The organism is Nocardia paucivorans NBRC 100373 (genome assembly GCF_000308675.1).
GTDB lineage: Bacteria > Actinomycetota > Actinomycetes > Mycobacteriales > Mycobacteriaceae > Nocardia > Nocardia paucivorans.
Window position 1 is genome coordinate 115,343 of sequence record NZ_BAGE01000057.1, and the last position, 56,096, is coordinate 171,438.

A 56,096-nucleotide genomic window follows, 5' to 3' on the forward strand; every position below is an offset into this window, starting at 1 on the left:
CGGGCAGCGTCGCGAACGGACCGTCCATCACGGTCACCGATTCGCCGACCTCGAAATCGACCTCGATCGCCGGCTTGGCCGCGGTTTCGGTCGTGGTCTCGGGTGCCGTCGTGGTGGCCGCGGCAGCCGGCGCCTTCTTCTGCTTCTGGGCCGGGACCAGGAACTTCACCACATCGTCGAGGGACAGCGGGGACGGCCGCGAGGTCGCGCCGACGAATCCGGTGACACCGGGGGTGTTGCGCACGGCGCTCCACGATTCGTCGTTGAGGTCCATGCGGACCAGGATGTAACCGGGCAGCACCTTGCGGTTGACGTTCTTGCGCTGGCCGTTCTTGATCTCGGTGACCTCTTCGGTCGGCACCTCCACCTGGAAGATGTAGTCCTCCAGGTCCAGGTTCTGCACACGGGTCTCGAGATTGGCCTTCACCTTGTTCTCGTAACCGGCGTAGGAGTGGATGACGTACCACTCGCCGGGCGCGCGACGCAGCGCGGCCTTCATCTCCTCGGCCGGGTCGGCAGGGGCCTCCTCCACCGGGGCGGGTGCGGGCTCGTCAGCCACGGGCTCGGCGTCGGATGCCGATTCCTCGACGGGCTCAGCGGCCTGCTCGGCCGTCGTATCGTCGACCGGGAACTCGTCGCTGGTGTCGTTCTCCGGGGTGCTCACTGGGCACTCGCTTCCTGTGTCGTCACGTGCATCCTCTGCGTGCCGGGTACGGGCGTGGCGGATCGACTCCGTGGCGTCCCGCTCCGGGTCGGCTACCGGCTTACGGTCCCGGCTAGCCGAACAGCCAGTCGACACCCTTGATGAACACCACGTCCAACCCGTTGATGAACGCGACCATGAAGACCACGAACACCAGAACAACGCTCGTATAGGTGATCATCTGCTTCCGGTTGGGCCAGATCACCTTCCGCAGTTCCGCGATCACCTCACGCAGGAACTTGATCAACCGCTTGAACGGATTGCGCGACCGTTCGGCCTGGCCGGAGGTCTTGGCAGCCTTGCGTACGGAGGGACGATCGATGGTGGCGATCGCACCGGTGCCGACCGCGGAGGAGCCGGCGCGGCTTCGCCGCGCAGACCGCTTACCGCTCGGCCGATGCGCGGCGACGGTGTCATCGCCGTGATCGGCGGCATACCCGCCGTGGCGAGTGTCCCGCTCGTCGCTCACACCGTCTCCTCGCTCTCTCGTCGCCGGCTTCCAGGGCAGGGGCGACAGGACTTGAACCTGCAACCTGCGGTTTTGGAGACCGCTGCTCTGCCATTTGAGCTACGCCCCTTCGGCTGGGTGATGCACTCGCGGGGAGTACCTCCAGCCACATCTGCCGTATTCAGTTGTTCGTCGTGGTGTCACACAACACGCGCGCCGCTCCGGCAGGTGCCGGCCCCGTCCGCAGGTCCGTTCCGGGCCGATGTTCAGCCTACGCTCGAACCTGCTTGGAACCAGCCTTGCAGAGCAGCGCGCATCGGCTGGTGACCCCAGATTCCCGAGTGTACGGCACCACCTGCGACATAAGCCAATCAGGGGTACCGAACCAGGTCAGGACAGCTGGACGGTGGCGGTTGCGCGGCCGAAGATCTTACGCCCTCCCGACTTCGCCACAATGGCGACGACGGCCGTGCGGGTCTCCGGATCGACGGATTTGATCTTGCCGGTGTACTCGACCTCGGCCGGCTCTTTCGCGCCGACGAAAACCGGACTGGTGAACCGAACGTTGTATTCCTTCACCGCTCCGGGATCGCCGAGCCAGGAGGTGACGAACCCACCCCCCAAACCCATGGTCAACATGCCGTGCGCGACGACATCGTCCAGGCCCACCAGCTTGACGATCTCATCGCTCCAGTGAATGGGATTGGCGTCACCGGAAACACCGGCGTAGTTGACCAGATCGCCTCGGGTCAGTCGCACGGTCCGCGGCGGCAGCTCGTCACCCACCGAGACCTCGTCGAAACTGCGCGCGAATTTGCTGGGCACGATTCGTGGCGGTGCGGCAACCGGCTCGGATGCCGCAGGCACGCCCAGGGTGCGCGGACGATGGGCCGGTTCGGAACGGTCGTCGCCGTTGCCGTGCATCAGGACATGACGCACCGCATCGGTGAGATTCGGGTCGATATCGCCGCCACTGCGGCCGACCAGCGTGGTGTAGGTGGTGAGCACCAGTTCGTCGTGCTGATCGGTGACGATGTTCTTGGTGACGATGATGTCCCCGCCGAACGCCTGCCGGAACGAGTGCAGATAGACATCGCAGACCAACCGATCGCCGACCCGAATGGGCCGGTGGAATTCCAGAATCTGGTCGGTTTGCATGATCTGGCTCAGGTCGTAGCCGGTGACCACCGTTTCGAACAGCTTGCGCTGGGCCAGGATGCCGACAAGGGAGATAAAGGTCAGCGGAGCGACCAGACCGTCGTGGCCGTACTCGTGCGCGGCGTCCTCATCCCAATGCACCGGGTGATAGTCCTGGACGGCCCGGGCGTATTCCCGTACCTTCTCGCGGCCGACCTCGTAGTAGTCGTCGACGCGGTAGTGGTGACCGACCATGGCGGCGGCATGGGCGGCGGGATCGAAATCCGCCTCGTCCAACTGCGCGGCGGCAGCCTCGTCGGTCTCGGTGGTGTTCATAGTCACGGGAGGAATGTACCTATCTGACCCCGCTGGCTCGGAGTCGCCGGAGCGCGCACCACCGCGTACGCGGCTCGGAGTTACGAGCCGACATTTCCGGGATCACCGTTCCCGGGACGATTGCACGACCATGTGCGACGACCACGGCTTTCGGCCGATTGCCGAGAGGCGGAATCAGGGCTACCGGCGTCCTTGCGAGTCGGAGTCCGAGTGAGCCTCCAACCGCCGGGTCACACCGCGTGCGGCAGCGTCACGCAAATGGTCAACGAGATTCGCGGTGCGCCCGGTGAGTGCCGCAGTTCGGGCAGAACTTCTTCAGTTCCAGCCGGTCCGGGTCGTTACGCCGGTTCTTCTTGGTGATGTAGTTGCGATGCTTGCACTGCTCGCAGGCCAAGGTGATCTTTGGCCGGACATCGGTGGACTTCGCGGCCACGATATGCCTTCTTTCCGGTCAACCTGAGGGTCAATCAGTATTGGGTAGCGATGGCCGGACTCGAACCGGCGACACAACGATTATGAGTCGTTTGCTCTACCGCCTGAGCTACACCGCCTTGCGCACGAGCTTGCGACGGTGATGCCGCGGCCCTTGGAGTGCCGAGTCGGACACCACCGGCAATCCGGCGAGCCCCCTAACGGAATCGAACCGTTGACCTTTTCCTTACCATGGAAACGCTCTGCCGACTGAGCTAAGGGGGCATGGCTTCCCGACACCGAGACTCAATGACTCGCCTCGCTGCCCTGAAGACTTGAACGAGAGTACACACTCATTACCGCGAGCTCCAAACCACGAGGTCAAAGCTGGTTTTTCCGCCCTACGACCCCGGTCGGTCCCCTTTCTCCGGCGAGGCGGGGAAACCGCGCCGGGCGGATATCACGGATATGACGAAACGAGCCCTGCATGCGGTTTCCGCATGCAGGGCTCGGCTCCGTATGGAGTGGCAGGTGTAGGATTCGAACCTACGTAGGCTTTCACCGACAGATTTACAGTCTGCTCCCATTGGCCGCTCGGGCAACCTGCCGTCGCGCTTGTTCTGCGCGCAGAGCAGAATACAACGAACCCACACCCCGAACGCAAACTGCCTGGCCATGGGCGGTGCCGAACCCCCTCCGCACCGGTCGGGATAATACTGTGTGGTGCCGGGAACCTCCCTCGTGCACACTCAGTCGGACCCGTCAGACAGGAGCGCAGTGTGGCCGATTCGTCATTCGATGTCGTGAGCAAGGTCGACCGGCAGGAGGTCGACAACGCCCTGCATCAGGCGGAGAAGGAACTGAACACCCGCTACGACTTCCGCGGCACCGGGGCGAAGATCGAATGGTCCGGCGAGGACAAGATCGTGCTGAGCGCGGAGTCCGAGGATCGAGTGAAGGCCGCGCTGGAGGTTTTCAAGGAAAAACTCATCCGGCGGGATATCTCACTCAAGGCATTCGACGCGGGCGAACCGATGGTTTCGGGCAAGATCTACAAGATCACCGGTTCTCTGGTGCAGGGAATCGACGCCGAGCGCGCGAAGAAGATCTCCAAGAAGATCCGGGACGAAGGCCCCAAGGGAGTCAAGGCGCAGATCCAGGGTGATGAGCTCCGGGTGAGCAGCAAGAAGCGCGACGACCTGCAGGCCGTTATCTCGCTGCTGAAGAACGAGGATTTCGGTATCGCGCTCCAGTTCGTGAACTACCGGTAACGCGTACCCGATCGGCCTTTCCCCGGCCGCGAACTCCTCAGACGCGGCCGGGTGGCCGGCCCGCGAGCTGCTCCAGGCGGGCGACCCGGTCGGCGATCGGCGGATGGGTGGAGAACAGACGCGCGGCACGATCACCCACCCGGAACGGATTGGCGATCATCAGATGCGACTGCGCCGTCAGTTGCGGTTCGGGCGGTAGGGGCGCCGCCTGCACACCACGTTCGAGTTTGCGCAGCGCCGAGGCCAAGGCCAAGGGATCGCCGGTGAGCTCGGCACCGGATTGGTCGGCCTGATACTCCCGGGATCGAGAGACCGCCAGCCTGATCAGGGTCGCGGCGATCGGACCGAGTAGCGATACCAGCAATACGCCGAACACATTGGGGCCCGCCCCGTCACGGTTACCGCCGAACGCGGAGGCGAAGAACGCGAGATTGGCCAGACCGGAGATCACCGCGGCCAATGCCCCGGCGACCGAGGAGATGAGGATATCCCGGTTGTAGACATGCGACAGTTCGTGGCCGAGCACCGCCCGCAGCTCCCGTTCGTTCAGGATCTGCAGAATGCCGCTGGTACAGCACACGGCGGCATGTCGAGGGTTGCGGCCGGTGGCGAAGGCGTTGGGAGCGTTGGTGGGGCTGATGTAGAGCCGCGGCATGGGTTGCCGGGCGGTGGTGGCCAGTTCCCGCACTATGCGGTAGATGACCGGCGCCTGTGGTTCGGTCACCGGTTGGGCCCGCATGGCCTTCAGGGCGATCCGGTCGCTGTTGAAGTAGGCGTAGCCGTTCACTGCGACGGCCAATACGATCGCCACGATCAAGATCGCGGTATTGCGGAACATCGCCCCGATGAACACGATCAGAGCGGAGAGTCCGATCATGAGCCCGAAGGTTTTCAGCCCATTCGCAAACCCGTGCCCGTGCATACAGCTCCTGTGTTCGCTCACGTGCTCTGGACCCCGCTCACAACGGGCTCTCACCCCGTTGAGCAGTACAGCACCATAACGAACCGAGCCCTGCCGAAGTTCCCCGGCCGCCACACGGACCGAGTCCGGCAACCGAACGGGTCACATTGGCAAATATCGAGCAAAAGATGGTGTGCGACCTCGGAGGGTCACGCGGCCGAGGTCGACGTTCGCCACCGTCTTGTAGGCGTAATCCACGGCGCAGGCGCGGCCGAACCGCTATGGCTCAACCGACCCGTTCGATGGTGTATTGCACGAGCCGGACCAATGCGTCGTTGGCCGGCCCCTGCGGTAGCGCCGCGAGTTCGGCATGCGCCATATCGGCATACTCCCGCAGTTTTTCCTTGGCCTTGGCCATACCGGGTGAACGCCCGAGCAGTTCGAGCGCCTCGGCGACCTCGGCGTCGGTGGTCGGCGGACGGTGCAACAGGGCGCGCAGCCGGTCGCCGTCGGGACCTTCCTCGCGCAGGGCGTACAGCACCGGCAGTGTGTGCACGCCCTCACGCAGATCGGTGCCGGGAGTCTTACCCGACTGGGCGGCCTCGGAGGAGATATCGATGATGTCGTCCGAGATCTGGAACGCGGTGCCGACCGCGTCGCCGAGACGGGCCAGCCGCTCCACGTGTTCGCTGTCGGCACCGGAGAAGGTGCCGCCGAATCGTCCGGCCGCCGCGATCAGCGATCCCGTTTTCTCCCATACCGTGCGCAGATAGTGCGCGACCGCGTCCGAGGATTCGGCGGCGCCCATGGTTTCCCGCATCTGCCCGGTGACGAGTTCGGCGAAGGTTTCGGCGATGGTCCGCACCGCGTCGGGACCCAGCGTGGACACCAGGCGCGAGGCGTGGGCGAACAGATAGTCGCCCGCCAGGATGGCGATGCTGTTCCCCCAGCGCGAGTTCACACTGGGCGCACCGCGGCGCATGGTGGCCTCGTCCATCACGTCGTCGTGGTAGAGGGTGGCCAGATGCACGAGTTCGATGACGGTACCCGCGGTGATCAGATCCGGATCGGTGGGGCGCGGACCGAGCTGGCCGGTGAGGATGGTGAACAGGGGCCGGAAGCGTTTACCCCCGGCTCTGGTCAGGTGCAGAGCCGCCTCGCGCAGGAATTCCGCACCGTCGGACAGCTCTTCTACCAGTAGTTTCTCCACCCCGTCCAGGCCGTGGCGCACTGTCGCGGCGAGCTCGGCGTCACCGAGGTCCACCCCCGCCACCACCGTGCTCGTCTCGCTCACAGCAGATGTGCTCATATCTTCTCCCAGAGACGCGTCCGACCCCACGGTGAAAGAACCTAGCGTGTTCACGTCCACAGGCCCATGAACACCGTCACTGTGCACGGTACCGGGCGTCGACACCACCGGTGCCCCCTGCGACTATTGACGCCATGGGTGCACCGGAAGAAGCCACGCCGGCCGACCGCACGGCGCCGCGATCGGGCGACACGGCACGGCCGAACCCGCTTCCGACCCGTACGCAGGTGCTGGTGGTGGGCGCGGGGCCGGCGGGCTCGGCATCGGCCGCCTGGGCCGCACGGGCCGGACGCGACGTCCTGCTGCTCGATGCCGCGGTTTTCCCCAGAGACAAAACCTGTGGTGATGGTCTCACCCCCCGCGCGACGGCGGAATTGGAGCAACTGGGTCTCGGTGAATGGGTGCGCGCACATACCGTCAACCACGGCCTGCGGATGACCGGATTCGGCCGGGAGGCGCTATTGCCGTGGCCCGGTGGCTCGTTCCCCACCTACGGCAGCGCGATACCGCGCACCGAGCTCGACGACAAACTGCGGGAGACCGCGGTGAAATCCGGTGCGAAGGCGCTGGACGGGACGAAGGTCGTCGCGGTGTCCCGGGACGGCGACCGGGTGAGTGGTGTTACCGTGCGCTCCGGCGACACAACCCACGAAATCGCCTGTGAAACCCTTGTCGTCGCCGACGGTGTGCGCTCCCCCGTGGGCAAGATGCTGGGTCGTACCTGGCACCGCCGATACGCGTACGGGGTGGCGGCCCGGGCCTATATCTCGTCCGACCGCAGCGACGATCAGTGGATCACCTCGCATCTGGAACTGCGTGACGCGGACAATGCGCTGGTCCCCGGGTACGGATGGGTTTTCCCACTCGCCAACGGGGAGGTGAATATCGGGGTCGGTTCGCTGGCCACCGAACGTCGTCCGTCCCATATCGCGTTGAAACCGCTGCTCGAGCATTACACCGCATTGCGCCGGGACGAATGGCAGTTGACCGGTCCGCTACGCGCGGTCGCCTCGGCGCTACTGCCGATGGGTGGTGCGGTGTCGACCATCGCCGGCCGCAACTGGGCCCTGGTCGGGGATGCCGCCGGTTGTGTGAACCCGCTCAACGGCGAAGGTATCGATTACGGCCTGGAAGGCGGGCATATGCTCGCCCCACTGTTGGACGAACCGGACCTGACCCGGGTGTGGCCGGAGTTGTTGCGCGCCAGATACGGTCGCACCTATTCGGTGGCGCGGCGAATCGCCGGACTGGCCACGCACCCGCGCATGGTGCCCACGGGCGGGCCGCCGGTGATGCGGTCGAAGTTCCTGCAGCGCACCGCGGTTCGTCTGATGGGCAATCTGGTCACCGACGAGGACGTGGATATGGTCGCGCGGGCCTGGCGGGCGGCCGGGCGGGCATCCATGCGGTTCGACGAACGACCACCGTTCGGATAGCCCACGGCTTTTCACCCGGCATCCGAGGAACTGCCCCATATCCGCGGGGCGTGGGGAATCGAGTGCACGCCACCGGAATCGCTCCTACTCGACGGTGCCGGCGGACCAGGGCACCACATTGTGTTTCTCGGTAGCGCGGATGACCGAAAACGGCGAGATCATGGTGCCGTCGGGCGCCACCTGGGTCCGAATCCCCATTTCACCGCGTGCGTTTATGGACATAATGCCTTGACCGGCCCAGACATCGCCGGTGAAGCCCTGACCGTGGATGTAATTCGCGAACAGCAGATGGGCGTCGCCACCGACGGTCCCGGCCGAGCAGGAAACCAGCAGTAGTGGGCTGTTCGGATGTTGAACGCACGCGGTCCGGAAGTCTTCGCTCATCTCCACCAGCCGACCGAGCACGATCCCATCGACATAGACCAATTGTTTCTCACCGGTTTTCGGGTCCCTATATGGGATTTCGAAGGCGTTTCCCGTGCAGTGAACCGTTACGGTGAGCAGTTCCGCGTCCGTTTCGGGGTCGAAGTACGGAGCCGGCCGGGGTTCTTCATCTCGATTCCTTATCAGACGTTCCGATCTCGTCTCGACGTCCGACGCCACCCAGAAAGGCAGGAATTCGCGATTTGCCGCCCGGTGCCTCCTATGTCCCCAAAGCTTCATGACCCCGGCCTCGAACTTTCCTGTGAGGAACCCCACTCCCCCCATGGAATCGTCGAAATTGATCATCGGCCGGATCATGACATTCTCGAACTCGAACTCGACATAGCGGCCTTGTCCATCCGTGCCGTACAGCGGAACCTGCGGTGGTCGCCCATCCGACTGCCAGTCCACCTCCAGCGTGTCGCCGAGTCGGATATCACCACCGGCCATGTCGTCCGATTGCCGCGTTCCACCACACCGATCGCTCCGGGTGACCGCGAGGGCGGCGCTGTGGTCGCCATCTCCGAATCCACCGACAGCCGACCTCGTGTCGCCGACCAGGACACCTTTCTTGCCGACCACGTCCGAAATTCCCGCCGTCAAGGCGTGGACCGTGCGAATGGCCGCCTCTTGCGCCTTTGCCACCGGACCGCCGGTCCCCGGGATCTCCACGAAACTTGCCCGCCTTCTCGCTCAACTTCCGTATTGCGAACGCGCAACCCCGGGAGTTGTCATGGCACCACGCCCTACCGTGCGATGTCATGCTCGCCCGCGGACCTCACCCATCCGGTAATATTACCTGCTCAGGGCAGCTTCTCGACACCGACCAGCTGTCGGTGCCCCACTGCCCCATCGCCGGCATCAAGCGATACGCATACGACAACATTCGGAAAAGCGCCGGCGGAACCAAAGAAATTCACTCCGCGGGGTCGAGATGGAAGTGCCGGCGCGAAGACAGGGCGGTTCCGCGCCGGCACCGGTGCCGAATATCACTCGGTTTCCCGATCAGTCCTGTCGTGCGGCGAACCAGTCCTCGATGAATTTGCGCTCTCCGGAGAGCACCCGATGGTGCAGTTGTTCGGCGAGCGGTTCGATGGCACCACCGACGAGGGGAACCTTCACCTTCACCGAGCCGACGGTCTCGATTTCGGAACCCGAACCGGCGGGTCGCAGCCGATAGGTGCCCGTCATCTCGGAGGAAATTCCGGTGGAGGTTCCGTGGAAGGTGCCCTCGGCGGTATCGCCGGTGAGCGGGCCCCAGGTATCGGTGCGGATGATCCGCAGCTCACTTTTGAGGACCTTGCGCACCACGGCGGGAATCCGGTCGGCGCGGGCCACTTCGCTCATCCCGAGTCGAATGGTGCCCGGCCCGTCCGGATGGGACAGTTCGAGGGTTGCGGTTTCGGTGGCGTCGACGAACCGGGCCTGCCATAGTTCGTCGCTGGTGAGAGCGGCGTGCAGCCGGGATGGTGGGACCGGATACGACAGCGTGAAGCTGAATTTTCGGGCCATAGCTCACGGTATCCGATATGGGTGCCCGCTAACCTGTGGCAGTGCCGGAAACCAGTAAGACGGACCAGCGGTCCGAACGTCTACGGCGGGCCCGGATCGCCGTGGTGATCACCGCCTCCGCGATCAGTGCCCTCGTGGTTCTGCTGGTGCTCGCGGCATGGCGCAACGACTATCTGATCGGTTCGGATATGGGGGTGACCACCGGCGAGGTGCTTTCTGCCGGCCGGCTTCGGTCGGCGGTCATGTACGTCACCCCGGACGGCGAGACACACAACCCCAAGGTCGGGGTGCTGTATCCGACCAATCTCACCGCGGGCGAGCGGATCACCGTGGAATACAGCAGGGCCGACCCGGATCTGGTGCGCGTGGCCGGACGTGATGTGCGGGTGGCCATCCCACCGGCGCTATCGGTGCTGGCGACCATCTGGGCGATCGCGCTGCCGCTGCTGTGGTTGTTGGTCCATATGGCCCGGCGCGCTTCCCGGGGCGAGTGAGCGGTTCGGCGGGAGTGTGCGCCGCCCGCCTCCGGACAAGCATCCGCGGGCCGTCATATCACCACATCCATTAAGGTCGTGCCGTGGCGAATACGCATACGGGCCGGGCCTCGCTGGACAAGCAACCACACGAGGTGGCGTCCATGTTCGACGGGGTGGCGCGGCGGTACGACCTGACGAATACCGTGCTCACCGCCGGCCTGGACCGCTATTGGCGGTGGGCGACCCGCAAGGCGATCGCGCCCCGTCCGGGTGAACGTGTACTGGATCTGGCGGCGGGGACCGGGGTTTCCACCGTGGAATTGGCCAAATCCGGTGCCTGGTGTGTGGCAACCGATTTCTCCCTGGGCATGTTGCAGGCGGGTCGGTTCCGCAAGGTGCCGATGGTCGCCGGGGACGCCACGGCGCTGCCGTTCGCCGACAATTCCTTCGACGCGGTGACCATCTCGTTCGGCCTGCGCAATGTGGCCGATACCGATGCGGCGCTGCGCGAGATGCTGCGCGTCACCAAACCCGGCGGTCAACTGGTGGTGTGCGAGTTCTCGACCCCCGTCGTCCCAGTGTTCAAAACCGTGTACATGGAGTTCGTGCTGAAGGCCCTGCCGGCGGTGGCGCGGACGGTCAGCAGCAACCCGGACGCCTACGTCTACCTGGCCGAGTCCATTCGGGCCTGGCCGAATCAGCGTCGACTGGCCCGCCGGGTGACGGAAGCGGGCTGGTCGGGCGTGCAATGGCGCAACCTCACCGGCGGTATCGTGGCCCTCCACCGCGGGTACAAGCTCGGCGGCCGAGCGTCGGTCCCGGAGGCGGCAGCACAGCGTAACCACGCAGGGGACAACGAAGCCGCCCATCGAACACAGCGGCCGAGCGTCGGCCCCGAAGGCGGCAGCACAGCGTAACCACGCAGGGGACAACGAAGCCGCCCATCGAACACAGCGGCCGAGCGTCGGCCCCGAAGGCGGCAGCACAGCGTAACCACGCAGGGGACAACGAAGCCGCCCGTCGAACACAGCGGCCGAGCGCAGCGAGTTCATTTTCCTCACAGCTGTGATGTTCGTCGGTGAGGATGAACTTCACCTTTCCCTAACGTTGGGAAAACGCGCCGAAATCGCGGGTGCGGATCATCGGGTGCATGTCCGACGCGGTAACCGACCGACAACCGGGCACGACCCGGACGGCGTGCTCATATTGTGGTGTCGGCTGCGGGATCGTTGCCACCACCCACCTCGACGACTCCGGGAATCCGGTGATCGCCAAGGTGGCGGGCGATAAACTTCATCCGTCGAATGCGGGCAGGTTGTGCACCAAGGGAGCGACCCACCTGGAGCTCACCCGCACCTCCGGCCGGATGACCACGGCCTATCGGCGACCCGAACGCGGCGCGCAGCCGCAACCGGTGGCGGTGGACGATGCGGTGCGGGAGGCCGCCGCGCGCCTGCGGGCCATTGCCGATGAGCACGGACCGGACGCCATCGCCGTGTACGTCTCGGGTCAGATGTCCCTGGAAGCCCAATATCTGGCGACGAAGCTGGCCAAGGGCTATCTGCGGACCACGCATATGGAGGCCAATTCCCGGCTGTGCATGGCGAGCGCGAGCACCGGCTACAAACAATCGCTGGGTGCGGACGGACCCCCCGGTTCCTACGACGATATCGACCACGCCGATCTGTTCTTCGTGATCGGCGCCAACCTGTCCGACTGCCACCCCATCCTGTATCTGCGGATGGTCGACCGGCTCAAGACCGGGGCCAGGCTGATCGTGGTGGATCCGCGCCGCACCGAGACCGCCGCGCGGGCCGATCTCTTCCTGCAGATCACCCCGGGTACCGATCTCGCGCTGCTCAACGGCCTGCTGCATCTGCTGGTAACGGCCGGTGACATCGATGAGGAGTTCATCGCCGAACACACCGAGGGCTGGGAGCGGATGCCCGGATTCCTCGCCGACTACACCCCGGGGCGGGTGGCCGAGATCACCGGGTTGGCCGTCGACGATATCCGCACCGCGGCGCGGTGGATCGGCGAGTCGGGGGAATGGATGTCGCTGTGGACGATGGGGCTCAACCAGTCCACGCACGGCACCTGGAACACCAATGCCCTCTGCAATCTGCATTTGGCCACCGGCGCCATCTGCCGCCCGGGTAGCGGTCCCTTCTCCCTGACCGGGCAGCCGAACGCCATGGGCGGACGGGAAATGGGCTATATGGGTCCGGGCCTGCCCGGCCAGCGCAGCCTGCTGTCGGCCGAGGACCGCCGGTTCGTGGAAACCGAGTGGGGGCTGGCGCCGGGCACCCTGCGCGAACAGGGCACGGGAGGCGCCATCGATATGTTCCGAGCCATGTCCGAGGGCACCATCAAGGCCGTCTGGATCATCTGCACCAATCCGGTGGCCACGGTGGCCAACCGCAAAACGGTGATCGCCGGGTTGGAAAAGGCCGAGCTGGTGATCGCCCAGGACATCTACACCGATACCGCGACCAACGCCTACGCCGATATCCTGTTGCCCGCGGCGGCCTGGTCGGAGATGGACGCGGTGATGGTCAACTCCGAACGCACCGTCACCCTGCAGCAGCGCGTCACCGATCCCCCCGGCGAGGCCCGCCCGGATTGGCAGCTCATCGCCCGGATGGCGATTGCGCTGGGTTTCGACGGGTTCGCCCATTCCTCGAGCGCCGAGGTATTCGCCGAGATCACCCGTTTCGCGAATCCGGCGACCGGTTACGGCCTGCGGGGGATGAGTTACGAACTGCTGCGTGCGGGGCCGATGCAGTGGCCGTGCGCCGACCCGTCCCGGCGCCGCAATCCGATCCGTTACCGCAATGACGGCATCGACCGGCCGCTGTTCGTGGACGAGTCCGGACGTCGTCCCCGGTTGGTTTTCCCGACACCGAGCGGACGTGCGGTGTTCTGGCCGCGACCGCATATGGCGCCCGACGAACTACCGGACGACGATTTCCCGTTCCTGCTCAATACCGGTCGGCTGCCGCATCAGTGGCATTCCATGACCAAGACCGGTCGTATCGCCAAGCTGGAGAAATTGAACGGGCGACCCTTCGTCGAGGTGCATCCCGACGATGCCCGGAGGTTGGGTGTGGCACCGGACGATCAGCTGGAGATCGCCTCGCGTCGGGGACGGGCCGTTCTCCCGGTGCGCATCAGCGATCGGGTGCGTCCCGGTGACTGTTTCGCACCGTTTCACTGGAACGACGAGCAGGGCGAGTATCTGACGATCAATGCCGTCACCAATGACGCGGTGGATCCGGAGTCCCGACAACCGGAGTTCAAGGCCTGCGCGGTGGCACTGCGCCGGGTCGCCACCATGGCCCGGCCGGAGGGCAGTGCGGCACCGGAATCACCACCCTCACGACCGGAGGCTCGACCGGGGCGGCCGGCGGCCGGCCGGGGCGGAACTTGTGAACCCGCGCATCCGTTGGCCACGTTGCTCGGCCTGGATACCACCACCCCTACCCTCTCCGAACCCGAACGGGTCTACCTGTCCGGATATCTCGCCGCCCTACAATCGGGGCCGGTAACCGGCGTTCCGGTATTGCCGGACGGCGCGCCGCTGGCACCGACGAGCCGCCTGTGGGTGGACGGACTGTTGGCCGGTCTGTACTCGCGTGAGGGTCGGCCGGCCGCCGGAGCGGCGGAGGCATTCACCGGAGACGAACCCGGCGAGGTCGCCGACCACGACCGTCGGGGGGTGACCGTGCTCTGGGCATCCCAGACCGGAGCGGCGGAAGAGTTCGCGGCGATCACGGCTGCCAGGCTCGCCGAGGCCGGTTTCCGGCCCCGACTCGTCGAGATGGATTCCGCCGAGCCGGCGTCGCTCAGCGGTGATGTGCTGGTCATCAGCAGTACTTTCGGTGACGGCGGTCCCCCCGACAACGGCGCCGATTTCTGGGAACGCCTGTCCGGTGGCGATACTCGGCTGACGGGAGTCCGGTACGCGGTCTTCGCGCTCGGCGATTCCTCCTACGACGACTTCTGCGGGCACGGCCGCAAACTCGACGAAACCTTCGCCGCTCACGGCGCCACCCGCCTACTCGCCCGGGTCGACAGCGAAGCCGACAGTGATGAGCCGGGCAAACGTTGGCTCGACGATGTCCTCGACGCACTCACCGGTACCTCGCCGTCCTCCGGCACCGTGCCCCGTATCGACCGCACCGCGACCGATGCGCCGGGGCGGGACACCGACCACACCGACACACCCGGCGCTGCCGACCGGTACACCGCCGGCGCGGGTACGGCTCTGCTCACCCGGGCGACGCGCCCTGTCGACACGGCGCCGTTCACCCGGAAGTCCCCGCTGACCGCTCCCTTGTGCCGCAACGAGCTGCTCTCGGCTCCCGGCTCGGCGAAGGAAGTCCGCCGATTGGGCTTCGATCTGCGTGGCCTCGACGCACGGTACGAGGTTGGCGACGCGCTCGGTATCCGGCCCGCCAACGCACCGCATGTCATTACCTCCTGGCTCGCCGCCACCGGGCTGAAGGGCAACCGCGGCGTGGAGATCGATGGCCGGGAGGTCCCATTGGCCGAGGCCCTGCGCACCCACTACGACATCACCAAGGTGAGCCACGAGCTGCTGGATTTCATCGCCGAGCGAAACCCGAACAACCGCCTCGCGAAACTGCTGCGCCGCGACAACCGCACCGAGCTGGACGCTTATCTGTGGGGGCGACAGGCGGTGGACGTGCTACGCGATTTCCCGGTCCGGGCCGATCTGGTCGAATGGCTCGCCGTGTTGAAGCGGCTCCAGCCGCGCCAGTATTCGATCTCCTCCAGCCCGCTGGTCAGCCCGGACGAGGTGGAGTTGACCGTCGGTGTGGTGCGCTACGGCGAGCCGGATCCCACCGGCCGCGGCGGGGTGTGCTCGACCTTCCTCGCCGATCGGGCGCAGAAAACCGGTGCGCCGATATTCCTGCAGCGTGCCCCGCATTTCAAACCGCCCGCCGACCCGACCGCGCCGATGATCATGGTCGGCCCCGGCACCGGTATCGCCCCGTTCCGTGGTTTCCTGCAGGAACGCCGAGCACTCGGCGCCACCGGACGCAACTGGCTGTTCTTCGGCGACCAGCACGCCGCGCACAACTTCTACTACCGCGCCGAACTCGAGGATATGTTCCGCACCGGCTTCCTCACCCGCCTGGACCTGGCCTTCTCCCGTGACCAGCGGGAACGAATCTATGTCCAGCACCGGATGATCGAACACGGTGCCGAGCTGTGGTCGTGGCTGCGCGACGGCGCCCACTTCTACGTTTGCGGCGACGCCGCCCGCATGGCCCGCGACGTGGACGACACCCTCCTCGAGATCGCCCGAGTCCACGGCAATATGGATGACGATGCCGCGCGGGCCTTCCGCAAGCAGCTCATCGCCGAAAAGCGTTACGTCCGCGACGTCTACTGATGTAGGTGGAGAAACAGATACCCTGGGAGAACACGGTCCGAGCACACCCCGAACCGGCCGTCCAGGTCGCGAAATGCGCGGGCGACGTTCTCCGGCTCCTCCGCTTCGGGCAACCCGAGCCTCGCGGGATCCGCTTCCGGAGAAGTTTGGGCTCGGCGCGCCTACAGCAGTGGTGATCCAGGAGCCGGGGTGAGTTGGGTGGTGGTCACCTCGATGATGGTGGTTGTGTCGAAACCCTCCATATCGGAGCGCAGTTCCGGGCCGGCCAGATACCGCTCGGTGATATCGGCCGGATCGGTGTCCGCAGGGAACGACAGCAATGCATACAGTCTCGGCACCTCGGAACCATCGGTCCACAGACCGTGTAGGCCGATGCCGTATTCCGGGAAGCTCACCAGATGCCGGGGATAGTGGATGGTCCGATAGCGCTCCAGCGCATCCGCCGTCGACAGTGTGTATATCCGGAGTTGATAGATCCTCATGAGCTGATTCCTGTTCCTATTCGCAAATGATGGTGTGGCCAGGGCTCAGGCGGTCAGCAGTAGCGTTGCGGCCACCAGGACCACGGCTGCGGCAGCGGCGTGTATGCCGTAGGCAGCCGACCTGGGGCCCCGGCTGCGGAGCACGATCGCCGCGTCGCCGATCGGGATGAGAGCGAGGCCGAGCATGAGTCCGCCGAGCAGCGCGGGTGTGCCGGCGGCGAGCAGAACGAAAATGCACACCCCGGAGGCCATGTCACGAACACCCTTGACGCGCAGCCAGGCACGGAAAGCGGGGTCCTGGATGGGGGAGTTCGGAATACCGAAACCGGCCGCACCCTGCGGCGCCCGGAAGGAACTCGCGCCCATGAAAACGATTGCGATGGCGATGACAGTGGCAAGGGAGCTGCCGATGATCGACTGCATAATGGATTCCTTTTCCGGGGGATATTCTCAGTGGAGACCGCGCCCGCGCCGATGGGCGTGACGATCTCGTCGTCTACGCGCCGGCCGACCGGCGCATCCGCTCGACTGCGAGGACTTGCTGCGTTGCGGTCCAGGCGATAACGGCATCGGTGGCCGAGTTCGGATACTGCGCGTATTCGGTGTCCACCAGGCCAGGCCGTCGTCGGCCTCATGTGAGTGGGCAGGGTCGGGCCGCGCGGAGGCGGCGGATGACATGCCGGATGACACGGCACCGTGTCGCCCGGGACGACCGCTGCGACGAGCTCGATCAGCAGCCGGGACTCGCGACGGAAAGCGCGGTGGACGATTTTTCCATCCTGGGTATCGACACTCATGGTTCCTGCCTTTCAAAGATTTTCGATCGACTCGAGACTGCCCCCGAGTGCTTGGAAGGGACTGGGAACCGACTTGGAACGCTCGAACGCGGCCACGCACGTAGGATGTGCCCCGTTATGGTCTTCATCCGGGTACTGGGCTCGTTCGCGGCCGAGGCCGGCGGCGAATCCCTTCCTCTCGGTGGACCTCGGCAGCGCGGCGTGCTGGCTCTGCTGGTGGCCGCACGCGGGCAGGTCGTTCCGGTCGACCGGATGGTCGAGGACCTGTGGCGCGGCGAACCTCCGTCGCGTGCCCTGGCGTCGTTGCAGGCGTACGTGTCCAACCTGCGCCGTCTGCTGGAGCCCGGCCGCCCACCACGGGCACCGGCTCGCTTGCTGGTGAGCGCATCGCCCGGCTATGCATTGCGGCTGCCGCGGGCAGCGGTGGACGCATGGCGTTTCGAGGAGCTGCTCGACGAGGCCCGCACGTTCGCCGATCCGCGTGATGCTCGCGTCCGGCTGGCCGAGGCGCTGGCGCTGTGGCAGGGGCCCGCGTTCGCCGAGTTCGCCGACGAGCCGTGGGCCGGCGCCGAGACCGCCCGGCTCGACGAGCTGCGTCTGGTCGCCCGCGAACTGCACATCGCAGCGGGACTGCGGCTCGGCCACCCCGCGATGGTGGTGCCCGATACGGAGAGCCTCACCCGCGACCACCCCCTACACGAGGAAGGCTGGCGCTTGCACGCGCTCGCGCTGTGGAGCAGCGGCCGCCAGGCCGACGCCCTGGCCGCGCTCCGCCGCGCCCGCGCCACCTTCACCGACGAACTGGGCCTGGACCCCGGACCGGACCTGGTGACTTTGGAGGAGGCGATCCTCACCCAACGCACGGATCTCCTCCCTGTAGCCGTCTCCCCTCCCCCGGCGGATGCACCCCGATCCGAGGCCGCACTGCCACCTCCGGCCGAAAAGTCCGGCACGACAACGTTCGTGGGCAGGGAAAATGAGCTCCAGGCGGTGGTGGCGACCGCCGGGGAGGCCGTCCGTGACGGGGTGCGCGTCGCGCTCGTCGCCGGGGAGGCGGGGCTCGGCAAATCGATGTTGCTCGAGCAGCTCGGTGCGCGGCTCGGGCAGCAGGGGTGGCTCGTGGCCGCCGGGCGCTGTCCCGACGTGGACAGCGCGCCGCCCGCATGGGCTTGGGTCGAGGTCCTGCGGACGATCGCCGCAAGCGTTCCACCGAGGGAGTTCGCCGACGACCTGGCACCGTTGCTCGCGGACTCCGTGACGGCGAACGGTGACGCGGCGGCCGGACGTTTCCGGCTGCGGCAAGCCGTGTGGAGCTGGCTCGCGGCGACCGCCGCCGACCGACCGGTCGCCGTTGTTCTGGACGACCTGCACTGGGCGGACGCCGCCACGCTGGAACTGCTCGGCGGTGGCGTCGGCACGCGGGCCCCGATCCTGATCGTCGCGGCGTACCGCGCGGACGAGAGCGAGCGCCTCACCGCGACGCTCGCATCCCTCGCCCGCGCCGCGCCCCTCCGGCTGGACCTGCCCGGACTCGATCGTGATGCCGTCGCGGAGCTCGTACGCGCCGAGTGCGAGGTCGACGACGCGACCGTGACCCGGATTGCCGAGCGGACCGGCGGCAACCCGTTCTATGTGCGGGAGACCGCGCGGCTGCTCAACGGTGAGGGCGCGTTGATCGCGCTCTCCGAAGTCCCCGAGGGCGTACGGGACGTGCTGCGACGCCGGTTCGCAAGGCTGCCCGAGAGCGGCGTGTCCGTCCTGCGGCTGGCGGCGGTGGCGGGCAGGGAAAGCTCGGTGGACGTGCTCGTGCGGGCCGCCGACACCGACGAGGACAGCGTGCTGGACGCGCTGGACGCGGGCGTCATCGCCGGATTGCTCGACGAGCCCGATCCCGGGCGTGTCCGGTTCGTTCACACGCTGGTCAGGGACACGCTGCTCACCGATGTCAGCCGAGTGCGAATCACCAGGATGCACGCGCGGATCGCCGCGGCCCTGGAGGGCTCCAGCGATATCGCGGCGCTCGCCCATCACTATGCGCGAGCAGGATCACCGAAAGCCGTCGGCTACTGCGTGCAGGCCGCCGAATTGGCCGAGGCGCGCTACGCCCATGATGTGGCGGCCGCGCTCCTCACCGACGCCGTCACCAACGCCGGTGGCCCGGACGAGCGCATCGACCTGCTCGGCAGGCTGCTGCGCGCGCAGGTCAGAGCCGGGGCCTTCGCCGCGGCCAGGAACACGCGCGAGCAGGCCGTAGAGCACGCCGAGTCGATCGGGCGCGAGGACCTGATGATCGCCGCGTTCACCGCCTGGACCGAACCCACCCCCTGGCAGGCCCGCCCCTACGGCACGGTCGACCGCCCCATCGTCGACCGTCTCAACCGTCTGCTCGAGCGGACCGACCTGGCTCCCGATGTGCGGTCCCACCTCCTCATCGCGTACGCCCACGAGCTGGTGGGCGAGGACGATCCGACGGTTATGGCGGCCGCGCGGGAAGCGATCGACCTCACCACCTCACCCCAGCTCCGGGCCGCGGCGCTGCTGGTCCTCGCGCGTGAGTCCGGGCGGGAGGATCACTCCCGCGAGCTGGTGGAGATCGGCGTCGAACACGACCTGCCCGTATATCGTGTGACAGGCCTGCTCAACCAGGCCTCGAACGCCGCCGCGGCCAACGACCCGGCGACCATGCGCCGCGTGACCGAAGAGGCGCTCGCACTCGCCCATACCTACCGGATGCCGGAAGCGACCGGCGCCGCCGAGATCGCGCTGGCGACACTGGTGCTCATCGAAGGCCGATTCGCCGACGCCGAGCGCCTCTACGTCGAGGCCACCGAACGCATGGAACGCGCCGGATCGGTGCACGCGGCCGGCTTCCTCCGCCTCGCTCTGGCGGCGATCTGGATCAACGACGGCACGCTCGGCGACCACTTGGATGAGGTGCGCGATATGCACGCGGCACTCGGCCCGATGGTCGCCGACCTGCTCGCACTCGCTCTCCACGCCGCGGGCCGCGGCGATGAGGCGTATCGGGCCCGTACACCACCGAGCTCGATCCGGCCCGACTTCTTCTTCACCTTCCTGACCAGCCTACGCGCGATGGCGGCCGTCGCATCGAACGACCGCGACGCTGCCGAGCAGATCTACGCGGACCTGCTTCCACACCGTGACGGTCCCCCGGCCGGCGCGGAGAGTGTGTCGCTGGCCGTGCGTCCGGTCGCCCACACACTCGGCGAACTCGCGCACCTCCTCGGTCGCGACGGCGAGGCCGCTGCCCACTTCGCCCAGGCCGCCGTCATCGCCGATCGGTGGAACGCCCCCACCTGGTCCGAGGACGCCAGAACACGCGCCGATCGTGTTCTGGGCGGTCAGGTTTCGTCCTCGCAGCAACGCTGAAAGCACGATCGGTGCCGGGGCGCTTCCGGTGTTCCGGGTCGGCCTCGAGTGTCTTCCGGGATCCAGGCAGCCGGCGCCCATCGGCCATGGATGGCCGCGGGCGCTACGTGCTCGAGTCCTGATCGACTCGGCCACCACGGCACCCCCGCTGTTCCCGGGCGGTCGTCATACGGCGACGGGCGGGTTCACCCGAGCGAAGTCGGGCAGCCGATAGTACGGATAGTAGGGGTAGGGCGGAGTCACCGCACTCGCCGCGTCGAGTCGGGCGAGCTGGTCGGCGTCGAGTCGCCAACCGATGGCACCGAGGTTTTGCCGCAGTTGTGCCTCGTTGCGGGCGCCGATGATGACGGTGGACACGGTGGGGCGGGTCAGCAGCCAGTTGAGTGCCAACTGGGGCACACTGCGGCCGGTTTCGGCGGCGATTTCGTCGAGTACGTCGACCACGCGGTACAGGTGCTCGTCGGGGACGGGCGGGCCGGCCTCGGCGGTTCGATGCAACCTGCTACCTGCCGGCAGCGGTTGCCCACGGCGGATCTTGCCGGTCGGCCGTCCCCAGCCGAGGGGGCTCCACACGACCGCACCGACACCCTGGTCACGACCCAGCGGCATCAGCTCCCATTCGTAGTCCCGGCCGACCAACGAGTAGTAGACCTGGTGGGCCACATACCGGGTCAGTCCGTGGCGGTCGGCGGCGGCCAGTGATTTCATCAACTGCCGGCCCGCGAAGTTCGAGGCGCCCAGATAGCGGATCTTGCCGGCCCGCACCAGATCATCGAGTGCGGTGAGCATCTCTTCCACGGGTGTATGGGCGTCGAAGGCGTGCAGTTGGAAGAGATCGATGTGGTCGGTGCCCAGACGCCGCAGCGAGTTCTCGACGGCGGTGATCAGCCGAGCCCGACCCGAGCCCGCGTCTCGCGGGTCGGGACCGGTGGGCAGCCCGGTCTTGGTGGACAGCAGGACCTGGTCGCGTCGCCCGCGGATGGCCGCGCCGAGTACCTCTTCGGAGGCTCCGTCGGAATAGACATCGGCCGTGTCGAACATGGTGACGCCCGCGTCGAGGGCGATATCGACCATGCGCCGGGCCTGAATGGCGTCGGTATCGCCCCAGGCGCCGAAAAGCTCGCCTCGTCCGCCGAAGGTGCCCGCGCCGAAGCTGAGCGCCGGCACGAGTAGGCCGGAGGCCCCGAGTCGCCTGTACTCCATTCCAACTCCTTAAAGGGAATTTATTTCCATTAACACTTCGCAGTGCACACTTCGGAAGCGACAAATGGAACAGAAGAACCATTTATGGAGGCTCGTCTATGACCGAAGCGGTATCACCACCAGGCTCGATTCGTCCCGGCGGTCGAACCGCGCGGGTGCGCACCGCGGTCCTGCGGGCCACCGGAGACCTACTCGCCGAGCACGGTTTCGCCCGGCTCGACCCGAGCGAGGTGGCGGCGCGGGCCGAAGTCGGCAAAACCACCGTCTACCGACGCTGGCGCGGTCCGGCCGGTCTGATCGCCGACCTTCTGGTGGATATGGCCGAGCAGTCACTGCCCCGCGCCGATACCGGTTCCCTGCTCGGCGACCTCACCGCCAATGCGCAACTGGTCGGCAAAACCCTCATCGATCCGCGACAAAGCCGACTGTTCCGCGCCGTCGTCGCCGCGGCGACCATGGACGATTCGGCAGCCGCCGCCCTGCACCGCTTCTACGACACCCGACTGAACGAATGGACCCCCTGTGTCGAGGCCGCCATTGCCCGGGGTGAGGTTCCCGCGGGCACCGATCCCCGAGCGGTGCTCTCCGCGGTCTCCGCGCCCCTCTACTACCGGTCGCTCGCCAGCGGCGACCCCATCGACAACACGGCCATCCACACCGCGGCCCGAGCGGCCGCCCACGCCGCGGCCGCCGGGGTATTCGTCACCCGGACCGACCCGGAGCCCACCCCGACCGGTGAAACCCGGTAGGCAATGCGGCAGGACCACGGATACCACCGGGACGAAGAGCCCCTCGGCAGAATTCGACGGTGAGCGACCGCGCCGATCGAATCCGGCACCCGTCCCCCGACCCGAAAACCCTCGGTCGGGGACGCCCTCCGATCAGGACGCCACAGCGCCGACGGCGAGAGCATCGATGGCGGCCTGAAGTCTGGCGCCGGCCTCCTCTGCGATGGGTTGTAGTGCCGGGTTGTCGGTGACCTGGACCATCAGTTGGGGATTCATCGCCTCGACAATGATGTCGGCGCCGGAGGTGGTGTCGCGGCGCACGACCACATTGCAGGGCAGAAGCAAGCCGATCTGACGGTCGACACCGACCGCCCGGTGGGCCAAGGGGGGATTGCAGGCGCCGAGAATGAGGTAGTCCTCCATGTCCTCGCCGAGTTTGGCCTTCAATGTGGCGCGCATATCGATTTCGGTGAGAATCCCGAAACCTTGCTCGGAGAGCGCAGCGCGGGTGCGGGCTACGGCTTCGTCGAAGTCGGTGCGCAGTGTGGTGGACAAGCCCAGATCCATGGTGCGGCCTTGCCTTTCTGTGAACTGCGGGATCGTCGGTCGGGGCGCGAGCGGAAGCGGGCGCCGACAGTGCAGGCCGGGTCCGGACAACGGCTTTTCCGGTTCGTTCCCGGACATCGAGCCGGTCTCCACGGCAATGCCACCGGTGCGAAGGCGGGGTGATCCGGCGGCGACCATCTTTGATCCGGAGCGGTAGAACGCATGGCGCGGTTTGCCGAGCACCTCGGTAACAGCGGTGTCGCCGGCCATGGCACGTCTCCTCATACCGCGGGAACCACCTCCAACATACCCACGGGATATTCGAGAAGGGAGGAGATCCGCGGCGCGGTCGGCCCACGGAATCGTCTCGCGTGACCGGCGGGATGACCGTCGGCCACGACCGGGTTCCGGTATCAGGACGCGGAGTCGGACAGCAGCCGTTTGCGCAGTTCGGCCCGGTCGGGTTTCCCCGGTCCGAGCAGCGGCAGATCCTCGACCAGCGCGAGTTCGCGCGGAGCCGCGGTGGTATCGAGTTCGGCGATGACGTGGGCGCGCAGCTCCTCCAGGGTTGGGGCGGCGCCCTGGGCGGGGACCACGACGACCACGACCCGCTGTCCCAATCGCTCGTCCGGAAGCCCCAGCACCACCGCCTCGCCCACCGCCGGATGGGTGGCCAGTACCGCCTCCACCACCTGCGGCATCACCAACAGACCGCCGGTGGTGATCGCCTCGTCCAGTCGGCCGATCACCCGCAGCACCCCGTTGTCGAAGGTGCCCGCGTCGTCGGTGCGGAACCAGCCCGGCTCCGCGAACGCCGGATGGTCGGGCAGATTCCGATAGCCGGAGGCCAGTACGGCGCCGCCGAGCAAGATGCGACCGTCCTCGATCCGCACCTTCACCCCGGTCAGCGGGATACCGTCGTACACGCAGCCCCCGCAGGTCTCGCTCATCCCGTAGGTGCGGACCACATTGATCCCCGCGGCCCGGGCACGGTCGTAGACCGACAGCGGTGTCGCGGCGCCACCGACGAGGACGGCGTCCAGATCGGCCAGGGCGGCCGTGGCCGACGGGGCCTCCAGCGCCTTGATCAGCTGGGTGGGCACCAGCGAGGTGTATCGACGCGAACCGCGCATACTCGCCACCGCGTCGGCCAGCGCCTCCGGCAGAAAACCGCCCGAAACGTCCAGGACGACGGGTTCGGTATCGGCCAGGATGGATCGCAACAGCACCTGAATGCCCGCGATGTGATGTGTGGGCAGGGCGAGCAGCCAACTACCCGGCCCGCCCAATCGTTCATGGGTGGCGGTGCCGCTGGCCCGCAAGGCCTCGGCGGTGAGCATGGCCCCCTTGGGCACACCGGTGGTACCGGAGGTGGTCACCACCAGGGCCACATCGTCGTCGATGGGTTCTCCGGGGGCGAGCGCGCTCCCGAGCCGTCGGGCCTCACGCCGATCACCGGTCGGGATGGGCAGCCAGGCCGCCGATCCACTACCTTCCAGCACCTGACGCAGATGCGGCAGCACATCACTGATTCCGGTGCCGGTCGGCATCGGAAGAGTACGCAGGGTCCTGCTCACGGCAGCGATCGTGTCATGTCCGCGCCGCCGTGCGCGGAACGGGTCGGCCGTCCGGCGCAATGGGCCGGTGCGGAGAAACCAGGATGAACTGAGCCAGGCATGGGACTGCGATCCACTCGTCGGACGGTACGAAAACGGTCGCACCGGGCATCGGCGATCGGGCGGCCACCCCCCGCTCGCTATCGTGGCCCGCCATGTGCACGGTTGGCAACTCGACCGGACCGATATGTCCGCTCTGCGGGAAGCACGGCTCCGGTGGGGCGAGCGTGTCCGAGGCCGTCACCCGAGATCCCGGGTGTCCCGACGCAACGGATGATCCGATGGCACCTCGACCAGCACGATCGGCACCCCGTCCGGATCGCGCAACCACATCTCGACCAACCCCCACCGCTCCCGCACCGGTGCCCGTTCGATCTCGACACCGGCGAGCGCCAATTCGGTGGCCGCGGCGGACACATCCCGCACCTGAAGCCAGATGGCCCCCGCGAAATCGGATCCGCTCGATCCGGAATCGCCGTGCCCGGCCACTTCGATCAGCGACTGACCGGCGAAGAACACCGTCCCGCCCGGATACTCCCGGGCGATGGCCAGCCCCAGCGAGTCCCGATAGAACGCCAGAGTGGTCTCGTAGTCCCGGGGACGCAGGATGATCCTGCTGCTGAGGATGTCCATCGGCCCTCCGCTCAGAAGTACCAGGGGTAGGGGGTCCAGTCGGGTGCGCGTTTCTCCAGGAAGGCGTCGCGGCCCTCGATGGCCTCATCGGTCATGTATGCCATTCGGGTGGCTTCGCCCGCGAACAACTGCTGCCCGACCAGTCCGTCGTCGGTCAGGTTGAAAGCGTATTTGAGCATGCGCTGGGCCTGCGGCGATTTGCCGTTGATCGCCGCCGACCATTCCAAGGCGACATCCTCGAGTTCCGCGTGGTCCACCACCGCGTTCACCGCACCCATTCGATGCATCTCCTCGGCGGTGTAGGCCCGCCCGAGGAAGAAGATTTCGCGGGCGAATTTCTGCCCCACCATCTTGGCGAGATAGGCGCTGCCGTAACCACCGTCGAAACTGCCGACATCGGCGTCGGTCTGTTTGAACCGGGCGTGTTCGCGACTGGCCAGCGTGAGGTCGCAGACCACGTGCAGGCTGTGCCCACCGCCCGCGGCCCACCCGTTGACCAGAGCGATGACCACCTTCGGCATGAACCGGATGAGTCGCTGTACCTCCAGGATGTGCAACCGGCCGGCGCGCGCCGCGTCGACGGTGTCGGCGGTCTCGCCACCGGCGTACTGATAACCGGTGCGCCCACGGATACGCTGGTCACCACCGGAACAGAAGGCCCAACCACCGTCCTTGGGGCTGGGGCCGTTGCCGGTGAGCAATACCGCACCGACATCGGGGGTCATCCGGGCATGATCGAGTGCCGAGTAGAGTTCGTCGACCGTATGTGGACGAAAGGCGTTACGCACCTCCGGGCGGTCGAAGGCGATCCGGACGGTTCCCTGCTCAACATGCCGGTGGTAGGTGATGTCGGTCAGATTCTCGAATCCCGGTACGGGCCGCCACAGCTTCGGATTGAAGGTCACGTCCTCGATTATCTGCCTCCGGAGGGTCGGGGATTACCCGCCCCCGGAACCGAGCGGCCCGATCGAGACCTCGCCCACACCTGGTGGACATCGGGCGGTGAAGTCTGATTCACCACATTTACGCGCGGCGACTTGACGGTGTATAAGAACGGGTTACGGTGCATTTATGAGCGAGCGGCTGAAACCGACCATCGACGAGAGCGCGGTTGATTCGGATCGGTACGAACGCCACGGTGGCTTCCCCAAGGTCACCCCGGCCCAGGTCGGTCCGGAGTTCGGTGAGTTCGTCGAGACCATGCGCACTCTGCAAGATCTCGCCGTCTCCATCGACGCACCCGACGAGGTCTACGCCACCGCACTCGACCGGGCCCGCCAACTCGTCGAGCTGCTCGAGCCCTACCGTGCACCGGAAGCCCAGGGTCCGGCCGGGCGTGTCATGGACCTGCCCGGCCGCGGCAGTCTGCTGATGCTGCCCTGGACCGTGGTCGAGGCCGGTCCCGACGGGATCGCGATGACCGGCACGTTCCGCCGCTACCATCTGGGCGGCAACGCCGCCGTACACGGCGGGGTGATTCCACTGCTGTTCGACGATCTGATGGGCCTGATCGTCCACTTCGCCGGCCGTCCCATCAGTCGTACCGCGTTCCTGCACGTGAACTACCGCAAGGTCACCCCACTGGAGACCCAACTGTCGGTCCGGGGGCGGGTCGAACGGGTCGAAGGACGGAAAACCTTCACCAGCGCCGAGCTCACCGACACGGAGGGCACGGTGCTGGCCGATTGCGAAGCCCTGATGGTGGAATTGCTCCCCTGGCAGCCGTAATCCGCGGTGAAGTTGCTCCCCCGGCAGCCATAACCGATCATGGGCGACGCGCTGCGTATAGTTGCGGTGCCCATCTATCGAGAACAGATCCGGAGGATCCTGAAATTGGTTGCTGCACTGTCCGAATCCCTGCTCGACGAGGCCAAGCGCCCGGCCTTCCTCGCCGACGCCGTCCAGGTGCTGGACGCCGAGGTCTCCGATAAAGGCGGTGCGTCCGGCCTGGCCGTGAAGGGTGGGTACGCGGCCGTCAAGAAGATCAGCCCGTCCATCATCCCCGACGCCCTGGCCTCGCTGGCGCCCAAGCTGCTGGAGCAGCTGGAGCCCTACTGGCAGGAATACCAGGCCGCCGGTTCGGGCACCTTCGCCGACGTTCTGGTCGCCAAGGGTGACGAGGTCGCCGAGGCCCTGCTGAAGGTGACCGACGCGCGCGCCGAGGCGTCTTCGCGCCCGGCCGTCCAGAAGGTGTACTCGTCGCTGCGTTCCTCGGCCAAGAAGAACGTGATCGAGGCCCTTCCCCGCGTGGGCGATCTGGTCCAGCGCCACGCTGCGTAGGACTTTCCGCGCTTTCGGCGCGGTAGGTTCGCGGCCCCATGGGGCTCGTGTTTCCGTTCCCCGCGACTCGCGTTCGCGGCGCCGCGAGGCACGAGACACGAGCCCGGCCACGACAGGGCGAGGTGATACCGAGAGCCCCGCTCCGTCCCTTGTCGCCCCTGCGGGACGTTCGTTCGTGGGGGCACGAAGAGCTCTGTGAGCAGGCCGACGCAGACGCGGAGGGCCGCCGTCTGAGAGGCTGGGATCGTGAATCCGTCAACAGCCCAAGCGCGGGTCGTCGTCGACGAACTCGTCCGCGGTGGTGTGCGGGATGTGGTCCTGTGCCCCGGCTCGCGCAATGCCCCACTGGCGTTCGCCCTGCAGGCCGCCGATGCCGCAGGTCGGCTACGGCTGCATATGCGCATCGATGAACGGACCGCCGGTTTCCTGGCGGTCGGTCTCGCCATTGCCTCCGGCGCCCCCGTCCCGGTGGTGATGACCTCGGGAACGGCGGTCGCCAATCTCGGACCGGCCGTACTCGAGGCCAATTACGCCCGGGTGCCCCTCGTTGTGCTCAGCGCCAACCGGCCCTACGAAATGCTCGGCACCGGCGCCAACCAGACCGTGGAGCAGCTCGGTCTGTTCGGCAGCCAGGTGCGCGCCACCATAAGTCTCGGCCTCGCCGAAACCGAACCGGATGGGGACCGAGGCGGCTACCCGCGGCAGAACAGTGTGTGGCGGTCGGCTGTGTGCCGGGTGTTGGCCGCGGCCCGCGGCACCCGCTCCGGCAATGCCGGACCGGTGCATTTCGATATTCCACTGCGCGAGCCGCTGGTCCCCGATGTGGAATCCGAAACGGCCACCCCGGCGGGACGTCCCGGGGAGCGCCCCTGGACCCAGACGCAGTACGCCACCCTCGACGTTCCGCTCGAGATCGACCTCACCCCCGATACGGTCGTCATCTCCGGACACGGCGCCGGATTCCGCCCGGAACTGTCCGCACTACCCACGGTGGCCGAACCGACCGCGCCCATGCACGGCCCGGCCCTGCATCCGCTGGCTCTCCCGCTGCTGCGCCCCCGGCAGGCCATCATCACCGGTCGACCCACCCTGCACCGCCAGGTGTCGAAGGTGCTGGCCGATCCGAATATCACGGTATACGCATTGACCACCGGACCGCGTTGGCCGGACGTCTCGGGCAATGTGGTCGGCACCGGCACCCGCGCGGTCGTCGAGGGGCATCCCGATCCGAAGTGGCTGGCCCGGTGCCGAGAACTCGACGCCCGCGCCCATGAAGTCGTACGCGCCGAACTCGCCCGCCACCCCAAACCCACCGGGCTGCATGTGGCCGCCGTGGTGATGGACTCGCTACGCGAGGGCGATCAACTGCTACTGGGCGCTTCGAACCCGGTTCGGGACGCCGCCCTGGTCTCCCATCCGCGCCCGGGTATCCGTGTCCTGTCCAACCGCGGTGTGGCCGGTATCGATGGCACCGTATCCACCGCGGTGGGCGCGGCACTGCACCATCCCGGCCGCACTGTCGCATTGATCGGCGATCTCACCTTTCTGCACGATGCGTCGGGGCTGCTGATCGGGCGGGGCGAGCCACGCCCGGCCGATCTGACCATTGTCGTCGCCAATGACGACGGCGGCGGCATCTTCGAGCTGCTCGAACAGGGAGATCCGCAATACGCGGGGGTGTTCGAGCGGGTATTCGGCACCCCGCACGGGATGGATCTGGCGGCGCTGTGCGCGGCCTACCGGATTCCGCATCGGCAGGTCGGCACCCGCGAACTCGCCGCGGAACTCACCGGTCACGCATCGGGAATTCGGGTGCTCGAAGTGATCACCGATCGCGCGGGACTGCGCGAACTGCATGCCACCGTGCGGGCCGAGATCGGTCCGGAAGCAGTACCGGAACCGGATCTCGTACCCGCCACGGAAACCGGTGGTGGCTCCTAGCGGCCCACGTTACGGCTCCTCGTCCGCATAGGCGCCGTCGTAGTCGTCCACAAGGGGGACGGGGATGGACTGCTCGACGACATCGGCCGGGTCGGCGTCCCAGTCGTCACGCGGCTCGGGGATCGGTGTCGTCTCTTCGGGTACGGGGAAGTCCTCGGGGTATACGCGGGAGTCGATATCGGAGTACGCGGCATCGTCCGGGTAGGCCGGGGTGGACTGCTCGGCGAGATCCGCCTCGGGCACCGCGTCGACGATACGGTAATCCGGGGTGCGGGGGGTGTTGCGCTCGGTCATTGTGGGCTCCTCTCCGCGTTATTTCTCCGGGGGTACCCGGATGAGGGAAAACAGTCCAACGTTTCGAGCATGCTCCGCTCCGCGCAATCGAGCAAGTAGGCTCGAGCTGGGAGTTCACCACAATGCGAGATGGGTCACAGCGGTCGCTCGGACGCCCGAGCCCCGCCCCGGTCGAGCACGGTGGACCACTCCCCGCGAAGTGGTCTGTGAAGGCGGGTACACAGCGACTCGGCGTCTGTCACACTTATTCCGACCAATAGGTCGCCTACATTGTCGCAATGGCCGAATTCGAGGTGGTACGCCAGACCGTGGTCGCGGCCGAACCGGCCCGGCTACACGGCCTGATCGCCGACTTCCGCGTGTGGAAACGCTGGTCGCCCTGGGAGGATCTCGACCCCCAACTACGCCGTATGTACAGCGGCCCGAATACGGGCTCCGGTGCGCGTTACGCCTGGGAAGGCAACCGTAAGGCGGGCGCCGGCACCATGGAGATCACCACTAGCTCCGAACGCGAGATTCGGGTCCGGATCTCGTTCGAGAAACCGTGGCGAGCCACCAATACCGCCGTCTTCTCCCTACTCCCCGCGCCGGAGGGCACCAAGGTGGTCTGGCTCACCACCGGGACCCGGACCTGGCCGATGCGGCTGCTCGGCCGGTTCTTCTCGATAGACCGGCTACTGGGTAGGGATTTCGAGAAGGGATTGGCGCGGATGCGAGCCGCCGCCGAGGGCGAACCGTCCTGAATCGCTCGCGCCGGCCCGGCGGATTAGGCTGCGGGAATGGCTACCGCTGCTCAATGGATCGAGGGTGCCCGACCCCGCACCCTGCCGAACGCCATCGCCCCGGTTGTCGCCGGCACCGGCGCCGCGGCCGCCCTCGACGCCGCGGTCTGGTGGAAAGCCCTCCTGGCACTCGCGGTTTCCCTGGCATTGATCATCGGGGTGAACTACGCCAACGACTACTCCGACGGCATCCGCGGCACCGATGACGAACGAGTGGGTCCGCTGCGGCTGGTCGGCTCGGGTCTGGCCTCACCCGCGTCCGTCCGCGCGGCCGCCTTCGGCAGCCTCGCCGTGGGCGCGGTCTTCGGACTGGTGCTCGCCGTGTTGTCGGCGTGGTGGCTGCTGTTGGTGGGCGTGGTGTGTCTGGCCGGGGCGTGGTTCTACACCGGCGGTCGCACACCGTATGGCTACCGCGGATTCGGAGAAGTGGCCGTTTTCGTCTTCTTCGGACTCATCGCCGTGCTGGGCACCCAGTTCGTCCAGGCGGAACGGGTCGACTGGGTCGGGGCGGTGTGCGCGATCGCGGTCGGATCGTTCTCCAGCGCGGTGCTGGTGGCCAACAACCTGCGGGATATTCCCACCGACGCCGTCTCCGGAAAGACGACGCTGGCGGTGCGACTCGGCGACCCGCGGACCCGCACACTGCACCTGGTCCTGTTGGCTCTCCCCTTCGTGGCGACGTTGTTGCTCGTCGCCCGAACCCCATGGGCCCTGGTCGGTCTGCTGGCATTGCCGTTCGCGCTGAAGGCGAACGCCCCGGTTCGCGGTGGGGGACACGGACCGGAGCTCATTCCCGCCCTACGGGATTCGGGACTCGCGCTACTGGCGTGGTCGGCGACCACGGCAGTAGCCCTCGGACTCGGCTGAGCTTCGGGACCGGTCAGTCCTTGCTCGACACCACGATTCCGAGCACCCAGTTCACCACGGCGATAATGATCGCGCCGATGAACGCCGCCCAGAATCCATCGATGCGCAGGCCGTAGTCGGTGGCCTCGGTGATCCAGGCCGTCAACCAGAGCATGAGCGCGTTGACCACCAGCAGAAACAGCCCGAGCGTCAACACCACCAGCGGTAGCGAAAGCAATTTCACCAGTGGTTTGACGAAGGCGTTGACCACGGTGAAGACCACCGCCACCGCCAACAGCACAACGATTTTGGCGCCGGTGCCCTGCTCCTTCGGGGAGACGATCTCGATATTGTCGACCCACACCGAGGCCAACCAGATGGCGATTGCGGTGGTGATCAGCCGAAGTACAAGCTGCATACCGCCATGCTATGTCGGGAGTATCGCCATTCGCGGGGCAACGGCGAAGACATCTCACGGACATCTCACGCCGCCCGATCGAGCAGTGCGTGTATCCGCTCGCGTAGCAGTGCGATTCCTTCGTCACCACCGAGCAGCGCGGCGGTGGTGGAGTTCGGCGCCCGCAGGATGGCGAGCAGGATATGCCCGGATTCGATGGTCTTCTCCCGCCGGGCCGCCGCCTCACGCAGCGATAGTTCCAGCACCTTCTTGGAGTCCTTACCGAACGGGATATGGCCGTATCGCATTTTCCGCCCGAGGCCGAACGGTCCGCGCGATTCCGGCGGCAGGGCCCGGTCGAGCGCATCGGCGCCGAAACTTTCCGCCAGGCTCTCCCGCACGGCGTCGAGATCTATCCCGATGGCTCGTAGCGCCTCGGCATCCGCGGGACCCAACGGTTGTTCCTCGGCCCTGCCGGCCAGCTCTTTCCGCACATGGTCGAGTGTCACCCCGGCCTCCGCCAATAGTGTGGCCAATTCCGCACCGCCGTGCGCGAGCAGTCCGAGCAACAGATGCTCCACCCGAATATCCGGCGATCGTAATTCCCGGGCGTCCTCTTGGGCCGATACGACCACCAGCCGCGCTTCCCGAGCAAATCTCTCGAACATCTACCGCGCCCTACCTTTCCGGTTGTATTTCTGATGAACCGCCTGCTTGCTGACCTCGAGCGCATCCGCGATCGCCTGCCAGGACCAGCCCTGCTCCCGGGCATTGGTCACCTGAACGGCTTCGAGTCGTTCGAGCAATCGCCGTAGGGCCAGCACCGCCCGCAACCCCACCGCGGGGTCCGGACTGCCGGCCGCCGCGGCCAATGTCGTCGCTTCCGTCATATGTCAATTTTAATTGACATCCGGCCCGTGTGTCAACAAAAATTGACATCAATAGCGCGGATGAACAACAGACCGGACCGGAACGCCCGAAAAGAAGGAAAGAACCGGCGACCCGACGGGGCCGCGCGCTACCGGCGACTCAGTCGAGCCAGATCCCCGTGGCGTGGAAATGCTCCAGAATCCGCATGGGGGTGCCCAACTCCAACCCCTGCGCGGCAACCCAGTCGTCGTTGTAATAGGTCCCCGCGTACCGATCGCCACCGTCACACAGCAACGTGACCACACTGCCACTGCGCCCCTCGGCGATCATCTCCGCGATCAACGCGAAGGCCCCCCACAGATTGGTACCGGTGGAACCCCCGACCCGACGGCCGAGTACCACGCTCGCATGCCGGGCCGCGGCAACGGACGCCGCATCCGGAACCTCGAACATCCGGTCGACCACCTCCGGAACGAACGACGGCTCCACCCGAGGCCGACCGATACCCTCGATCCGCGACGGCATCCCGGTCGCGTAATCGGCGCAGCGCGTCTCGTAGCCGCCGTAGAACGCCGAATTCTCCGGGTCGACCACTGCCAGCCTGGTCGCATACCGGCGATAGCGGATATAGCGACCGATGGTGGCGCTGGTTCCACCGGTCCCGGCGCCGACCACGATCCATTCCGGTACCGGATGCGTCTCCAGCGCCATCTGGTCGAAGATCGACTCGGCGATATTGTTGTTGCCGCGCCAATCGGTGGCGCGCTCGGCATTGGTGAACTGGTCCAGATAGTGCCCACCGCATTCGGCCGCCAGTCGCGCCGCCTCGGGATACATATCCGGCGCGCGCTGGACAAAATGACACCGCCCGCCCTGCGCCTCGATCAGGGCGATCTTCTGCGGCGAGGTCTTCGCCGGCACTACCGCCACGAATTCGAGCCCGAGCAGTTTGGCGAAATACGCCTCGCTCACCGCGGTGGATCCCGAGGACGCCTCCACCACGGTGGTGTTCTCGGTGATCTGGCCATTGCACAACGCGTACAGGAACAGCGACCGCGCCAACCGATGTTTCAGACTGCCGGTGATATGCGTGGATTCGTCCTTGAGGTAGAGCTGGACATCCCACTCCCCGGGCAGCGGATAGCGCAACAGGTGCGTATCGGCGCTGCGCTGGGCGTCGGCATCGATGAGCCTTATCGCATTGTCGACCCACTCACGAGAAGAGCTGCGGTCACAGGACTTCACACATCACCGTCCGAGGCGTCGGAACCATCGACCTCACCACGCAATCGGGCGCGCAACTGCTCCTTGTCGCGGCGCCGACGCTCGTCCACCACGGCGATGTCCTCGTTGACCCGCGCCCGCAACCCCTTGAACAGGACCAGCGACAGCGGCATGGCGATAACGATTGCGAAAAGCACCGCCACCACCAGCGGCACTTGAACCGAGACCGCCCGGGCCGCCACCACGATCACGGCGGCGACCACCGCGACCAGGACCAGTCGGGCCAGGGTGTAGAGCGCCAGATTGCGGGCCAGCCGCCGGCCCACCGACGCACCGGGCTTCGGAGCGGCCGCGTCGGCATCCTCGGGGCGGGTGGGGTCGTTGCTGCTCACGCGCTCAAGCTTAGGACTCGTTTGAGAATGCCCGACGAGCGGCGGTCGCCCCACCACTCTGGGTTATATATCCGAATTGTCTATTACCTCCCCTTTACCAAAATTAGATGGTTCGAGTACCCGGGGTGCCGAGTGCAACTATGTCGACACCTATTAGGGATCGTGTCGAAACGGAGAGGTTTGCCATGACTGCGAACACCGTCGGCGCCCAGGACACCTTGATGACACCGGGCCAGGTCGCCGCCCTGTTCCATGTGGATCCGAAGACGGTTACCCGATGGGCCCACGCCGGCCGTCTCGGGTCGCTGCGCACCCCGGGCGGACACCGCCGCTTCCGCGAATCGGAGGTCAGGCGACTGCTCGAATCGCTCACCACCGAGGCGAGCCATCGCTGAGATGTTCGCCGAACGTCCGCGGCGCTACCCTCGATAGAGGAGGTGAGCAACGTGACGTACCTGTTGGCACTCATCGCGGTGGTGACGATCGCGGTGCTGTGCTGGAAGGCGTTCGGCCCCGAACGGAAAACCACGCCCCAGGCGACCCGTAACCGGATCCTCGGCCCGGACGACGACCCCGAGTTCCTCTGGCGTATTTCCCGCCCGCAGCATCGCGATGGGGACTCGGGTCCCGCCGAGCACTGAACCGTCTCCGTTCCCGAACACCGAACCGTCACGAAACATCGAAAAGAACGTATCCACCGCCCGGTGGATACGTTCTCCTCGATCGCGACTCAGTCGAATACGCTGTGCTCGGGCAGCCCCTCGGCCATACGCAGTTCGTCGGCGAACTCGGCCAACCGTTCCTGCGACTCGGCGGACAGTCCGATGGCCGCACGGATCAACCGGAACAACGAACCATGCCCCATACCGTGGGCGAAAACGATCCGGGTGTTCCCGGGCAGGTCGCGCATGTACCCACCGATGCTCTCGGTGACATTCTCCGAATCCACCACTGCCGATCTCCTCGGATATCGCCACAGCCGATACGGCCGCGCTGTAAGAGGACGGGCACACCGATACCCGGCATGCCCGAAGTGCTGTGATGTTCAACACGATGAGCCCGTGCCCAACCGTTGCCGCGTCGATACGGGGACGCGGCCTCAGTTCAGCCCGGCATAGGAGTGTAGCCCAGAAACGACCAGGTTGATGATGAAAAGATTGAACAGCATGGCCACGAAGGCGGCGACATTGATCCAGGCGGCCTTGGTCTCCCGCCAGCCCGATGTCGCGCGGGCGTGCAGGTAGGCGGCGTAGAGCACCCATGCGATGAACGAGCAGGTTTCCTTGGGGTCCCAGCCCCAGAACCGTCCCCAGGCGGCCTCGGCCCAGATCGCCCCCAGAATGACCCCCGCCCCGAACAGTGGGAATCCCACGATGGTGGTGCGATAGGCGAGTCGGTCCAGGGTGCGGGCATCGGGCAGCCGATCGGCCACGGCACCGAGGACACCGCCCGACTCCGCTCCGCCGGACCGGCGCAACCGGAACAGGAACAACAGACTGGCCACCCCGGAGACCATGGCCACCCCACTGCCCACGCTGACGATCGTCACATGCAGTGGCAACCAGAACGAACGCAGCGCGGGCACCACCGGCGCGGCATCGGCGTAGAGCACGGTGCCCGCCAGGAACAGCAGGATCAGGACCGGCACCAACAGGAAGGCCCACATGGACCGGTAACGCGGGTCCCGCATGAACACCAGACCGGCCACCACCGCGGCCGCACAGGCCATGGTGACGAATTCGTACATATTGCCGAGCGGGAAGCGTCCGGTCGCGAAACCGCGCAACACGATGGACAGCACGTGCACGGCAATGGCCACGAACAACACCGAGAAGGCCATATTGCCCGCTCGTTCGGACCACGGAAGTTGCGGCACCTCTTCGACCTTGCCGGGGACCCCGGCGGCCGGTGCGACGGGTTTCTCGGTCCCGCCACCGGCGAGCACCAGCTCCCGTTCCCCGACACGCCGCGCCCGCACGGAGGCATACTGCACGATCGACAGCACCAGCACCAGCGCGTACACGACAATCGCCGTCTTGAAGGCGAGGTCACTGTAGCCGGCGAGGGTCTCATCGATCGGCATCGTCATCTCCTGTACTTCTCGTGCCCGACGTATCCAACAACCGATGGCGGAGGCGGCCGAATTCGCCGACCCAGCCGGCCTGGTCGGTGCGGGCCAGCCCACCCATCTCTACTACGACACGTCGTTGTTCAACGGTACCCTCCGGGGTCACCCGAAGCCACACGCGACGCCGGGCCACCAACAGCGAGACCAACAGGCCGGCCATCATGGTCAGCGCGCTCACCAGTACCCACTGCTGCGCGGGATCATGAGAAACCTGCAGGTTCACGAATTCCCGGGCGCCGTCGAAAGTGACCTTCGTGCCATTGGGCAAGGTCGTCGACTCACCGGGGCGCAGGTTGACCCTGGCTTCCTTCGTCAACCGCCCCTGCCGAACCAACTCCTGGTCCAGAGCGAACAGCGACTGCGGGCGACCCGTATCGAGACCGGTATCGCCCCGATAGACATCGACGGCCACGGCCGGGTCCGTCATCGCCGGATACGCCGAGGTGAGCAGGGAACCGTGGAAGCTCGCGGTCGGCGCGAACAGACCCTCGATGGCGATCTGGTTCTTCCGTCGCTCCGTCTCGTTCGGATACAACCCGCCCGGCGGATCGACCCGCAACACCCCGCTGGACAGGAAGGTCGTCATATCCGACGGCTGCCACTGGACCGTCTCGGTACGCGTCCGACCATCGGGGAAAGTGACGGTGAACGTGGGGGCGTAGCCGTGTCCCTGCAGATAGACGCGATCGCCACCGACTCGCAGCGGATGATTCACCCGGAGCGTGGTGTCGCGCCAGGTGTTCGACGTCAGATCCGTGCCCGCCTGATAGGCGATATCGGAAGTGAACATCTCGGCCTGGCCGTTGTCGAGATAATCGGCCCGGAAATTCTTCACCCGCACGCAGAGCGGGGTGATGCCGGTGCCGTCGTTGACATTGCCGGCGCGGAAGGAATCGAAGACCGCGGGCGAGGTGGTGCAGAAACCGGGGCCGTCATCGGCGACGACGATCACACTGCCCTCGTAACCGAACAGTTTTCCCATCGCGATCGCCAGCAACAGCCCGACCAACGCCAGATGAAAGACCAGATTCCCGAACTCGCGGATATACCCCTTCTCGGCCGAGAGGGTGAGCTCATCGTCTCGCGCCCCGGGCCGCACCTCGGTCCGCCAACCACGCAACCGCGCACGGGCCCGCTCGATCACCTCCTGCGGTGTGCCCTCCGCCGTACCGGTGAAATGATGCGGCAACCGGGACAGATTGCGCGGAACCCGCACCGGCGGGGTGCGCAGCGCCCGATAGTGGTCCACCGCCCGCGGCAGGATGCAGCCCACCAGCGAGATGAACAACAACACGTAGATGGCGGTGAACCAGAAACTGCCGAAAACGTCGAACAGTTCGAATCGGTCCATCCACGGGCCGAGCACCGGCCGGTCGGCGATATAGTCGGCGACCTTCTGCTCGTTCAGGCTCCGCTGCGGCAACAACGCACCGGGAATTGCGGCCAATGCCAGCAGGAACAGCAACACCAGCGCGGTCCGCATACTGGTGAGACCACGCCAACCGTTGCGCACCACCGCCCACATGCGGCCGGGTAGGGACTGGCGGGGTGGTCGGACAGGAGGCGCCTCGGGGGTCAACACGCTCATATCGGCAGAACCACCTCGGCGACGAACGCATCGCGCACCCAGGCGACGAACTGGTCCCAGACCCCCGTGACGAGAGCGATACCCACGGCGACCAGCAGAATCCCACCGAACACCTGGATATTCCGACTATTACGCCGCAGCCAGCCCACCCCGCGTAATGCGGTCGCCGAACCGAACGCCAACACCACGAACGGCAGCCCGAGCCCGAGACAGTAGGCGATGATCAATGCCACCCCGCGAGCCGCGGTGGTGCCATCGGTGCCCGCGGCCACCGCCATCACCCCGGACAGAGTCGGCCCGAGACACGGGGTCCAACCGAGAGCGAACACCCCACCGAGCAACGGCGCACCCACTATGCCGGTCAACCGCCGCGGTTCCATCCGAGTGTCGCGCTGCAACGCGGGAATCAACCCGAGAAACGCCAGACCCATTACAACGGTCACCACACCACCCAACCGCTGTAGCAGTTCCCGGTTCATGTTGAGGGTCTGGATCACCCCGAAAACCGTGGCGGTGGCCAGCACGAACACCACGGTGAAACCGGCGACGAACAGCCCGGCCGCCCCCGCCACCCGAAGTCTGGCACCCCGGGTTTCGGTCTCGGTAGCGACGGCGTGACCGCGCGCCCGCTCGACCTCGGCCACCGTCACCGGCGGCGTCTGCGCGCCCACCAACCCGGCCAGATAGGAGAGGTAACCGGGCACCAGCGGCACCACGCACGGGGAGGCGAACGACACCAGCCCCGCCAGTAGGCACGCGCCCAGCGCCAACAGCAGCGGCCCCGACGAGGCCGTCTGCTGAAACGATTCACCCATCCCGGCCGCGACGATCACGGGGATCTACGCTCCGCATCCCGATCGCCGGCCGAGGAGCGCTCCTCGCTCGGACGAACATTGCGGTCGGTCGGGCGGGTACCCGACGGCCGCGAATTCGACACCCGGCGATCACCGCCGGGTGTGACGGCCGGTTGCAACGCCCATGACCCGAGCGTCGACCGGACCAGTACCTCGGCACGCACTCCGCGCGGCGGCCGGGTCGCCCCGTACCGACGCACCCCACGAGCCCGCAGGCTTCTCATGACACTCCCTCCGCGGCGATGCGCTGCACCACCGGCAATAGATCCTCGGCGAGCAGCGCGCGCAAGAAAATCGCCGCCACCCGATGATCCCGATCGAGTACCAATGTGGTGGGAATGACCGTCGTCGGGAAATTCCCGCCGAGCGCGAGCAAACTGCGCATCGAGGGGTCGTAGATCGACGGATAACCCACCTTGTTGTCGGTGACGAAATCCCGTGCTTCGTCCCGATGGAAATCGCGGACATTGATCCCGAGGAACGCTACCCCCAGATCCTTGGTCCGCTCGTAAACCTGTTCCAGTGCGGGCACCTCGGCCCGACACGGGCCACACCATTGGCCCCACAGATTCAGCACCACCACCTGACCGGGGAAGTCCTCCACCGAAACGGTTTCATCCGTCATCACTTCCGGTCCGGACAGATTCCCGATGGTGCCGCGTGACTCCGGGGGGTCGTAGTAGATATCGGTCTGCCCGCCCGGCGAGACGAACTCGAAGGTGCCGCCGGTCGCCACGGCATCCGACCCCGTCGCACATCCCGTTGCCACCAGACACAGCCCCGCCACGAACAGCAACAGCAGCCGCGAGCCCACACCGCGCCGCCGACGGAGCCCGAGCGTGCGCCCTGCGTGGTCACGCTGCGCTACCTCCTCCGGGCGCTGACCGCTCATGCCGTGTCGATGGGGCCTGAGCGTGCGCCCTGCGTGGTCACGCTGCGCTACCTCCTCCGGGCGCTGACCGCTCATGCCGTGTCGATGGGGCCTGAGCGTGCGCCCTGCGTGGTCACGCTGCGCTACCTCCTCCGGGCGCTGACCGCTCATGCCGTGTCGATGGGGCCTGAGCGTGCGCCCTGCGTGGTCACGCTGCGCTACCTCCTCCGGGCGCTGACCGCTCATGCCCCGGTCACCCTGGGGTCCGAGCCGCCCGCGGGCTCGGAGTAGACGATGTCCACGAGGGTCTCTCCGTGGTACACCAGGGAAGTGAGTGAGGCCAGTGAGCACTGTCGCTGCCGCGGATCGTGCCACAGCCGCTGGCCCTGCAGGAACCGGCGCAGCGTCCAGACCGGTAGCTGGTGCGATACCAGCACCGCCTCCCGACCGGCCGCCTCCGCCCGCGCCTTGTTCACCGCGGCCAGCATGCGATGCGCGATCTGTAGATACGGTTCGCCCCACGAGGGGGTGAACGGGTCGCGCAGTTTCCACCAGTGCCGCGGTTTGCGCAGTGCCCCGTCTCCCACCGACACCCGCAGACCCTCGAAGGTGTTGCCCGCTTCGATCAGGTTCTCGTCGGTGCGCACCGGCAGACCGTGCCGGGCGGCGATGGGTTCCGCGGTCTCCTGGGCGCGCTGTAGCGGCGAGGCGATGACCACGGCGATATCGTGATCGGCCAATACCCGGGCCACGGCCCCGGCCTGAGCGCGTCCGGTCACCGACAGACCGAATCCCGGCAGCCGGCCGTACAGGATTCCGCGAGGATTGTGCACTTCACCGTGCCGGAGGACATGCACGATCGTCTCGACGGCCTCCGGGTCGGTGGTGGTATCGGCGGTATCGGTGTCTGTGGGCGGGATGGGGTCGCGCTCGGAATCGGGCTGGGTCACGCGCGGGTTCCTTCGGGTGTCGCGCTCGCCGCCGCACGAGCGGCGGCGGGCAGGGCTGCGGCGATACGGTCGAATGCGTCTTCGTCGAGCGCCGCGGACACGAACCATACTTCGAACGCGCTCGCCGGCGCGTATACCCCACCGTCGAGCAGCGCGTGGAAGAAGGCCGGATAACGCCAGGTCTGACTCGCCTTGACGGAAGCGTAGTCGTGAACCGGGGCATCGCCGAAGAACACGCTCACCATATTGCCTGCGAACCCGACCCGGTGCGGCACCCCCGCGTCGGTGAGCGCCTCGGTGAGCAGAATGCCGAGCCGTTCGCTGTTGCGATCCAGCGCCGTATACACCGCGTCATCGGCGGCCCGCAGGGTGGCCAGCCCGGCGGCCACCGCCACCGGGTTACCCGACAGGGTGCCCGCCTGATAGACGGGACCCAACGGGGCCAACCGATCCATCACCTCGGCCCGGCCGCCGAAAGCTGCCGCGGGCAGACCACCGCTCATCACCTTGCCGAAGGTGAACAGGTCGGCATTCACCGCTTCCAGGCCGTACCACCCCGAACGGCTTACCCGGAAACCGGTCATGACCTCGTCCATGATGAGCAGAGCACCGTATTCCGTGGTGAGCCTGCGCAGACCGGTGTTGAAGCCGGGCAGCGGCGCGACCGCGCCCATATTGCCGGCCGCGGCCTCGGTGATCACGGCCGCGATCTCCCCCGGATACGCGGCGAACGCAGCGGCCACGGCATCGAGATCGTTGTAGGGCAGCACGATGGTGTCGGCCGCCTGGGCGCCGGTGACACCGGGTGAGGTCGGCAGCCCGAAGGTGGCGACCCCGGAGCCCGCCTCGGCGAGCAGCGCGTCCACATGCCCGTGATAGCAACCGGCGAACTTGATGATCTTGGACCGCCCGGTGTACCCGCGGGCGAGCCGGACGGCGCTCATGGTGGCCTCGGTACCGGAATTCACCAGACGCACCTTCTCCACCGGCGCGACCCGTTCCACGATGAGTTCGGCCAGCTCCACCTCCGCCGCAGTCGGGGCGCCGAACGACAGTCCGTCCACCGCGACCCGCCGCACCGCCTCGACCACTTCCGGATGGGCATGCCCCAGGATCATGGGCCCCCAGGAACACACGAGGTCGACATACTCGTTGCCATCGGCGTCGGTGAGGGTGCATCCCCGCGCGGAGGTGATGAAACGCGGGGTACCACCCACCGAACCGAAGGCCCGGACCGGGGAATTCACCCCACCGGGGACAACTGATTCGGCTCGCCGGAAGAGTTGATCGGAGACCGGCACCTTTGCCTCGGCCGCGCGCGGAGAAGAACTCACGGCCTCCAGTTTGGCAGCCGGGCCCCACCGCGTCGACGACAGGGTGTAGTGCGAGTGACCCGCGCCGCGATAACAGCCGCGGACATCGAGGAACGCGGCCCGTATCGTCCAAGCGACGTCTAGGTGTATCGACAGGGTGCCGCCGGCCAGACGACCTGCAGCCGGCACATGAGGTCGTTGTGGATCGCCGCCGAACCGGTCTCGGGCACCAGGCCCGGCGCGATCAGTGCCGGATTCGGATCCGGTGCGGCGGCGGCCGGGCCGGTACCGCACCCGAGCACGACGGCCGCGGCCGTCAACACGGCGCGGCACCCGAGGGAGACGACCGAATACCGCCTCGCCACCGGCCCGCGCCCGCCCGCGGCGCCGGTACGGACTCCCCTACGCATGCGGCACCCGCGCACCACCGCGCACCAGCCGCACCACCCGGACGCATATGTCGAGCGCGAACAGCGCGGCGCCCGTCACCGATATCACCGCCGCGAGCAGCCAGGGCCCCGCATACCGGGTGGCGGCGAAGGCCGGGATATCACCCCGGGCGGGGAACTCGCCGACCTGCACCCCTCGGTTCCAACACAGCACCGCCCCGGCCAGGCAGAGCACCGCGACCACGAACTCGGCGGCCGATACGACAGCAGATCTGTTCACCGATCTTCTCCTCGCTCTCCGAGCGGTTTCTCCGCGGCGGCCCCAGGTGTCTCCACCAGTGTGGTGAGCGCGGCGCGCAGACCGCGATGGTCCCTGGCCCATGCCCGCACGAACGTCCCGTCGGTCCGGCGCAGCCCGATAGCGGTGCGTCGACGAGGCACCCCGGACAGCTCTCCTAGCGTCCGAGCGTCCTCCCACGATTCCGCACCGGACCGGGATTCCTGCGACGCCGGCGGTTTCTCGGTGGGGGACAGCACGGCTGCGATCGAACTCACCGGCAGCGTTTCGGTGCCGTTGCGCAGGGTCGTCTCGGTGAGCTCGACCCCCACATGAGTGCGGACCGCGATCACCTGGACGATGGCGAAACCCGTGATGAGCACCGCGCAGAAGGCCAGGGCGAACCAGTGCGGTCTGGCTCCGGTCGCGAGTTCCAGAACCAGAACGAGCAGGCACAACACGGGACCGTAACAAACTGCGCGCCACCGGGCACCCGGCTCGTAGAAGAGCACCTTTTCACCCGACCCGGTTCCGCTCCCCCCACACGCACGGCTCACACATACCCTCCCGGTCGAGCTGTCCCGCACCGGCGGGCGAACGCGCCCCGCGCGGAGACCGTACCCGCTATCAGCCGATCAGACCGGGAATCAGCAGCACGGCCACGGTGAGCAGCCCGAACAGAACCACCAGACTCAATACGAGCAGATCCCGCCGAGTACTCTGCGGCTGCTGGATCACCACTCGCATCGCTGCCTCCGATCCCCGGGCCCCGGCTCGCCGTCCTTACGGACGAACGCCCAGGTCACCGGCTGCGTGTCTCCTGTGACAGCCCTCACTGTACATCCAGGAATACCCAAAACAAACTTTGTGTTCGGTATCAGGGATACCCATCAGCGATGCACTTGGAACCACTTCGCCGCATCTTCGCGATGGCACAGATAGATCGCACCGCCCGCCAGGACGGCCTGAACGAGCGCCGCCGCGCCCGCCACCAGCGGCGCGATGCCATCGATCGCTTCGATGGCGAACAGGGTGCCCAACCCCGTGAACACCAGCCACACCCCGACGAAGGTCAGCACCGTCCGGGCCCACAGTCGCCCCTTACCGAGCTGGTGCACGATCAGCAGACCGATCGCCGCGAATCCCAGGCCGAATATCCCGGACAGGATGATCGCCGTGGTCACCAGCAGATCGATTCCCGCCGGGGTGAGCTGCGCCTCGGTCGTGCGCAGCTGCTCCGTCATCTCCGCGACGAATTCCTCCCGCCGCCCCAACATGTCCACGAGCGATACGAACAACCGCACCACTCCCAGACCTATGACCCCCCACCACAGTTGCCGCGCGATGGCAACATCCGCCGGCATACTCACGACAGCCGGCGCGCGATCTCGGTGGCCCAGTAGGTGAGCACGATATCCGCGCCCGCCCGGCGGATACCGAGCAGTGATTCGAGAATCGCGGCATCGCGGTCGATCCACCCGCGTTCGGCAGCGGCGGTGATCATCGCGTACTCGCCGGAGATCTGGTAGGCCGCCACCGGGACGGTGGACCGATCCGCGACATCACGCAGAATGTCCAGATAGGACATGGCCGGTTTGACCATCACGATATCGGCGCCCTCGGCCAGATCCAGCTCCAGCTCTCGCATGGACTCCCGACGGTTGGCGGGGTCCTGCTGATAGGTGCGCCGGTCGCCCTGCAGCGATGAGGCCACCGCTTCCCGGAACGGACCGTAGAAGGCGGAGGCGTACTTCGCCGCATAGGCGAGAATGCCGGTGTCGAACCGGCCGGCAGCGTCCAAACCCTCCCGGATCGCACCCACCTGTCCGTCCATCATGCCGCTGGTGCCGAGCAGATCCGCCCCGGCCTCGGCCTGTGCCACCGCCATCTCCACATACCGCGCCACCGTGGCGTCGTTGTCCACCGCACCCGCGGCATCCAACACACCGCAATGGCCGTGGTCGGTGAACTCGTCCAGGCAGGTATCGGCCATGACGACCGTCGCATCGCCGACCTCCACGGACAGAGCACGCAACCCGCGGTTGAGAATGCCGTCCGGATCGGAGGCCTGGCTACCGAGTGGATCCTTGTCCTCCGCTCGGGGCACACCGAACAACATGAGCCCACCGACACCGGCCTCGACCGCCTCGACCGCAGTCCGGCGCAGCGAGTCCATCGAATGCTGATAGACCCCTGGCATCGACCCGATCTCGCGTGGTTCGGTCAAACCATCGGCGACGAACATCGGCAGCACCAGGTGCCGGGGCTCCAGATCGGTCTCGGCAACCAATCGCCGCAGTGCCGGGGTGCGCCGCAACCGCCGCGGCCGTTCGATTCCGGTCATAGGTCGTATCTTATGGCCGGGTCGACGGCAGGGCGGGGCGCGGGCCGACCTCTTGCCGCGGGACCCGTTTGCCGGATGTGTGCCGGTTACCGGCTGCGGCGGCTCTTCTTCCGCGGCGGGGGCAGCAGCCCCTCGGCACGGAGTCGGGCCGCATGCTCGGCCAGGGCCTCCACCAGCGGACCGACCTGGGCCACTTCGGGCTGCACATCCACCCGCAATCCGAACTCGACCGCGGTTTCGGCCGTCTTGGGGCCGATACAGGCGACGATCGTGCGCGCGTGCGGTTTGCCCGCGATACCCACCAGATTCCGAACCGTCGACGAGGAGGTGAACAGCACCGCGTCGAAACCACCGGTCTTGATCATCTCGCGGGTCTCCGCGGGCGGCGGCGAGGCACGTACGGTGCGGTAAGCGGTGACGTCATCGATTTCCCAGCCACGGTCACGCAGACCCTCGGCCAAGGTTTCGGTGGCGATATCCGCGCGCGGCAGCAGCACCCGGTTCACCGGATCGAACACATCGTCGTAGGGCGGGAAATCGGCGAGCAGCCCCAGCGAGGACTGTTCCCCACTGGGCAGCAGTTCGGGCTTGATACCGAACGAACGCACCTTGTCGGCGGTGGCCTCCCCGACACAAGCGATCTTCACACCGGAGAACGCCCGAGCGTCCAGACCGAATTCGGCGAACTTCTCCCACACCGCGCGCACCGCATTGGTGGAGGTGAACACCACCCACTGGTACCGACCGTCCACCAATCCTTTGACCGCGCGTTCCATCTGTGCCGGGCTGCGCGGTGGCTCCACCGCGATGGTGGGCACTTCCTTCGGGATCGCGCCGTGCATGACCAGCCGCTCGCTCATCTCCGCGGCCTGGTCCTTGGTGCGCGGCACCAGCACCGTCCACCCGTAGAGGGCCCGGGACTCCCACCACGACATCTTCGACCGCTGCGAGACCACTTTGCCGATGGTCACCACCAGGGGGCCGACCAGTTCGGACGCGGCGCTGTTCAAGGTGGCCAGCGTGGCCTCGATGGTGCGCTGCTGGCGGGTGGTGCCGCGAATGGTCACCGCCACCGGTGTCTGCGGAGCCATACCGTGTTCGACCAGCGCGCTCGCCGTCTCGGCCAGATGCCCGGAGGTGGCGTGCAACACCAGCGGACCGGGCGCTGCGGCCAATGCGGCCCAGTCGACCTCACCGCGCACATCGGCCTCGGTGTGCCCGGACCCGAGGGCGATACCGGCGTAGGCCGGCACCGCGGAACCGGCGGGCAGCCCCGGCAGCACCTCGAAGACGATATGCGAGCGGGTGACGGCGGTGACCTCGGCGATCACCGCGTCGGTGGTGAGCGGATCCCCGGAGACCACGCGCACCACATCGTGTCCGGCCTTGGCCTCCGCGATCAGCGTTTTGGCCACCTCGGCCGGCTCACCCAGCGCGGGGCGCACATCCACCCCGGGCTCACCGTCGGGCCCCGGCTCCACCGCCGTCCCGATCAGGGCTAATACGCCGGCATCCACATCGGGATCGGTGAACGCGAGCGTGGCCCGGCCGAGCACCTCCCGTGACCGGAGGGTCAGCAGGGCCGGATCACCGGGGCCCGACCCGACGAAAAGGATCCGCCCCGGATGCTTCTTGCTGGCTCGACTCATCGGTTGTTCTCCATGGGACTGGGTTCGGTGAAGTCCGTGGCGGTGTTCTCCCCCGCCGGGAGGGTGCCGGCCTCCGCCGGTGCGGGTGCGGACGCGAGCAACTCGCGGGCACCCAGATCCAATAGTTCGCGGGCCAGCGCACGGCCGAGTTCGGCCGCGTCGGCAGGAGCGCCGACCATCGAGGCCCGCACCACATCGGAACCGTCGACGGCGGCAGCACAGCCGCGCAACGACAGCTCCTCGACGATCCGCCCCTCGTCGTCGAGCGATTCGACGACCTCGGCGATCGCCCCGACGGGCGCCGAACACCCCGCCTGCAGTTCGGCGAGCAGCGCCCGTTCCGCCTCGACCGCCGCGCGGGCGGCTGCGTCGTCCAGACCGGACAGCGCCGTGATCAGCTCGGCGTCGTCGGCCCGGCACTCCACGGCGAGCGCTCCCTGCGCCGGAGCGGGCAGCAACTGCACCGGCTCCAGCGCCTCGGTGACCGCGTCCAATCGCCCGATCCGGGCCAACCCGGCCCTGGCGACCACGACGGCATCCATTTCTCCCTCGGCGACCTTGCGCAGCCGGGTGTCGAGGTTCCCACGCAACGGAACCACCTCCAGGCCCAGCCCGAGTGCCCGCAGCTGCGCGGCCCGTCGCGGCGCCGATGTGCCCACAACCGCACCGGGCGGCAACTCGCCCAGCACCAGTCCGTCGCGGGCGACGAGCGCATCCCGCGGATCCTCCCGCGGTGGGATGGCGGCAATGGTGAAACGAGGATCGGGGGCGGTCGGCAGGTCCTTGTACGAGTGCACCGCGATATCGATCTCTCCAGCGGCGAGTTTGTCCCGCAATGCGGTGGTGAATACGCCGACCCCGATGTTCTGCACCGGTCCACCGACCAGATCGCCCTCGGTCTTCACCAACACCAATTCGGCGGATCGACCGGATGCGATCAACGCATCGCGTACGGTGCCGGCCTGGGTACGCGCGAGCAGGCTGGCCCGGGTGCCGATACGCAACGGCCCGCGCCCGGATACCCGCATCGGCGCGGCGCCCAGCGCATCGTCTGCGCCCTGCACGATGGTCATGCCGACTGCTCCTGTCCGTCGTCGGAACGGCCGGGGGTGAAATCGTCGGCGAGCGCGATCTCGCCGTCCAGGCTCATCCAGCCGACCCCGTTGTGCTCGGCGCCACGCGGGGTGACCTCCATGGGAGCCGCCACCGCCTGCACCGCGCCCGGCTTGAGTTCGAACAGCTCTCGCAGGGCCTCGGCATAGCTGTCGCCACCGGGAGTGGTGGCCAGTTGCTTGACCCGGACGGTCGGGGCGTGCAGCAGTTTGTCCACCACCCGGCGCACAGTGCGTGCCACTTCGTCGCGTTCCGGATCCGCCAGGCCCGGCAGTCGGGAATCCAATCGCAACAGTTCGGCCTCGACCACTTCGGCGGCGCGCTGACGCAGCGCGGCGACGGTCGGGGTGACCTCGGCCATCCGCTGTCCGGCGAGGTACTTGGCGAGCTCCTCCGCGACAATGGCCCGGGCCGCGACGGTATCGGCGGCGGCCGCCCCGGCGGACGGATCCCGCTGCAGGGTTTCGATATCGATCACACTCACCCCGGGCAGCCCGGCGACCGCGTGCTCGACATCGCGAGGAAGCCCCAGATCGCAGAAGACCAACGGCCCGCGCCCGGACCGTTCGCGGTCGGTCAGGGCACGATGGGTGTCGGCCAAGGTCACCACCGCGCCGACCGCACCGGTGCAGGTGACCACCACATCGGCCGCCGCCATGGCCTCGGTGAGTCGCGACAACTCGTAGGCCTGCGCCGGCACCCCGTGCGACTCCGCGGTGGCGGCCAACCGCCGAGCGCGTTCCAGAGTGCGGTTGGTGACGATGATCCGGCCGATACCGGCCCGCGACAGATGCGCTACGGCCAACCCGCCCATGGCGCCCGCGCCGACCACGGCCGCGGTCCGGCCGGCCAACGGCCCGAGCACCGCGGTGGCCCGGTCCAGTGCCACCGACACCACCGACGCGCCCGCCCGGTCGATTCCGGTCTCCGCGTGCACCCGCTTCCCAACCCGCAGGGCATGCTGGGACAGTTCGTGCAGGGTGCGGCCGACCGCCTGCTGGGCGTCGGCATTGGCGTACGCGCTGCGAATCTGGCTGAGCACCTGCTGCTCGCCGACCACCATCGAGTCCAGTCCGCTGGCCACCGCGAACAGATGCTCGGCCGCGGCCTCGCTGTAGCGCACATAGGCGTGCCGGGTGAGTTCGGGCAACGGCAACCCGGAATGTTTGGTCAACAACTCGCCGACCTCGGCCAGTCCGCCGTGAAAAGCGTCGACCACGGCATAGACCTCCACCCGGTTGCAGGTGGACACGATCATCGCCTCGGAGATATGGCTGGACTCGAGCATGCGGTCGATCAGCTTGGGTCGGTCGGTATCGGTGACCGCCACCTTCTCCAGCACCGACACGGGGGCGCTGCGATGAGATATGCCGACGAGAAGAACGCTCATGGTGTGCACACCGATCCCTTGCTGGTTGGCTCCGTTGCCGAATGCGAGGTCAACTGGCCGGACGGCGCCGCGCACGGGGTATGTCCGGCGGGTCCGGACGGAGAATGGGCGGGCACTCGGCGGGCTATGCGACCGGAGCCGGTCAACGGATATGCCGCGGCAGTGTCACCCCGGTCGGTCGCGCGTTCCGGTACAACGCTGTCAGCAGGCACATTGTTCGAACGTGAAGGGGAGTTTTTCGCCACATCATCCCGGATCGACGCCGCCGCGCGTGGTTTTCCGTCGGCGCTGTCGGCCCCGGCCGCGTCCGGTTCGAGCGTCGGGTGCTCGGGATCGGCGTTGCGCACCCGTTCGAAGGACAGCATCTGCATCTCCGCCGCGAGATCCACCCGTCGGATCTCCACGTTCGGCGGAGCCACCAGCACCCGGGGGGCGAAGCTGAGAATGGACTGCATCCCGGCGGCGACCAGCTCGTCACACACCTGCTGGGCCGCGTCGTCGGGCACCGCGATCACCGCGATCGTCGGATGCAGGGATTCGATCGCCGCGGCCAACTCGACGACGTCACGCACCCGCAACCCGGAGATCTCCTGGCCGATCACGGACGGATCGTTGTCGAACAATCCCACCACGGTGAACCCACGCCGCCGGAACCCCCGGTAACCGACCAATGCCCTACCCAGGTTTCCGGCGCCGACCAACACCACCCGATGCCCCTCGGACAGTCCGAGAACGTCTTCGATCCGGGCGCGCAACCGGGCCACGTCGTAGCCGACCCCGCGCACCCCGTTGGGGCCGAGGAAGGAAAGATCCTTGCGAAGCTTGGCGGAATTGACACCCGCTGCGCCGGCGAGTTCTTCACTCGATACGATGGCCACACCCTCGTCGCTCAAAGCGGCGAGGACCCGAAGATAGGTGGCCAACCGGGCCACCGTGGCCTGGGGGATGTTCCGCGGGCTGCCGCCTTCGGAGCCGACGTTCGACCGCTGGGTACGATTGGCAGCCTCCCGGGCCCCTCCGTGGTCACGCGGGCCGCCACCTTCGGGGCCGACGTTCGGCTGCAGAGCCCTGCCGGAGACACCACTGGGCGTCTCATGCTGCTCTGTCACGTCTTCGGCTCCTCGTCCGGCCCGATGAGGGCTGGGGTCGTCGGCGACCTCCGCCGCGAGCGCACTGCGGTGGCGGGGTCGGATATCGGGTTGATTCACCGCGAACCGGCGGTCTGGGGTATCGCCCGGCCCGCGGGTCGCGTGACACCACCGTAACCGCTTGTGAAGCCCTGCACAAAGTCGGTGAAATTGGCCTCATTTTTACTCAGCGACTCAGGTCGGTGCGCAATCGCAACTCGTCGACATCGAAATAGCTGTGCTCTCGACCGTCCAGCAGTACCACCGGCAACCGGTCGCCGTACTCCGCGCGCAATGCCGGATCGGTGGCGGCGACCACATCCACGTCCACCGTGCGCACCGGCACGCCGAATTCGGAACAGATCACCCGCAGCTGCTCCAGTGCTCGATCACACATACCGCAACCGGCTCTGGTCAGCAGAGTCACCTCGTGCGTTGTCGGATTGGTGGAGGTTGGATCGGTCATAGCGCTATTAAACGCCCGGCCGGGCGGGTGATGGGTGTGCCGTCCATACCTGACCGGGACCGAATCCGGTTAGTGTGGACGTGGTTCGCGCGAATGGGCGGAGGTACTGGTGCCGGAACGATCAAAGTCGGTAAAGACCGGATTCATCGCGGGCCGGTTCGGTGAGTTTCCGGTGCGCTGGAATCTCGGGCCGCTCGGGCAGGGGCTGTCCGAGCAGCTGGCGCGCATCTCACGCAGCCCCTTCGGGCCGAGCGAAGAAGAGGTCCGGGCCAATCTCGCGGGTGAGGCCAGCGCCGATGCCGCGCTGGCGCTACAGGACGCCGAACGCGCCGACGGTACGGAACCGGAGCGGCCGGAGGTGCCGCGGGATCTGACCGCGGCCGCATTCTTCGATGTGGACAACACCATGGTGCAGGGCGCATCGATCGTGCATTTCGCCCGTGGCCTGGCGGCCCGTAATTATTTCAAGACCTCGGATCTGTTGGATATCGCGTGGAAACAGGTGAAGTTCCGCGTCACCGGTAAAGAAAACAGCACCGATATGGCCTCGGGCAAGGAGAAGGCGTTGGCCTTCATCGCGGGGCGTTCCACCGCCGAACTCGCCGCTTTGGGCGAGGAAATCTACGACGAGATCATCGCGGACAAGATCTGGCCGGGGACGCGCGCACTCGCGCAGATGCATCTCGACGCCGGCCAGCAGGTGTGGCTGGTCACCGCCACACCGGTGGAGTTGGCGCAGGTGATCGCCAAACGGCTCGGTCTGACCGGTGCCCTGGGCACGGTGGCAGAAAGCGTGGACGGGAAGTTCACCGGCCGGCTGGTCGGCGATATTCTGCACGGTCTCGGAAAGGCCCATGCGGTCCGCGCCCTGGCCATCCGCGAGGGGTTGAACCTGAAACGCTGCACCGCCTATTCCGACAGTCACAACGACGTGCCGATGCTTTCCCTGACCGGTACCGCCGTGGCCATCAATCCGGATTCGGACCTACGCGAGGTCGCCAAGGCCCGCGGCTGGGAAATCCGCGATTTCCGCACCGGCCGTAAAGCGGCGAAGATCGGCGTGCCCACGGCGCTGGCCCTGGGCGCCGCGGGTGGTGCGGTCGCGGCGGCGGTGACCCGCCGCCGCGAGAAAAGCCTCTGAGCGACACACCTCCGGGCGACCTCGGCGGATCCTGCCGAGGTCCCTCAGCCGGTGAAGACGTTACGGCGCCTGGTGAGGAGTTTGTAGAGCGTCTGCTGGATGGTTTCTCGCACCTGGTCGGTGACCTCGAACATCGTCATCGGATCGTCGGCGTCCTCGGCCGCGAAATGGTCGGTGGTGATCGGGGCACCGAACTCGATGTACCACTTCGACGGCAACGGGACCACGCCGAGTGGGCCGAGATGCGGGAACAGCGGCGTCACCGGGAAGTAGGGCAGGCCGAGCAATCGGGCCAGCGGCTTGATATCGGCCAGCTTGGGATAGATCTCCTCGGATCCGACGATCGAGCAGGGGATGATCGGCACCCCGGTGCGCACCGCGGCGGCGACGAACCCACCGCGACCGAAACGTTGCAGCTTGTACCGGTCGGCGTACTTCTTGCCGACGCCCTTGAATCCCTCCGGGAAGACCCCGGTCAGTTCACCGGAGCGCAGTAGCCGTTCGGCGTCGGGGCGGCAGGCCAAGGTATGTCCGGCCTTACGGGCCAGCGCGCCGAGTACCGGCAGGTCGAAAACCAGATCGGCGGCGAGCAGGCGTAGCGCGCGCTGTTTGGGGTGGTGGTCGTGTACGACCAACTGCAACATCAACCCGTCCAGCGGAACCGTGCCCGCATGGTTGGACACGATCAACGCCCCACCGGATTCCGGAATATTCTCCATCCCGCTGATCTGCACCCGGAACCAGTGTTCTGCGAGTGGGCGCAGCACGGGCAACAATGCCGACTCGAGCAGGTGCTCGTCGAATCCGAATTCGTCGATCTGATAGTCGCCGGTGAGGCGCCGGCGAGCGAACTCGGCCGCCGTCGAGATCTGCTTCCCGAGCGCACCGCGCATCACCTCCGACAGCGAATGCGGCTCGGCGGGCTCCTTGGGCAGCCGGTCGGTCAACGAGGTGACCGGTTGGGCGGTCCGTCCCTGCCAGGGGCGTGCCGGGGGGCGGGGCCGCGGTGCGGAGGTAAGGTCGTGCAGGTTGATGACCTTGGCTGAATGGCTCATTGATGTGCTCCCGTAGCGGCCCCGAGCAGGCCGAGCAGTTTTCGTTCTGCGACATCGATCCAGGCCGGATCGATGACGGGTCGCAACGCTGCGCCCCCTATCAGGTCGTCGAACGCCTGGACCGTCGTCCAGCGCGGCGCGAAACCGAGTTCGACGCGCATACGCGTGGTGTCCAGACCGCAGCCGAAATGGAAATACTCGAGTTGTTCGACACTGAAGTCACGCATCACCGGGCCCATCAGTGTTCGACCTACGGTGCGGAACATCGTCCACGGTACCGGAAGCGGCACCCGACCGGACCGACGTACCGCCTGCGATAGCGCTAGCGCGCCGTCTCCAGCAATATTGTAGGTGCCGCCCGGGCCATGGAAAACGGCATGTACCAGGGCGGAGACGGCGTCTTCCTCGTGCAGGAACTGCAGCCGCGCGTCCCGCCCCAGGACGGTGGGCGTCAAAGGGGAACGCAGATATTCGGCGGCCCGAGCGGCGAGTCCCGGCCCCACCACCGGGGCCAACCGCAGCGTCAGGGTGGCGATATCGGAGCGACGACGCGCCAGACCGCGCAGGTACCCCTCGATTTCGATGACATCTCGGGCGAACCAACCGCGAGGTGGCACTCGGGCACTCATTTCCTCGGTGAATTTCACCGGATCCCGAGCGCTTCCCCCGTATACCGCCGAACTGGAGCGCAAAACCACTCGACGCATGGTGGGCGTTTTCTGGCAGGCCGCGAACAACTGCATCGCGCCGAGGACATTCATATCCTTCATCGCCGCCCGACCACCCCCGGCCCGGGGCTGGGACAGTATCGCGGTATGCACCACGGTATCCACGCCGTAACGTCCTATCACCTTGCGGATCAAAGGATTACGAATATCGGCGCGCACGAATTCGGCGCGGCCCATTTTGCGACGCAGCTCAGGGGCCGGTGAAACCACATCGACCGCCACGATCCGTTCGATATCCGATCTTTGGGCGAGTCGACACACCACATTGCCACCGAAGAAGCGACTCGCTCCGGTCACCATTACGACCCGGGGTGTGTATGTGGGGTTGTTCTCACCGTTCACCTGCACCGAACCGTCCCGCCTCGAGCATCGAACCCCCGCTCACTAGTCCGTTTACCAGAGTAGCCACACGTTCGCCGCTATCGAGGGTATTAACCGGCTTCTAACGCCGACTTCAGCGGCTTGAAACACAACGAAAAACCCGCCACCAGATGGTAGCGGGTTCTTCGGCACATCGGACCTACTTGCCGAGTTTGCGCCGCTGGACGCGGGTACGACGAAGCAGCTTACGGTGCTTCTTCTTCGACATACGCTTACGGCGTTTCTTGATCACAGAACCCATAGGGCGTTCCTCGCGTTCTCTCTACTGTGTCGAATTGGCGGCTTCGCTACCCCTTCGCGGTCACGCGTTGCTACCGACTCAGGGGCCGACGCTCGGCCGCCACGCGCACGCGCTCGCGTACGCCAACGGTCCGGCTGCTCGGCAGGCCTCGTTCTCGGTGCTCACCGCCGCACGACACACAACCACAGCTGTGCGATGGAAGGCGCGCGAACACGAAACCGATGATCTATCGTACCGGCCTGCCGAGCCGCGTCGGAAATCGGATCATCCCGCGTCGAAGTAGGACGTTTCGAGATATTCGTGAACCGCCTTGGCGTGTACCCGGAAGGATCTGCCGACCCGAACCGCCGGCAGTTCTCCCGAGTGCACCAGCCGGTACACCGTCATCTTGGATACACGCATCAGATCCGCCACCTCGGCGACGGTGAGAAATTGCGTACCTCCGCCGAGTATCGGTTGTCCTTGCGACGAACCACCGCTGCTGTTTGCAGATATCTTGTTCGAAGACATCATCGCGCCACTGACCTCCGGCACGTCCGCGCCGCCGGCTTCCCCACCAGCGGAACAGACACGCACGTGCTCACTGAAGCTTAGCGGGACCAGTGGGGTTACTGCGACGGGAGTGAGAAAACCGATTCATACGCTGGGTGCCGATCGGTTATTCGGCGGATGCGCCCTGTTCCACAGAACGTTGTTTTGCCGCGTGCAACGCCTCCATGAAAGCCGAACGGATTCCGGCGCGTTCGAGTTCTCGCACCGCCGCCGCCGTGGTTCCGGCCGGAGAGGTGACCGCCGCCCGCAGGTCCACCGCGGTCTGACCCGATTCCGCCAGCATGGCCGCCGAACCGAGCATGGTCTGCACCACCAGTCGAGATGCGGTGTCACGGCTCAGCCCCAGGCCGACCGCGGCTTCCACCATCGCCTCCACCACGAGGAAGAAATAGGCCGGTCCGGACCCGGATACCGCGGTCACGGCGTCCATCTGCGCCTCGGGCACCACCGCGACCGCACCGACCGCCTCGAGCATCTCGGTGACCAGCTCCACCTGCTCGGCGGTGGCATACCGACCGGCGGAGACCACACTCATACCTTGGCCGACCAGCATCGGAGTATTGGGCATCACCCGGACCACCGGGAACCCCGCGGGAAGTTTGGCCTCCAGGCGGGATGTGGGCACACCGGCCGCCAGCGATACCAGCACCTGATCCCGATCCCCACCCAGTTCGGTTTTCGCGAGGTCGGTGAGTACCCCGTCGACATCGAGTGGTTTGACCGCGATCACCAGCAGATCGGCCCCCACCGCCGCATCATCCACCGCGCTGGTCACCCGCACCCCGAAACGGCTCGCGATCAGCTCGGCCCGATCCGAATGCGTCTCCACCACGACCAGGTTCTTCACCGCATATCCGGCTTCGAGCAGCCCCGCGACCAGCGCCTCGCCGATCCGACCGCCACCGATCACCGCAATTCTCGTCATGGAGATCAAGGCTAGCCGCCCGGCGACCGAACGCCGGCCTCGGAGGCGGCAGCCCGCGTAACCACGAAGAGGCCCGAGAGGTCGCCCAACCAACACAGCGACCGAACGCCGGCCTTGAAGACGGCAGCCCGCGTAACCACGAAGAGGCCCGAGAGGTCGCCCAACCAACACAGCGACCGAACGCCGACCTCGAAGACGGCAGCCCGCGTAACCACGAAGAGGCCCGAGAGGTCGCCCAACCAACACAGCGACCGAACGCCGACCTCGAAGACGGCAGCCCGGTGACAGCTCAGCTGGACGGGAGGAGTGCGAGTTGGCGGCTCTGCGCTACCAGGGCCCCGGTGGCATCGACAACGATCTGATCGCAGTCGAACATTCGGCCACCGACCTCATGGGTGGTCGCGATTA

Annotated in this window: 58 protein-coding genes, 4 tRNA genes and 1 pseudogene (2 of these 63 running past the window's edge); 15 read left to right on the forward strand and 48 right to left on the reverse strand. The window is 66.9% G+C overall.

Translation table 11 applies throughout. The features are described 5' to 3' along the window. The 8 genes from nusG to ON32_RS21150 form a co-directional block, all read right to left on the reverse strand. A protein-coding gene (nusG, locus tag ON32_RS21115; RefSeq protein WP_040792709.1) for a transcription termination/antitermination protein NusG crosses the window boundary here: on the reverse strand, positions 1-664 show its 5' portion. It extends 110 nt beyond the left edge of the window; the window shows 664 of its 774 coding nt (coding positions 1-664); it begins with the start codon at positions 662-664; its stop codon lies off the left edge, out of view. A gap of 112 nt (positions 665-776) precedes the next feature. After that, a complete protein-coding gene (gene secE / locus ON32_RS21120; protein WP_040792792.1) occupies positions 777-1,172 on the reverse strand; it encodes a preprotein translocase subunit SecE in 396 nt (131 codons plus the stop codon). Positions 1,173-1,208: 36 nt separating this feature from the next. After that, positions 1,209-1,281, reverse strand: a tRNA-Trp gene (locus ON32_RS21125). 260 nt (positions 1,282-1,541) lie between these two features. Beyond that, positions 1,542-2,624, reverse strand: a complete 1,083-nt coding sequence (locus ON32_RS21130) for a fused (3R)-hydroxyacyl-ACP dehydratase subunits HadA/HadB (RefSeq protein WP_040792793.1) — start codon at positions 2,622-2,624, stop codon at positions 1,542-1,544. A 262-nt stretch (positions 2,625-2,886) separates the two neighbouring features. After that, positions 2,887-3,057: a 50S ribosomal protein L33 gene (gene rpmG, locus ON32_RS21135; protein WP_011211653.1), complete on the reverse strand. Its 171-nt coding sequence runs from the start codon at positions 3,055-3,057 to the stop codon at positions 2,887-2,889. A gap of 45 nt (positions 3,058-3,102) precedes the next feature. After that, a tRNA-Met gene (locus tag ON32_RS21140) sits at positions 3,103-3,175 on the reverse strand. A gap of 72 nt (positions 3,176-3,247) precedes the next feature. Then, a tRNA-Thr gene (locus ON32_RS21145) sits at positions 3,248-3,320 on the reverse strand. A gap of 240 nt (positions 3,321-3,560) precedes the next feature. After that, positions 3,561-3,643: transfer RNA gene (locus tag ON32_RS21150), tRNA-Tyr, on the reverse strand. Positions 3,644-3,814: 171 nt separating this feature from the next. On the opposite strand from ON32_RS21150, the gene ON32_RS21155 reads away from it, so the two are divergent. Then, positions 3,815-4,306, forward strand: a complete 492-nt coding sequence (locus tag ON32_RS21155; RefSeq protein WP_040792710.1) for a YajQ family cyclic di-GMP-binding protein — start codon at positions 3,815-3,817, stop codon at positions 4,304-4,306. A 37-nt stretch (positions 4,307-4,343) separates the two neighbouring features. Here the strand turns inward: ON32_RS21155 and htpX are convergent, their stop codons facing one another. Beyond that, a complete protein-coding gene (gene htpX, locus ON32_RS21160) occupies positions 4,344-5,228 on the reverse strand; it encodes a zinc metalloprotease HtpX (protein WP_040792711.1) in 885 nt (294 codons plus the stop codon). Between the two features lie 265 nt (positions 5,229-5,493). Further along, positions 5,494-6,516, reverse strand: a complete 1,023-nt coding sequence (locus ON32_RS21165) for a polyprenyl synthetase family protein (RefSeq protein WP_040792712.1) — start codon at positions 6,514-6,516, stop codon at positions 5,494-5,496. A gap of 134 nt (positions 6,517-6,650) precedes the next feature. Here ON32_RS21165 and ON32_RS21170 point away from each other — a divergent pair, with 134 nt between their 5' ends. Continuing rightward, positions 6,651-7,952, forward strand: coding sequence for a geranylgeranyl reductase family protein (locus ON32_RS21170; RefSeq protein WP_040792713.1), 1,302 nt, complete (start codon positions 6,651-6,653; stop codon positions 7,950-7,952). Positions 7,953-8,036: 84 nt separating this feature from the next. Here the strand turns inward: ON32_RS21170 and ON32_RS29055 are convergent, their stop codons facing one another. After that, positions 8,037-8,681, reverse strand: a complete 645-nt coding sequence (locus ON32_RS29055) for a hypothetical protein (protein ID WP_157224279.1) — start codon at positions 8,679-8,681, stop codon at positions 8,037-8,039. Between the two features lie 699 nt (positions 8,682-9,380). Further along, positions 9,381-9,887, reverse strand: a complete 507-nt coding sequence (locus ON32_RS21180) for a DUF2505 domain-containing protein (RefSeq protein WP_040792715.1) — start codon at positions 9,885-9,887, stop codon at positions 9,381-9,383. A 41-nt stretch (positions 9,888-9,928) separates the two neighbouring features. Here ON32_RS21180 and ON32_RS21185 point away from each other — a divergent pair, with 41 nt between their 5' ends. The 3 genes and pseudogenes from ON32_RS21185 (at position 9,929) to ON32_RS21195 (ending at position 15,785) form a co-directional block, all read left to right on the forward strand. Continuing rightward, on the forward strand, positions 9,929-10,381 hold the full coding sequence (locus ON32_RS21185; RefSeq protein WP_040792716.1) for a DUF3592 domain-containing protein: 453 nt from the start codon (positions 9,929-9,931) through the stop codon (positions 10,379-10,381). Positions 10,382-10,464: 83 nt separating this feature from the next. Beyond that, positions 10,465-11,160: pseudogene (locus ON32_RS21190) on the forward strand (demethylmenaquinone methyltransferase); the annotation flags it as partial. Between the two features lie 353 nt (positions 11,161-11,513). Continuing rightward, entirely contained in the window at positions 11,514-15,785 is a 4,272-nt protein-coding gene (locus tag ON32_RS21195; RefSeq protein WP_040792795.1) for a bifunctional nitrate reductase/sulfite reductase flavoprotein subunit alpha, read from the forward strand. A 161-nt stretch (positions 15,786-15,946) separates the two neighbouring features. Here the strand turns inward: ON32_RS21195 and ON32_RS21200 are convergent, their stop codons facing one another. Continuing rightward, complete coding sequence (locus tag ON32_RS21200) at positions 15,947-16,267, reverse strand: NIPSNAP family protein (protein WP_051133528.1); 321 nt, start codon at positions 16,265-16,267, stop codon at positions 15,947-15,949. Positions 16,268-16,312: 45 nt separating this feature from the next. Continuing rightward, positions 16,313-16,690 carry a DUF4267 domain-containing protein gene (locus tag ON32_RS21205; protein WP_040792717.1) on the reverse strand — a complete coding sequence of 126 codons (378 nt, stop codon included), beginning with the start codon at positions 16,688-16,690 and terminating at the stop codon, positions 16,313-16,315. Between the two features lie 491 nt (positions 16,691-17,181). Here ON32_RS21205 and ON32_RS21210 point away from each other — a divergent pair, with 491 nt between their 5' ends. Next, positions 17,182-20,454, forward strand: coding sequence for an ATP-binding protein (locus ON32_RS21210; RefSeq protein WP_040792718.1), 3,273 nt, complete (start codon positions 17,182-17,184; stop codon positions 20,452-20,454). 165 nt (positions 20,455-20,619) lie between these two features. On the opposite strand, the gene ON32_RS21215 is transcribed toward ON32_RS21210, so the two are convergent. Then, complete coding sequence (locus ON32_RS21215; protein WP_040792719.1) at positions 20,620-21,657, reverse strand: aldo/keto reductase; 1,038 nt, start codon at positions 21,655-21,657, stop codon at positions 20,620-20,622. A 98-nt stretch (positions 21,658-21,755) separates the two neighbouring features. On the opposite strand from ON32_RS21215, the gene ON32_RS21220 reads away from it, so the two are divergent. After that, entirely contained in the window at positions 21,756-22,406 is a 651-nt protein-coding gene (locus ON32_RS21220; protein WP_040792720.1) for a TetR/AcrR family transcriptional regulator, read from the forward strand. A gap of 132 nt (positions 22,407-22,538) precedes the next feature. Here ON32_RS21220 and ON32_RS21225 read toward each other — a convergent pair whose 3' ends face one another. The 4 genes from ON32_RS21225 to ON32_RS21245 form a co-directional block, all read right to left on the reverse strand. Continuing rightward, entirely contained in the window at positions 22,539-22,952 is a 414-nt protein-coding gene (locus ON32_RS21225) for a DUF302 domain-containing protein (protein ID WP_040792797.1), read from the reverse strand. Between the two features lie 392 nt (positions 22,953-23,344). After that, entirely contained in the window at positions 23,345-24,481 is a 1,137-nt protein-coding gene (gene menE / locus ON32_RS21230; RefSeq protein ID WP_040792721.1) for an o-succinylbenzoate--CoA ligase, read from the reverse strand. Between the two features lie 306 nt (positions 24,482-24,787). Then, positions 24,788-25,180, reverse strand: a complete 393-nt coding sequence (locus ON32_RS21240) for a VOC family protein (protein ID WP_040792723.1) — start codon at positions 25,178-25,180, stop codon at positions 24,788-24,790. Positions 25,181-25,191: 11 nt separating this feature from the next. Beyond that, positions 25,192-26,085 carry a 1,4-dihydroxy-2-naphthoyl-CoA synthase gene (locus ON32_RS21245; protein WP_040792724.1) on the reverse strand — a complete coding sequence of 298 codons (894 nt, stop codon included), beginning with the start codon at positions 26,083-26,085 and terminating at the stop codon, positions 25,192-25,194. Between the two features lie 166 nt (positions 26,086-26,251). Between ON32_RS21245 and ON32_RS21250 the strand changes: the two genes are divergently transcribed. From ON32_RS21250 to menD, 3 genes are all read left to right on the forward strand, one after another. Continuing rightward, on the forward strand, positions 26,252-26,908 hold the full coding sequence (locus tag ON32_RS21250; RefSeq protein WP_040792725.1) for a PaaI family thioesterase: 657 nt from the start codon (positions 26,252-26,254) through the stop codon (positions 26,906-26,908). A gap of 105 nt (positions 26,909-27,013) precedes the next feature. Further along, a complete protein-coding gene (locus tag ON32_RS21255) occupies positions 27,014-27,460 on the forward strand; it encodes a DUF6918 family protein (protein ID WP_040792798.1) in 447 nt (148 codons plus the stop codon). 246 nt (positions 27,461-27,706) lie between these two features. After that, positions 27,707-29,401, forward strand: coding sequence for a 2-succinyl-5-enolpyruvyl-6-hydroxy-3-cyclohexene-1-carboxylic-acid synthase (menD, locus tag ON32_RS21260; RefSeq protein WP_051133529.1), 1,695 nt, complete (start codon positions 27,707-27,709; stop codon positions 29,399-29,401). 9 nt (positions 29,402-29,410) lie between these two features. On the opposite strand, the gene ON32_RS21265 is transcribed toward menD, so the two are convergent. Beyond that, positions 29,411-29,695: an Rv3202a family protein gene (locus ON32_RS21265; RefSeq protein ID WP_040792726.1), complete on the reverse strand. Its 285-nt coding sequence runs from the start codon at positions 29,693-29,695 to the stop codon at positions 29,411-29,413. A gap of 278 nt (positions 29,696-29,973) precedes the next feature. Here ON32_RS21265 and ON32_RS21270 point away from each other — a divergent pair, with 278 nt between their 5' ends. Then, positions 29,974-30,438, forward strand: coding sequence for an SRPBCC family protein (locus ON32_RS21270; protein WP_040792727.1), 465 nt, complete (start codon positions 29,974-29,976; stop codon positions 30,436-30,438). A 36-nt stretch (positions 30,439-30,474) separates the two neighbouring features. After that, positions 30,475-31,344, forward strand: a complete 870-nt coding sequence (locus ON32_RS21275) for a 1,4-dihydroxy-2-naphthoate polyprenyltransferase (protein WP_040792728.1) — start codon at positions 30,475-30,477, stop codon at positions 31,342-31,344. Positions 31,345-31,357: 13 nt separating this feature from the next. On the opposite strand, the gene ON32_RS21280 is transcribed toward ON32_RS21275, so the two are convergent. The 5 genes from ON32_RS21280 to ON32_RS21300 form a co-directional block, all read right to left on the reverse strand. Continuing rightward, positions 31,358-31,741 carry a phage holin family protein gene (locus ON32_RS21280; protein ID WP_040792729.1) on the reverse strand — a complete coding sequence of 128 codons (384 nt, stop codon included), beginning with the start codon at positions 31,739-31,741 and terminating at the stop codon, positions 31,358-31,360. A gap of 65 nt (positions 31,742-31,806) precedes the next feature. Further along, positions 31,807-32,388 carry a Clp protease N-terminal domain-containing protein gene (locus ON32_RS21285; RefSeq protein ID WP_040792730.1) on the reverse strand — a complete coding sequence of 194 codons (582 nt, stop codon included), beginning with the start codon at positions 32,386-32,388 and terminating at the stop codon, positions 31,807-31,809. Further along, entirely contained in the window at positions 32,389-32,610 is a 222-nt protein-coding gene (locus tag ON32_RS21290; protein ID WP_040792731.1) for a hypothetical protein, read from the reverse strand. A gap of 139 nt (positions 32,611-32,749) precedes the next feature. After that, complete coding sequence (gene cds1 / locus ON32_RS21295) at positions 32,750-33,835, reverse strand: L-cysteine desulfhydrase Cds1 (protein ID WP_040792732.1); 1,086 nt, start codon at positions 33,833-33,835, stop codon at positions 32,750-32,752. Then, positions 33,832-34,206: a DUF4229 domain-containing protein gene (locus ON32_RS21300; RefSeq protein WP_040792733.1), complete on the reverse strand. Its 375-nt coding sequence runs from the start codon at positions 34,204-34,206 to the stop codon at positions 33,832-33,834. Before ON32_RS21300 ends, cds1 begins: the two co-directional genes overlap by 4 nt. Positions 34,207-34,391: 185 nt before the next feature. On the opposite strand from ON32_RS21300, the gene ON32_RS21305 reads away from it, so the two are divergent. Both ON32_RS21305 and ON32_RS21310 read left to right on the forward strand, forming a co-directional pair. Next, positions 34,392-34,601, forward strand: coding sequence for a BldC family transcriptional regulator (locus ON32_RS21305; RefSeq protein WP_040792734.1), 210 nt, complete (start codon positions 34,392-34,394; stop codon positions 34,599-34,601). Between the two features lie 51 nt (positions 34,602-34,652). After that, the gene (locus ON32_RS21310) at positions 34,653-34,847 is read left to right on the forward strand and encodes a hypothetical protein (protein ID WP_040792800.1); all 195 of its coding nucleotides are present in this window, start codon (positions 34,653-34,655) and stop codon (positions 34,845-34,847) included. A gap of 89 nt (positions 34,848-34,936) precedes the next feature. Here the strand turns inward: ON32_RS21310 and ON32_RS21315 are convergent, their stop codons facing one another. From ON32_RS21315 to ON32_RS21410, 17 genes are all read right to left on the reverse strand, one after another. After that, a complete protein-coding gene (locus ON32_RS21315) occupies positions 34,937-35,158 on the reverse strand; it encodes a hypothetical protein (protein WP_040792735.1) in 222 nt (73 codons plus the stop codon). 147 nt (positions 35,159-35,305) lie between these two features. Further along, on the reverse strand, positions 35,306-36,289 hold the full coding sequence (gene ccsB / locus ON32_RS21320) for a c-type cytochrome biogenesis protein CcsB (RefSeq protein ID WP_040792801.1): 984 nt from the start codon (positions 36,287-36,289) through the stop codon (positions 35,306-35,308). After that, a complete protein-coding gene (gene resB, locus ON32_RS21325) occupies positions 36,276-37,922 on the reverse strand; it encodes a cytochrome c biogenesis protein ResB (protein ID WP_051133530.1) in 1,647 nt (548 codons plus the stop codon). Before resB ends, ccsB begins: the two co-directional genes overlap by 14 nt. Continuing rightward, complete coding sequence (locus tag ON32_RS21330) at positions 37,919-38,737, reverse strand: cytochrome c biogenesis CcdA family protein (RefSeq protein WP_040792803.1); 819 nt, start codon at positions 38,735-38,737, stop codon at positions 37,919-37,921. Before ON32_RS21330 ends, resB begins: the two co-directional genes overlap by 4 nt. Positions 38,738-38,996: 259 nt before the next feature. Next, entirely contained in the window at positions 38,997-39,668 is a 672-nt protein-coding gene (locus ON32_RS21340; protein ID WP_083874697.1) for a TlpA disulfide reductase family protein, read from the reverse strand. A 221-nt stretch (positions 39,669-39,889) separates the two neighbouring features. Next, positions 39,890-40,567: a histidine phosphatase family protein gene (locus tag ON32_RS21350; protein ID WP_051133545.1), complete on the reverse strand. Its 678-nt coding sequence runs from the start codon at positions 40,565-40,567 to the stop codon at positions 39,890-39,892. A gap of 26 nt (positions 40,568-40,593) precedes the next feature. Next, positions 40,594-41,931: a glutamate-1-semialdehyde 2,1-aminomutase gene (hemL, locus tag ON32_RS21355; RefSeq protein WP_040792738.1), complete on the reverse strand. Its 1,338-nt coding sequence runs from the start codon at positions 41,929-41,931 to the stop codon at positions 40,594-40,596. A 119-nt stretch (positions 41,932-42,050) separates the two neighbouring features. Continuing rightward, a complete protein-coding gene (locus tag ON32_RS21360; protein ID WP_157224280.1) occupies positions 42,051-42,320 on the reverse strand; it encodes a hypothetical protein in 270 nt (89 codons plus the stop codon). Beyond that, positions 42,313-42,579, reverse strand: coding sequence for a hypothetical protein (locus ON32_RS21365; protein WP_157224281.1), 267 nt, complete (start codon positions 42,577-42,579; stop codon positions 42,313-42,315). Before ON32_RS21365 ends, ON32_RS21360 begins: the two co-directional genes overlap by 8 nt. After that, positions 42,576-43,088, reverse strand: a complete 513-nt coding sequence (gene mce1N / locus ON32_RS21370) for a transport-regulating membrane protein Mce1N (RefSeq protein WP_040792740.1) — start codon at positions 43,086-43,088, stop codon at positions 42,576-42,578. The genes ON32_RS21365 and mce1N overlap by 4 nt, the downstream gene beginning before the upstream one ends. A gap of 378 nt (positions 43,089-43,466) precedes the next feature. After that, the gene (locus ON32_RS21375; protein WP_051133533.1) at positions 43,467-43,940 is read right to left on the reverse strand and encodes a hypothetical protein; all 474 of its coding nucleotides are present in this window, start codon (positions 43,938-43,940) and stop codon (positions 43,467-43,469) included. A 2-nt stretch (positions 43,941-43,942) separates the two neighbouring features. Next, entirely contained in the window at positions 43,943-44,920 is a 978-nt protein-coding gene (gene hemB / locus ON32_RS21380; RefSeq protein WP_040792741.1) for a porphobilinogen synthase, read from the reverse strand. Positions 44,921-45,006: 86 nt separating this feature from the next. Next, positions 45,007-46,569, reverse strand: a complete 1,563-nt coding sequence (locus ON32_RS21385) for a bifunctional uroporphyrinogen-III C-methyltransferase/uroporphyrinogen-III synthase (RefSeq protein WP_040792742.1) — start codon at positions 46,567-46,569, stop codon at positions 45,007-45,009. Further along, positions 46,566-47,597, reverse strand: coding sequence for a hydroxymethylbilane synthase (gene hemC / locus ON32_RS21390; protein ID WP_040792808.1), 1,032 nt, complete (start codon positions 47,595-47,597; stop codon positions 46,566-46,568). The genes ON32_RS21385 and hemC overlap by 4 nt, the downstream gene beginning before the upstream one ends. 41 nt (positions 47,598-47,638) lie before the next feature. Next, positions 47,639-49,072, reverse strand: coding sequence for a glutamyl-tRNA reductase (locus ON32_RS21395; protein WP_040792809.1), 1,434 nt, complete (start codon positions 49,070-49,072; stop codon positions 47,639-47,641). Continuing rightward, positions 49,069-50,181 carry a redox-sensing transcriptional repressor Rex gene (locus ON32_RS21400; protein WP_083874702.1) on the reverse strand — a complete coding sequence of 371 codons (1,113 nt, stop codon included), beginning with the start codon at positions 50,179-50,181 and terminating at the stop codon, positions 49,069-49,071. Before ON32_RS21400 ends, ON32_RS21395 begins: the two co-directional genes overlap by 4 nt. Positions 50,182-50,386: 205 nt before the next feature. Further along, positions 50,387-50,665 (reverse strand): glutaredoxin family protein, encoded by a 279-nt coding sequence (locus ON32_RS21410; RefSeq protein WP_040792745.1) that lies wholly within the window; start codon positions 50,663-50,665, stop codon positions 50,387-50,389. 172 nt (positions 50,666-50,837) lie between these two features. On the opposite strand from ON32_RS21410, the gene ON32_RS21415 reads away from it, so the two are divergent. Further along, positions 50,838-51,806, forward strand: coding sequence for an HAD family hydrolase (locus ON32_RS21415; protein WP_040792810.1), 969 nt, complete (start codon positions 50,838-50,840; stop codon positions 51,804-51,806). Between the two features lie 44 nt (positions 51,807-51,850). On the opposite strand, the gene ON32_RS21420 is transcribed toward ON32_RS21415, so the two are convergent. The 6 genes from ON32_RS21420 to ON32_RS21445 form a co-directional block, all read right to left on the reverse strand. Further along, on the reverse strand, positions 51,851-52,861 hold the full coding sequence (locus ON32_RS21420) for a lysophospholipid acyltransferase family protein (protein ID WP_040792746.1): 1,011 nt from the start codon (positions 52,859-52,861) through the stop codon (positions 51,851-51,853). Further along, positions 52,858-53,889 (reverse strand): NAD-dependent epimerase/dehydratase family protein, encoded by a 1,032-nt coding sequence (locus tag ON32_RS21425; RefSeq protein ID WP_040792811.1) that lies wholly within the window; start codon positions 53,887-53,889, stop codon positions 52,858-52,860. Before ON32_RS21425 ends, ON32_RS21420 begins: the two co-directional genes overlap by 4 nt. A 220-nt stretch (positions 53,890-54,109) precedes the next feature. Then, positions 54,110-54,211 (reverse strand): 30S ribosomal protein bS22, encoded by a 102-nt coding sequence (locus ON32_RS28145; protein ID WP_003402602.1) that lies wholly within the window; start codon positions 54,209-54,211, stop codon positions 54,110-54,112. 264 nt (positions 54,212-54,475) lie between these two features. Further along, a complete protein-coding gene (locus tag ON32_RS21430) occupies positions 54,476-54,724 on the reverse strand; it encodes a helix-turn-helix domain-containing protein (protein WP_040792747.1) in 249 nt (82 codons plus the stop codon). 145 nt (positions 54,725-54,869) lie between these two features. Then, positions 54,870-55,688, reverse strand: coding sequence for a pyrroline-5-carboxylate reductase (gene proC / locus ON32_RS21435; RefSeq protein WP_040792812.1), 819 nt, complete (start codon positions 55,686-55,688; stop codon positions 54,870-54,872). A gap of 289 nt (positions 55,689-55,977) precedes the next feature. Then, positions 55,978-56,096: the 3' end of a thioesterase family protein gene (locus ON32_RS21445; RefSeq protein WP_083874699.1), read on the reverse strand. The gene runs 772 nt beyond the window's last position; 119 of the gene's 891 nt are visible here — the last part of the coding sequence; the start codon falls outside the window, past its right edge — the gene reads right to left on this strand; the stop codon is at positions 55,978-55,980.

Excerpts from the sequence above, each read along its gene's own strand:
- ON32_RS21130 (WP_040792793.1), bottom strand. The coding sequence starts at position 2,624 with ATGAACACCACCGAGACCGACGAGGCTGCCGCCGCGCAGTTGGACGAG.
- htpX (WP_040792711.1), bottom strand. The coding sequence starts at position 5,228 with ATGCACGGGCACGGGTTTGCGAATGGGCTGAAAACCTTCGGGCTCATG.
- ON32_RS21165 (WP_040792712.1), bottom strand. The coding sequence starts at position 6,516 with ATGAGCACATCTGCTGTGAGCGAGACGAGCACGGTGGTGGCGGGGGTG.
- ON32_RS21170 (WP_040792713.1), top strand. The coding sequence starts at position 6,651 with ATGGGTGCACCGGAAGAAGCCACGCCGGCCGACCGCACGGCGCCGCGA.
- ON32_RS29055 (WP_157224279.1), bottom strand. The coding sequence starts at position 8,681 with ATGATCAATTTCGACGATTCCATGGGGGGAGTGGGGTTCCTCACAGGA.
- ON32_RS21180 (WP_040792715.1), bottom strand. The coding sequence starts at position 9,887 with ATGGCCCGAAAATTCAGCTTCACGCTGTCGTATCCGGTCCCACCATCC.
- ON32_RS21195 (WP_040792795.1), top strand. The coding sequence starts at position 11,514 with ATGTCCGACGCGGTAACCGACCGACAACCGGGCACGACCCGGACGGCG.
- ON32_RS21200 (WP_051133528.1), bottom strand. The coding sequence starts at position 16,267 with ATGAGGATCTATCAACTCCGGATATACACACTGTCGACGGCGGATGCG.
- ON32_RS21205 (WP_040792717.1), bottom strand. The coding sequence starts at position 16,690 with ATGCAGTCGATCATCGGCAGCTCCCTTGCCACTGTCATCGCCATCGCA.
- ON32_RS21210 (WP_040792718.1), top strand. The coding sequence starts at position 17,182 with ATGGTCTTCATCCGGGTACTGGGCTCGTTCGCGGCCGAGGCCGGCGGC.
- ON32_RS21215 (WP_040792719.1), bottom strand. The coding sequence starts at position 21,657 with ATGGAGTACAGGCGACTCGGGGCCTCCGGCCTACTCGTGCCGGCGCTC.
- ON32_RS21220 (WP_040792720.1), top strand. The coding sequence starts at position 21,756 with ATGACCGAAGCGGTATCACCACCAGGCTCGATTCGTCCCGGCGGTCGA.
- ON32_RS21225 (WP_040792797.1), bottom strand. The coding sequence starts at position 22,952 with ATGGATCTGGGCTTGTCCACCACACTGCGCACCGACTTCGACGAAGCC.
- menE (WP_040792721.1), bottom strand. The coding sequence starts at position 24,481 with ATGCCGACCGGCACCGGAATCAGTGATGTGCTGCCGCATCTGCGTCAG.
- ON32_RS21240 (WP_040792723.1), bottom strand. The coding sequence starts at position 25,180 with ATGGACATCCTCAGCAGCAGGATCATCCTGCGTCCCCGGGACTACGAG.
- ON32_RS21250 (WP_040792725.1), top strand. The coding sequence starts at position 26,252 with ATGAGCGAGCGGCTGAAACCGACCATCGACGAGAGCGCGGTTGATTCG.
- ON32_RS21265 (WP_040792726.1), bottom strand. The coding sequence starts at position 29,695 with ATGACCGAGCGCAACACCCCCCGCACCCCGGATTACCGTATCGTCGAC.
- ON32_RS21270 (WP_040792727.1), top strand. The coding sequence starts at position 29,974 with ATGGCCGAATTCGAGGTGGTACGCCAGACCGTGGTCGCGGCCGAACCG.
- ON32_RS21275 (WP_040792728.1), top strand. The coding sequence starts at position 30,475 with ATGGCTACCGCTGCTCAATGGATCGAGGGTGCCCGACCCCGCACCCTG.
- ON32_RS21280 (WP_040792729.1), bottom strand. The coding sequence starts at position 31,741 with ATGCAGCTTGTACTTCGGCTGATCACCACCGCAATCGCCATCTGGTTG.
- ON32_RS21285 (WP_040792730.1), bottom strand. The coding sequence starts at position 32,388 with ATGTTCGAGAGATTTGCTCGGGAAGCGCGGCTGGTGGTCGTATCGGCC.
- ON32_RS21290 (WP_040792731.1), bottom strand. The coding sequence starts at position 32,610 with ATGACGGAAGCGACGACATTGGCCGCGGCGGCCGGCAGTCCGGACCCC.
- ON32_RS21305 (WP_040792734.1), top strand. The coding sequence starts at position 34,392 with ATGACTGCGAACACCGTCGGCGCCCAGGACACCTTGATGACACCGGGC.
- ccsB (WP_040792801.1), bottom strand. The coding sequence starts at position 36,289 with ATGCCGATCGATGAGACCCTCGCCGGCTACAGTGACCTCGCCTTCAAG.
- resB (WP_051133530.1), bottom strand. The coding sequence starts at position 37,922 with ATGAGCGTGTTGACCCCCGAGGCGCCTCCTGTCCGACCACCCCGCCAG.
- ON32_RS21330 (WP_040792803.1), bottom strand. The coding sequence starts at position 38,737 with ATGGGTGAATCGTTTCAGCAGACGGCCTCGTCGGGGCCGCTGCTGTTG.
- ON32_RS21340 (WP_083874697.1), bottom strand. The coding sequence starts at position 39,668 with ATGAGCGGTCAGCGCCCGGAGGAGGTAGCGCAGCGTGACCACGCAGGG.
- ON32_RS21360 (WP_157224280.1), bottom strand. The coding sequence starts at position 42,320 with ATGCGTAGGGGAGTCCGTACCGGCGCCGCGGGCGGGCGCGGGCCGGTG.
- ON32_RS21375 (WP_051133533.1), bottom strand. The coding sequence starts at position 43,940 with ATGCCGGCGGATGTTGCCATCGCGCGGCAACTGTGGTGGGGGGTCATA.
- hemB (WP_040792741.1), bottom strand. The coding sequence starts at position 44,920 with ATGACCGGAATCGAACGGCCGCGGCGGTTGCGGCGCACCCCGGCACTG.
- ON32_RS21385 (WP_040792742.1), bottom strand. The coding sequence starts at position 46,569 with ATGAGTCGAGCCAGCAAGAAGCATCCGGGGCGGATCCTTTTCGTCGGG.
- hemC (WP_040792808.1), bottom strand. The coding sequence starts at position 47,597 with ATGCGGGTATCCGGGCGCGGGCCGTTGCGTATCGGCACCCGGGCCAGC.
- ON32_RS21395 (WP_040792809.1), bottom strand. The coding sequence starts at position 49,072 with ATGAGCGTTCTTCTCGTCGGCATATCTCATCGCAGCGCCCCCGTGTCG.
- ON32_RS21410 (WP_040792745.1), bottom strand. The coding sequence starts at position 50,665 with ATGACCGATCCAACCTCCACCAATCCGACAACGCACGAGGTGACTCTG.
- ON32_RS21420 (WP_040792746.1), bottom strand. The coding sequence starts at position 52,861 with ATGAGCCATTCAGCCAAGGTCATCAACCTGCACGACCTTACCTCCGCA.
- ON32_RS21425 (WP_040792811.1), bottom strand. The coding sequence starts at position 53,889 with ATGGTGACCGGAGCGAGTCGCTTCTTCGGTGGCAATGTGGTGTGTCGA.
- ON32_RS28145 (WP_003402602.1), bottom strand. The coding sequence starts at position 54,211 with ATGGGTTCTGTGATCAAGAAACGCCGTAAGCGTATGTCGAAGAAGAAG.
- ON32_RS21430 (WP_040792747.1), bottom strand. The coding sequence starts at position 54,724 with ATGATGTCTTCGAACAAGATATCTGCAAACAGCAGCGGTGGTTCGTCG.
- proC (WP_040792812.1), bottom strand. The coding sequence starts at position 55,688 with ATGACGAGAATTGCGGTGATCGGTGGCGGTCGGATCGGCGAGGCGCTG.